This window comes from Rhizobium oryzihabitans, assembly GCF_010669145.1.
Taxonomy (GTDB): Bacteria; Pseudomonadota; Alphaproteobacteria; order Rhizobiales; family Rhizobiaceae; genus Agrobacterium; species Agrobacterium oryzihabitans.
This window is the reverse complement of sequence record NZ_CP048637.1, coordinates 113347-170386: the sequence shown is the minus strand read 5'-3', so window position 1 is coordinate 170386 and position 57040 is coordinate 113347. Positions and strand designations below refer to the sequence as shown.

Sequence of the window (57040 nt, the reverse complement as noted above, 5' to 3'; positions counted from 1 at the left end):
CATGACGACAAAGTTCACCAGTAGCAGGACGCCAAGGAAGCGGAACCGCGCACGGGTCATCCGAAGTTCCGCAAGCGGAACCTGAAGGAAGGTCACAAACAACATGAACGCCAGCGACGGATTTATGCCGATCTCAAGTGCGGCTGTTCCGGAGATCGAGAGAGCCGCCAGAGCGCCAAGGACAACCGCGCCAAAGTAGATCTGGACCTGATTATTTTCGAGGGTGTCACGGAGGGTCAACGGAGCGCTTTCAGTTTTCATTTCAGGCCGGACAAAGCTAGCCAGGTCTGAGGACTATGGCCACCCTCACTACCCGGTGGTTTAGTCTTCGAACACTTCTGAGGCCAGCTCATTGCAGACAGCAAAAGCGCTGCGGGCCTGGAAAACTGGACAGGGAGTCGGACAGAAAATTCCGATTTCCAGCAGCATCTGAAGTCTACCCCTATATGCCGCCAGTCGCTGGAATTGAGTAAGTCGACCTGCGCCATAGATCAGCGTGACAGTTTGAAAGAGCTGGGGATAGGCCGATCCAGGTGCGTGTCAGGCTTTGCTGTATTCATGCGCTGTCCTCTGCCTTTCCATAGTAAACAGGCATGAAACTGCTGATGACTTCAATTGGATTGTTCTCCAATTTTCGGGATCCGGACAGTTATCCGATTTATACGCCACCATGCGAAGACCGACAGGAGGAGCATTGCGGCAAGTAAGACAATACTTGCAAAGCCCCAGCCGGTTTCCACCGCCTCCTCTATCTGTGCGCCGAAAACAAAGCCCGTTGAAACCAGGCAGACGGTCCAAATTATTGCTGATCCTGCATTCAGAACTGTAAACTTTGCCCATGACATTGATCCGAGACCAACCGGAAGCGCGCCGATGGTCCGCATACCCTTGGGATATCTGTAAAGAAAGATGTAGGCCCAGCCGTACTTTGCAACTAGGATTTTCGCGGCCGCATAGGCCTTTTCGGCAAAAGGCCACCTCGTTAACCACGCATCCCCGTATCGTCTCGCGATAAAGAACCGTGCTTCGTCCCCGAGATAGCCGCCGGCAAAGGTCACCGCTAAAACAAGGGACAAGTCCAAAGCTTGTGTTTGAGCCGCATAGCCCGCGAACAACGGGAGACTACCGCTTTTCAGCATGCAGTATGCGAAAAGCAGGATGTACATCCATGTCCCGTATTCTCGTACTAGATCAGACAAACCGTCCATATCGCTTCACCAAATCAAATCGCAGGCACAAACAGAAACTCTTTTGTGTACGATCTACACGATCTATCGGATGTTTTCCGTCGCATGGCCTGCCTGGTGAGTGCACGACCATCGGACATCTGGTTCAGTTTCGCATAGCCCGGGCACGAGCTGAGGCTTCCGGTGTTTTCCGACAGCCTCTACATGACAGCGCCAGGGGAATGCGGATAATCGGAGTCAGCTCCTACAGGGCACAGGCCTCGCATGCCTGGCCTCACGACTTCAGGCCGCTGAACTGTCGGTGGGGACTTCACGGTTTTCTCCGCCTATGCCTCAGAGAAGCGAGGCAGGCTGGTAACGACGATGGGGGTTTTGCCTGGCACTCGACCATACAAGTCGACCACGTCCTGATTGATCATCCGGACACACCCTGAGGATACCGACTTGCCGATCGTCCACCATTCTGGCGATCCATGGATGCGGTAAAGCGTGTCTTCGCCATTCTGGAAAATGTAAAGCGCACGCGCGCCCAATGGATTCTTGAGGCCAGGTGGCATACCGCCATTGGCAATGCTGTAGGGCGCAAGTTCCGGCTGTCGAACGACCATCTCGTCAGGTGGCGTCCAGCGCGGCCACTGACGTTTGTACTGAATGACCCCCTTGCCCGACCATTCGAACCCCTGCCGGCCGAGACCGACCCCGTATCGCATCGCCTGTCCGCCCTCGTAAGTCAGGTAGAGAAAATAGTTGGCCGTATCCACGACCAATGTGCCTGGCCGCTCTCCAGTCGGATCACTCACCATCTGCCGGTAATAGCGCTTGGCGATCTTCTGGTAGGGTATAGCAGGCAGCGGGAACTGTTCGTTCAGTATCGGTCCATAGGTGGTTTCCAGAACTGGATGGGATATGGGTACGATTTCAGACTGTGTCGTCTCTGCGGTCGTTGCCGAGCAGCCAGTCAATACAGCCGCCGCTGCCCCAGCCCCCCGATAACGAAGCCTCGTCGTGTCAATTTGCCAGACTGCAATGTATTTCCTCTCGACGGTTGAAGTTCTGGCTTACGAGCCGGTCATCAGATTTCGGATTTTCTTCATGCGAACCTCGCGGGATTCATGCATGTCGAGCGTTCCTTTGAAGCTACCATTGGCGTCCATCATGTATACGCCAGCCGTATGGTCCATTGTGTAGCTTCCATCTTCGGTCGGAACCTTGCGTGCGTAGGCGGAGAAAGCTTTGACAGCCGTCGCTGTTTGCTCCGGCGTTCCCCGAAGGGCAAGGATTCGACGGTCGAAGGATGTCATGTACTCGTTGAGCAACTGCTGAGTATCTCTCTCTGGGTCAACGCTGATGAAAACAACGTTGAAACCGCTCGCAGCGGGCCCGAGTTCATTCATCAGGTCACTCAGCTCGAACAGCGTTGTGGGGCAGATGTCAGGGCAGTGGGTAAAGCCAAAGAACGCCAAATACGGCTTTCCCTTGAGGACAGCGTTATCGATCACTTGGCCCCGGTGCGAAACCAACTCAAATGGGCGACCGATCGAAGGGGTAGAGGACGCGTCCGGCTCACCAACACGTTTGCCGCCACCCGACTGCAGCAAATAACCTATAATCAGTAGCAATGTGAAGATCGCAACCACACACCACGCCACAACTCGAAACGCTCTGAGAGCTTTCATCTAATTCCCTGCCGACATTCACCCTGAAGAGCCCTTTGGAGTACTCCTAATCCCTCTAGTAGCTTGAGGTTCAAGGCTAATGGCGGAGAAAATCGAAATTCTCCTCAGTCGTTTCGCTGTCATCCACATCAGACAGAAGCGGAAATTTCGGTCGCACAGAAAGCGCCCTTGACCCTCAAGCTACTAGAGGTTTCATACTGACGAGCATCAATGAGCGACAGGAATGGCAGATAAGTGGTGAAAACTAACGACGGCGCATGGCTTGCGATCTTCAGCGCGTGGATAATTGCCATGGGTTCGACGTTGGGCGCACTGTTTATCGGTGAGGTCATGGGGCAAGCGCCATGCGATCTCTGTTGGCACCAACGAGCCTTCATGTTTCCACTGGCAGTGCTGCTCGCAGTCGCCGCTTTCCGCTCTGATGCCCGTGCCTGGATCTATGCCGTTCCGCTGGCAGCGGCGGGATGGTCGATCGCGGCATTTCACAACCTTCTTTATTTCAACATCATCCCCACGGCCATCAAGCCTTGCGGCCAGGGGCCATCCTGCTCGGGCGCGGGTATGCTCCTCTTTGGAACCCTGCCCATTCCGCTCCTGTCGCTTGGTGCATTTACTGTCATCATCGTCCTACTTCTAATCGTGCGCCGGAGAACACCAGCATGAACAGACGCACTTTCGTTATCGCTTCGGCTTCGGCCGCGATTGCCGTTTTCGCAGGAGGCGCGGCCCTCTATGATGGGCTTACGCCAGACGCGGAGCCAGCGCCCTCTACAATGCCGGGGAACAATACCCTCGTCAGAATGCACTCGCCGGTCATGGGGCCGGTTTCGGCGCCTGTGACAATTGTCGAATTTTTTGATCCGTCTTGTGAGGCATGCCGGGCCTTTTATCCGCTCGTGAAGCAGATGATGACGCAGACCGGAAATGACGTGCGACTTGTCCTGCGATACACCGTATTCCACGAAGGTTCCGATGATGCAGTGCGCATATTGGAGGCCGCGCGCAAACAAAACCTGTTTGAACCGGTCCTAGAAGCGATACTGGAACAGCAGCCTGTCTGGGCCGATCATGGCAAACCAGATCTAGAAAAGGCATGGCAGATCGCGGCGATGGCCGGACTTGATGTCGAGCAGGGAAAGAAGGATGCGGCCTCCCCAGCGATCGACAATATTCTCGCCCAGGATATGGCCGATGTTCAGGCCAACAATGTGAAACAGACCCCGACATTTTTCGTGAACGAAAAGCCTCTCACAGAGTTCAGCCCGCAAGGTCTTTTCACTATGCTGAAAGCTGAAATCGATGCCAGCAAGGCAGGATCCTGACTTCGGAGACCGGACCGGAATTCATGAGCGGACATCACCACGATCATGAAGCAGATGCAGGAGACAAGCGTATAGGGGGAGCAATTCTCGTCAACGTGCTCCTTACTTTTGCGCAGATTGTCGGCGGCATCTTCTCCGGCAGTCTTTCCCTGATCGCGGATGCGCTCCACAACTTCAGTGACGCTGCATCACTTGTGATTGCGTATGGTGCACGTCGGATCGCGCGCCGTCCTTCTGACGAAAAGATGACGTTCGGCTATGTTCGCGCCGAAATCGTCGCATCGCTGATCAACTACACGACTTTGATCGTCATTGGTCTCTATCTCGTGTATGAAGCGGTCATGCGGTTCATCACACCTGCGCCGATCGAAGGGTGGACGGTCGTGATCGTCGCAGGCATCGCGCTCGTCATCGATTTGACCACAGCCATGCTCACCTACACCCTTTCAAAAACCAGCATGAATATCCGGGCCGCTTTCTTGCACAATGTGTCGGACGCCCTTGGATCGGTGGGTGTTATCATCGCCGGCACGCTTGTGCTGATATACGGCTGGACATGGATTGACCCAGCGGTCACCCTCATGATCGCAGGCTACATACTCTGGCAGGCCTTCGCTGAGATCGGAGGATCGATCCGGATCCTGATGATGGCGGCGCCTGAGGACGTAAATGTGAACGAACTTGTTTCAGACATGCGTTCCGTCGAAGGCGTCCAGGAGGTGCACCATGTCCATGTGTGGCGGATCGATGAAGATCACAAGGCATTGCAAGCGCATCTCGTTGTGACGGATTTATCTCTGCGCAGTGCTGCTGAAGTGAAAGCCGCAGTGCGAAAAATCCTGCGGGACAGGCGCGGTATCGACCACAGCACTCTGGAGATCGAAACGCCAGAGGACGGTTGCGAAGACGGCCTGCAGGTCATCGGTCATAATGTTGTAGAAACCTGAGACTAGAGGCTTCGCAGGCACCGTTGACGGATATGCTCAACGATGAAGGCCGCATCGTCAGCCACACCCGCGATCAGGCCAGAGGCACGGTTCCGCTGCCATGGACGTCCTACATAGTAGAGACCGTCAACAGGCGAAATCCCGTTGGAGTGAATTGGGGCAGCCCGAGCATCCACCGCACCTTCGACTTCAATCCAAGGGAGCTCATCGGCATAGCCTGTCGCCCAAACTATGGATCTGATGTTCTCGCTCGATCCGTCGGCGAAACTTACCCTGCGATCATGGATCGCAGCCAGTCTCGGCTTCAGGATTACCCCCGACCGCCTGAGTGAAGCATCGTCATTGCCGCGAACAGGGAATGGATCCTCACGCCTCATCCTTCGTCCGATGATCCCCTGCGCGGATGCCTGGAGAAGGCCGAGCTGCCCCAGCCATACCCACAAACTGCGTCCGAGGACCTTCTCCGGTAAAAGTCTGCGCTTTCGCCCGCGTGCAAGCAGCACCTTTTGAAACCCAGCCATCGCGATTGCCACGTCCCTGCCACTCGCGCCATCTCCGACTACAAGAACAGGGCCTTCCGCCACCGAGCCCGGATTGCGGAACTCGGTTACGTGCATCTGCTGAATGTCAGCAGGTAGCAATTTCGACAATCCAGGAATTCGCGGTGTTGAAAATGCCCCCGTGGCAACGATGACAATATGACTTGTGAGACGATTGCCGTCTTGCGTTGACGCCACAAAGAGACTGCCTGCCTTCTCAAGTCGGACGACCTTCTTCGAACTGCTGACCGGAATTTTATGGAAGGAAGCATACCGCCGCAGATAGTCAGCAAACTCATCCTTTCCAGCATAGCCATTTGCATCACCAACCAGGGGCATACCCGAGAGCGCGCTGATGCAGCGAGGTGTAAAAAGTGTGAGGCTGTCATATCTGTTGCGCCAGCTGTCGCCGATTTTTGTGCCAGCATCAACAATCAAGAAGCTCAGGCCCTTCCTCTTCAAGGCGTATGCCGCAGCGAGCCCGGCTTGCCCCGCCCCTATAATCAGGATGTTGGTCCGCATTGTATTCTCCTCAAGCAAGATCGTCGTTACCCATCAACGGCTGGGGAGGTTACGGTTCCGTTGGGTTCAGGCCTTGCCTCTCGACCAATATGCGAGAAGCTCAAGAAAAACACCGCCACAACAAAAATCGTGAGCACTGCCAACACAATCCAGTTATTGCGTCGTATCTTCTTAATCCGCTCATCGGGCTGGGCCATAATTCAATCTCCCGCACTTGGGGTAGTCACCCCGTCGCCGGACCTGGCCTTCTTTTTCTCGAAGGGGTCAGCCAGCGCCGCATCTGGTCTGCTAACCGGATATTTTGTGCCCGAGATGCGAGCCGCAAGTCGGGCCGGACCCTCTTTCTTAAGGAGTGCGCGGAAACTTGGATGCATCCCGCCATCCACATAGGACGACACCGTGGAGCCGCCGGCCTGTTGAAGCGCAGCCTCAAGCCTTTGGGTTTCTTCGGCCATGCGGGCTATCAGAGCAGGATCAGGAGAAGCGGCGCTTGCGGGGCAAGCCTCCAGTGGGTCAAGGGGCTCTCCGCCCACGAACTCTTTGTTGAACATGTAGCGGCGACCACACACCGAGACTTTTGGTTGCTGACGGGTCAGTTCGAAATAGTCGTATCCCTCCTTCAGAGTCCGCCAGAACGACAGGTTTTGATTGTCTTTGTGCAGCGCCATGTTTTCCGTCGTCATCCGGAAAGGATAGGCCTGAACCTGGAACCGCTCCTGTCCCGATGAAAGTGCCTTGGCGACGATTGCATATATCTCACCAACGCCCTGGTCTGTCAGCGCAAAGCAACCGGAAGAGGAGCAAGCACCGTGGACCATCAGCGCCTCGCCGGTATAGCCGAGTGCCGTCTCAAGCCTGTTTGGATAGCCCAGGTTGAAAGATACATAGTACTGCGATTTAGGATTCAGCATGCCTTTTGAAACGTGGTAAAATCCCTCTGGCGCTTGGCGGTCACCTTCCTTGACCTTGGGACCTAGCTTCCCGGACCACCTGCACATCGGATATGTCTTGAGCAACGCGTAGCGCCCACTTCGGTCGATCTTCCAGACCTCGAGCTCGCTTTCCTGCTTGAAGATCCTGATCAGGACGGGGCTTTCTGCTGCCATCCCCTTCTTTGACATCTCTGCCAGCATCTTGCTCGACAGTTCGGGGGCCATGCTGGACAGGTCGTCTAGCCCCATGTCTGAAACACATCCGGATAGGGGGATAGCTATAAGGGCTCCAAGGCAGGCATTCCGCGCGATCAGAAGTGCTCGCTGATTCAAATTCTGAAACCAATTCATTTCGTCACTCTTCGCGCTTTCAATGAAACCGTGCCGACATCACCAATAAGGTGCCGAGCGCACCACGGCAGCCGGCAATACAGGAAGGGGGGCACGACCGCACGACGCCGCATCGAACAAACCCTTAGCCACCGGTACAAATATAGGACCTCAAGTAACTAGAGCTACAAGGGGCAGCCCCAGGAAAGGCTAAACGCTCCTCCCACCCAACCATCTACTCATCTTTGGGCACGGGACCAGGCACAACATCGAGCAGAGATTTATCAACCAGGGGGGTTACCTTCATTGGGTTTGCTCCGGAGGTGCGCATCCGCTCCAGATCTGCTGCAGTGAGGTAATCGAGCTTGGTGATCAGAGTTTTATAGTAGGCTTGCAGACCAATCCGCTTGTTCATCCGCGCCACCAGATCTAACCTTAAGGCATCGGCGGCGAATTCGGGGTCTGTGAGCACCGGTCCAGACAACAGTGTCGCGATCAATTCGTCCGTCAGTTCTGCCTCCGGGCTGGGACTAGCACGCAGTGCCTCGTCATTTGCGGTCAACGTCACTTCTGCAACGACGTAACCGTCGACCTTTCTCTCCCGAATAATCGGGACGGTCACCATCGCCGATTTGACCACCTCATGTTCGGTTAGCCCGGGAGACTGCGTCTCAACCTGTTTGGGCGCTGGGGCCCACTGGAAACCAGCGTAGACAGCAACCAAGCACACCAAGACACACCACGCTCCGGAGCATGCAATCTTCCACATTTACTAATCTCCATGAGGATCAACCGGAGCTACGCCGGGATCCTCCACCGATCGCTGTGCTGCCATCGCATTCAGGCGTGATTGGACAGTGCTCGATCCCTTAGTCGATGAGAGCCGCTCTCAAGCCGCGTGTTGGACATAGTCCAACGCAGCAGACACCTGGTTACGATCTCCGGGCGGTATTAACGGTAAGATCAGGCTCGGGGAGGAGGATCAAGGGGATCAATGCCTGCAAAGACACGGAACCGATTTGGTGAAACTCTGTAGGCAGAGAGCATTCGTTCCGAAATTGCAGCGCTTTCCTGCAGGCAAGCCAGAAGCTCGTGAGAATGCTCGACCAGATGCTGGCATTTCGCGTGGGTACCAGCAGACGCAGTCCCTTGATGGACGGTTCTGGATATCGTCGCCCCGGAGATGAGATCCCGTGCGACTGATCCATGCGGACTCACAATAGCGACTGCCAACAGCAGTGCCATACACAAAATCCGAATCGATTTTCCAAGCCGCGACATCATCACACGTCACAATTAACCTGTCTGAGATTGCCTGAAGCTGGTGCACAGGCACCGCCGCACAATGGAGGACGCAGACAATAAGAATTGATTTCCCCATATGTGACCATAGCCTCTAGAGTCGAGATATGATCGGTTCAGTCGCACATATCTCGAAAAAACTTGGCATGATCGCTGCGTTTTCGCTGGTGGGATTTGTGTTCGTCAAGGCTGTTTTTGCCGTCGTTTGCTGGGGCATAGGACATGACTCCTTCGAGGCCATCGCGGGCATCGTCTCATCCATCGGCCTTGGGGGCTGGATCGGCATAGAGGCCTATCTGTCGTTCACAAGCTGGCGATCTCATAAAAAAGTGCCTGAATTCGACACAGGCCGATAAAATTGCACTGAATTTCTTTGCGTGATGATCGTGTTCGATCCGCATAACTCGTCCCAACACATAGGGACGAGTTATGACCTTCAGATTCCTGCTCGCAATTTTCGCCATAACGTTCATTTCGACAGGCGCCGCTTGGAAACCGGAAGCGGCAACATGGGATTCCATGCCTGTCGCCGGGGCGACGTCGCAACCGATCGGCCACTTCGAATTTTGTAAAAGATATCCCGAAGAATGCCAGCCTAACGCTGCAGATCGCGCACGCCTGAAGCTCACAGAGGAAATCTGGAATAGCCTCGTTGAGGTCAACCAGGTCGTCAATACAATTCCGGCTATCGAGGATATCGAGATCTATGGCGTCGAGGAATTTTGGAATTATCCTACCACCGCAGCCGACTGCGAGGACTTTGCTCTGCTGAAGCGCAAGCTTTTGATGAGGCGCGGGATCGCGGTCTCCAATCTGCTGATCACAGTTGTACTTCAACCGGACGGATCCGGGCATGCTGTTTTGACGGTGCGGTCGGAAATAGGCGATTTCATTCTCGACAACTTGCGTGGTGAAATCAGAAATTGGTCGGAAACAGAATATACATATCTCAAGCGTCAGGATTCCCGCAATCCTGGCAAATGGGTGAAGATCAGGGACGGTCGAGACACAACAGCGGTCAGCGGCATTCGCTAATCGAGGTGACAAATTAGACCGGCCGATCCTGCAGCAGTCAGCCGGGTGCCTGACGAGGTGAAACCTCGCAATGATTGGCGCCCCAGCTCAGATGATGAGCCCCGGCCGCCACTACACTTTTCCTTGATGCAGCAACTGGCACAAAATTTTGCACTTGAAGCTCTAGTTCCTAGAGGCCGCATGGCAAACCAAGTGAGCGTGAAATCCCGCTCGCGGCCAATCTGCCAAATCGTAGCGAATGTAAGAGTGTGCTCAGTCTGGAACCGAAAATGCTGTTCTCGAAAAAAGCCATGTTCAGGCTTACCGTCATCGTCCTCGGGGTTACCGCAATCTGCGGTATCGATCTGTCCGTCAAATTCGTCATGGCGGAGCTTCTGGCAACCCCGACTGGAACAATCGAGTTGACCTCTTTTTTCAACCTGAAACTCACCTATAACACGGGCGTTAGCTTCGGGTTATTTTCGGACACCATCGTGTCAGCGCCCCGTTTGTTCGCCACACTTCAAGGGGCATCGTAGTCGGACTCGTCATTTGGGCAGTATTCGCCAACAGTGTCCTGGAGGGAATGGCCATAACGGCAATGGCTGGGGGTGCGAGCGGAAATGTGGTTGATCGTTTGATGAACTTGAGGGTTACCGACTATTTGGATTTCCACGCCTCCGGGTGGTCATGGCCTGCCTTCAATATTGCAGATGTGTTCATCGTTTGCGGTGCCATTGTCCTTGTGGCGGCGTCGGTAGTTCAGACGAAAAACGAGCATGCGTCCACGAACTCCTGACGGGGTGCGGCGCAAGGAAAAGGCGTCAACTCTCGGTTTTGTAGTAGCCTTTATTCGCGATTTGGTTCTCCATGGTGATGATTAGTTTCCGCGGCATCTGGAGCAAGAATATCAAGCGGGACAGCACGCAAGGTACCGTCATCGAATTTTAGCGTCATCGTTGCGGCTTTCGGAGGACCCGAATTTCGCATCAGTGAAATGAAAACCGTATCCTGTCCCATGTCCAGTTCCGCTTTTCGGGGGATCACGACGTAGGTGTCCGACAGCGGCACTTGTTCGAAGCCCTTGGATTTGGCCATCGGGCTCACGAGTGTTGCAGTCGAGTACCCTGTGACGTTGACAGAGACAATCGCCATGTCATCGGGCGTACCATTGTAGACAGTGACATATGCTTTATCCGTGACCCCGTCCGGCGCTAAGACCAGTTCGGCATGTTCGATAGTCAAGGCGTCGTAGTCGATTTGATGAGGTTCATTTGTCACGTTAGCCCAGGCGCCGCTCTGACCGGCGAAAAGAAATGCAGTGGCTGCCACACACCAACGTTTTGCTTGATTTGCCATTTATAAATCCTCACATGTTCCGAGCCATTGCTTACATACCTCTCGGTTGTTCGAGGGTTCAGGTTCGCGTGATGGGCTAATTTGTCGCGGCCTGCACCTGCCGCATTTGGAGAGGGAGGTAGCATGCTCACCATTGGAGATCTGTCCAGGACCACGGGTGTCAAGGTACCAACGATCAGATATTATGAACAGATGGGGCTGCTCTCACCGCCGGAACGTTCTGAGGGCAATCAGCGACGTTACTCGAAGACCGAGCAGGAACGCCTCTCATTCATTCGACATGCCCGCGACCTTGGATTGACGATCGAAGCTATTCGCGAGCTTATAGAGCTGAGCCAGCATCCGGAAAAGCCGTGTGCAGAGGCCGACAAGATAGCTGCCGAACAGCTTGTGACAATCCGACAGAAGATCGAGAGATTGAAGAAGCTGGAAGCCGAGCTGGAACGGATCTCAACACACTGCCATTCGAATCAAGTGCGCGATTGCTATGTGATCAGGGCCTTGGCAAACCACGATATGTGCACCACCGAGCACGACTGACTACAGCATTTCACTGCCCAAATACCTCTGAGTACACGGCGATCCCAGTTGGTACCGATCTGAATGATCGGGGCGGTTGGTGGCGAGCTCCAAGTCGCACAGATCGTCCAGACCAAGAGACTGCATCAGGGGTCGCAATCGCCTAGTTCGTGAGGGTCACATCAGGCTGCCCGCCAGCTCACTGAGTGCTTGAAAGTCCTCCGGAAGTAATGGGCAGCTCGGTGCGAGCGCATCAGGAAACGAAATCGACCAACAGCTTCAGGTTCAGCAAAGCGATTACGATGGCGATGATCCAGGCAAAAGCCGAGAGCCAAAGAGGTGCCTTCATCTCTCCCATCTTATCAGCATCGGCTGTGAACATCACCAGCGGGAAAACCGCAAAGGATAGTTGGAGGCTAAGCACGACCTGGGTCAAGATCAGAAGCTGGGCAGTGCCGCTGTCTCCGAAAGCTATAGTGACCCCTGCTGCGGGTATGATGGCGATCCCCCGGGTAATCAGACGGCGAAGCCAAGGTGCAAGCTGGATCTTCAGGAACCCTTCCATCACGATCTGACCCGCAAGCGTCGCGGTAACCGTTGAATTGATACCGCAGCACAAAAGGGCGATTCCGAACAATGTCGGTGCGAAGGCCAAACCGAGCAACGGGGCTAGCAGACTATGAGCCTCACCCAGTTCTGCGACCGAAGTCCGCCCGGTTTCGTGGAACGTAGCGGCCGCCAGAATGAGGATCGAAGCATTGACGAGCAGAGCGAACATCAATGCGACTGTGGAGTCGATCGTCGCGAATTTCAGAGCCTCGCGCTTTTCAGGTAACGTATCGCCAAAGTCCCTCGTCTGCACGATACCGGAGTGGAGGTAGAGATTGTGCGGCATAACGGTCGCACCGAGTATGCCAAGCGCCAGATACAGCATGTCGGGATTCGTGATAATCTCTGTCGTTGGAGCAAAGCCGAGGATCACCTGACCCCAATCCGGATCGGCAAGAGCGATCTGAACCGCAAAGCAGACGGCGATAACGCCGAGCAAAGTTATGACAAGCGCTTCGACCCAACGGAAGCCAAGCTTTTGCAGGTAAAGGATCAAGAATACATCCAGAGCAGTGATGACCACTCCCAGCTCGAGCGGAATACCGAAAAGGAGGTTCAAGCCGATTGCAGTGCCGATTACCTCGGCGATGTCAGTCGCAATGATCGCTATTTCGGCCAGCAGCCACAGCACCATGGCAACCGGTTTGGGGTAGGCATCACGACAGGCCTGCGCCAGGTCTCGCCCCGAGGCGATGGCGAGGCGCGCGCACAGCGACTGAAGGACGATCGCCATGATGTTTGAAATCAGGGCCACCGTGAGCAGCGCGTAGCCGAAGCGTGATCCCCCGGCCAGAGATGTCGCCCAATTGCCTGGGTCCATGTACCCGACCGCGACGAGATAGCCGGGCCCGAAGAAAGCCATTGCCCTTCGGAAAGTGCCCGCTCCTGCCGCGACCTTGATCGACCGGTGCACATCCGAAAGGGACGCCTCTCCCACCGTTTGTTGCCATCCCCTCACCGGTCTGTCCATCGTCCACCGCGCTTTCAAAGCCCACCACTATTGCAATTGCAAATCATTCTCACAAAGAGGCTGCGGACGCAAGCCGGATCGATCAGATCCCACCAATTGGGAACCATTAGGGTGAGAGCGGCGGTGCAAAAGTCGTCCACGGTAGCGGCGGCATAATGCTTCTGCGGGCGGAGTAAAATCCGGCCACCTATTTCCTTTCTGCAATGATCGCAGGAGGGACAGGGGATCTACACCGTGGAATTATACCTCAAGGTTCGCCTGGCTGTTTCCGAAGGGATGACGCAGCGTCAGGCAGCAAAGTATTTCAACATATCGCGCGACAGCGTGGCCAAGATGGTGGCCTATTCGACGCCGCCCGGCTATCAGCGGCGATCACCGATCCGGCGTCCGAAGCTTGATGCGTTCGTTTCGACGATCGACCATTGGCTCGATGAAGACCTGAAGGTGCCGCGCAAGCAGCGCCATACGGCCAAGCGGGTGTTCGACCGCCTGCGCGACGAATGCGGGTTCACCGGCGGCTACACGATCATCAAGGATTATATGCGCGATCGGGATCAGCGCCGACAAGAGGTGTTTGTGCCGCTGTCGCATCCGCCCGGCCATGCGCAGGCGGACTTCGGTGAGGCGACGGTCGTGATTGGCGGCGTGGAGCAGAAGGCGCGCTTCTTCGTGCTCGATCTGCCGCATAGCGACGGCTGCTATGTGCGGGCCTATCCGGCGGCGGTGGCCGAGGCCTGGGTCGACGGCCACATCCATGCATTTGCCTTCTTTGGGGCCGTGCCACAGTCGATCGTCTACGACAACGACCGTTGCCTGGTGGCGAAGATTTTGCCTGACGGCACCCGCAAGCGCGCGACGTTGTTCAGCGGCTTCCTGTCCCACTACCTTATCCGGGATCGCTATGGCCGTCCCGGCAAGGGCAACGACAAGGGGAACGTCGAGGGTCTCGTCGGCTATGCCCGGCGCAACTTCATGGTGCCGATCCCGCAGTTTGCGACATGGGAGGCGTTCAACACCTTTCTGGAGGAGCAGTGCCGGAAGCGCCAGCGCGACAGGCTGCGCGGCGAGAGCGAGACGATCGGCGAGCGCTTGCGGCGCGATCTGGCTGCCATGCGCGCCTTGCCAGCCTCGCCATTTGATGCCTGCGACCAGGCAAGTGCCAAGGTGACGGCGCAGTCGCTGGTGCGCTACAAGACCAACGACTATTCCGTCCCGGTCGCCTATGGCCATCAGGATGTGTGGGTGCGCGGCTATGTCAACGAAGTGGTCATCGGTTGCCGTGGCGAGATCATCGCCCGCCATCCTCGGTGCTGGGAACGGGAAGACGTCGTCTTCGATCCTGTCCATTACCTGCCGCTGATCGAGCAGAAGATCAATTCGCTGGATCAGGCAGCGCCCCTCCAGGGCTGGGACTTGCCGCAAGAGTTCGCTACGCTGCGCCGGTTGATGGAAGGCCGCATGGCCAAGCACGGCCGGCGTGAGTACGTGCAGGTCCTCCGCCTGCTGGAGAGCTTCGAACTCGCCGATCTGCATGCGGCGGTGAAGCAGGCGATCCAGCTTGGCGCCATTGGCTTTGACGCCGTCAAGCATCTGATCCTGTGCCGGGTGGAACGCCGGCCGCCCAGACTGGACCTGTCCATCTACCCCTATCTGCCGAGGGCGACGGTCGAGACGACCTCGGCGAAGGCGTATATGCGTCTCCTGTCGTCGGATGCGGGAGAAGCCGCATGAACACCGAAGCACCCGAGATCCTGCTCGCGCACTATCTCAAGGCCCTGAAGCTGCCGACCTTCCAGCGCGAGCACCAGAAGCTGGCCCGGCTATGCGCAACCGAGGGCGTCGATCACGTCGGCTACCTGTTCCGGCTTGCCGAACGGGAAACGATCGAGCGGGATCGCCGCAAGGTCGAACGTCGCATCAAGGCGGCCAAATTCCCGGTCGTCAAAAGCCTGGATAGCTTCGACTTCACAGCTATCCCCAAGCTCAACAAGATGCAGGTGCTGGAACTGTCCCGCTGCGAATGGATCGAGCGCCGCGAGAACGTCATTGCTCTCGGTCCCAGTGGAACCGGCAAGACGCATGTTGCTCTCGGCCTCGGCCTGGCCGCCTGCCAGAAGGGCTTGTCCGTCGGCTTCACCACGGCCGCCGCCCTGGTCAGTGAGATGATGGAGGCGCGTGATGAGCGGCGTCTTCTCCGCTTCCAGAAGCAAATGGCGGCCTACAAGCTACTGATCATCGACGAGCTGGGCTTCGTCCCGCTATCAAAGACCGGCGCGGAGTTGCTGTTCGAGCTGATCTCGCAACGCTATGAGCGCGGTGCCACCCTGATCACCAGCAATCTGCCTTTCGACGAATGGACCGAAACCCTGGGATCCGAGCGTCTGACCGGCGCGTTGCTCGATCGCATCACCCACCACGTCAACATCCTCGAGATGAACGGCGACAGCTATCGTCTCGCCCAGAGCCGCGCCCGAAAGGCCGGCTGACACCTCTCAAAAAATCGCCGCCCCCGCCTGAGACCCCCGCTCGGGCTACGCCCTCCCGGCGGTCTCAGGCGGCCGCCATAGTGGCCGACTTTTGCTCCGCCCCGTGGCCGGTTTTTACTCCGCCGTTGACAAGCTGCGCGAACAAAACATAACAATCGATAAAATTGCACCTAAATTGTTTGCCCGATAGTGGCAGCCGATCCTCATAAGTCATTGCAACAAACGGGGACGACTTATGACTGTCAGGTTTATGTTCGCAATAATCGCAATAATGACGACCTCGATGGGGGTGGCGTGGAATCCCGATGCGGCGGCTCTGGATGCCATGCCGATCGCCGGACCGACTACCCAGCCAATTGGTCATTTTGAATTCTGTGAACGCCTGCCCGGAGAATGCCGCCCCCGCGTTGCAGATCGCGGGCCGATGAAGCTGACGCCAGAGACCTGGAGTCGCCTTGTCGATGTGAACCGTAAGGTGAACCTGATCCCGGCGATGACAGATATGGAGAGGTATGGTGTCGAAGAATACTGGACCTATCCGGTCGACGCAGCCGACTGCGAAGACTTCGTTCTTCAGAAGCGGAAGCTCCTGATGGAACGTGGGTTCTCGCCCTCCAACCTGCTGATCACAGTAGTGCTTCAACCGGACGGATCGGGTCACGCTGTGTTGGCGGTCCGGTCAGGACTGGGTGACTTCGTGCTCGACAATCTGCGTGCGGAGATCAGGAAATGGTCGGAAACCGAGTACACCTATCTGAAGCGTCAGGACTCGCGTGATCCCGGCAAGTGGGTGAAAATCAATGACGGTCGTGATACGATTGCCGTGGGCGGCATTCGGTGATCAGCGGCATGTTGTACTCTGACCGTCGTTGTTGACGATCACAATACTGCAAGCATGAACGTCGCCAGCACCAGCCCCCCAAGAAAGGCCGCAACCATCGTGGTCGTCCGCGCGTTCGGGCGTTCCGGTATCGTTGTCCGCGATGAGTTCTCGTCGGGTGACTGACCAGCGTTGGTAGTCCCGGCTAACGGCTCCTGATGCAGTGCCTGGCCTTCTGGAGATGATGAATCCATCTCCTCCAGTGCTCTGTCCAGCATTACGCAGGTGATCGTCGTTTCATCGAATTTCACTTCGAACTCGAGTTTCCGACTGCTTTCAATTTTATCGAGAGCTTTGACAGCAGCGGCCTGCTCGCTATCAGCTTCAACGAGTGATCGATGGGTGACAAGAAAAAATGGCATTCGCTCGCCAACAACTCTCGAGGTGAAAGAGAGCCGGAGACAGTCAGATCGCGCCCGGAGGCTTCCCCATGACTGCATCCAGACTTGTGATTTGGTCCGTGTGTTCGGTATGGACCAACGGTTTACCGAACACACGAATGAGCAATTAGCTTGATAAACTGGATGAAGTCAGCGCTCTTACGGCATATTTTTCATCATCTCCGGTGACATGGGCATCATGTTGGTGTTGAGGTGATACATAACCCAGATTGATCCGACGAGCACGATGACAAGGATCACGATCGTAAAAATCAGTGCCATCATGGTCCACCCTCCTTCAGAGCGGCTGTTCATGTGCAGGAAGTAGGTCATGTGGACAAGCATCTGGATGCCGCCAAGGATCATGATCGCCGCGATCGTTATCATCTTGCTCTCGATGACGTCGCCCATCACAAGCCAGAACGGGATGGCCGTCAGAATAAGCGACAGGATGAATCCCGTCATGTAGCTCTTGAGAGAACTACGCCCCGAGCGGTGACCGGAATGCCCTCCGTGTGCTCCATTATGAGAAGAATTCGACGTCATGCGACAACTCCCATAAGATAGACCACTGAGAAGACACCGATCCAGATGAGGTCGAGGAAGTGCCAGAACATTGACAGGCACATCAGTCGTCGATGGTTCTCCGGAGTGAGGCCAAACTTCGACACCTGTATCATAAGCACCACAAGCCAGATGACCCCAAACATGACATGGAGGCCATGCGTGCCGACGAGGGCGAAGAATGACGACAGGAAGGCGGACCGCTGGGGACCAGCACCCTCCGCGATCAGATGATAGAATTCGTATGCCTCCAGCCCCAGGAATGCGAGGCCGAGCAGGCCTGTGACACCAAGCCAGAAGATCGTCGCACCCTTTGCATTGCTCTCGGCACGGATCATCGCAACACCATAGGTAATCGATGACACCAGCAGGATTACCGTCGCAACCCCGATCAACCTGAGATCGAAAAGATCGCCAGGTGCAGGACCGGCCGCGTAATTACGACCGAGCACCGCATAGGTGGCGAAGAGAGCCGCGAAAATAAGCAGGTCACTCATCAGATAGAGCCAGAAGCCCAGGTTCGTGCTTCCTTCAGGATGATGTTCCTCATCGAGATGGAATTTCTTGTCAGCCCGGGGGCGTGAATCGGGTTTGCCATGTCAGTTCCCCTGGGCGAGCAGCTTCGAACGTGCGTCTTCGACCTCGGCAACTGTTGCTGCCGGGATATAAAAGTCGCGGTTGTAGTTGAAGGTGTGGGCGATCGAGATGATAATGATCGCTGCGAATGATACGATGGCGAGCCACCAGATGTACCAGATGAGCGCAAAGGCGAGCGCGATGCTGATACCGGAAAGGATGACACCGGCACCAGTATTTCTGGGCATGTGAATCGCCTTGTATCCGGCCAGTGGTCTCGCGTATCCACATTCCTTCATGTCGTGCCATGCGTCCATCTCATGGACCACTGGAGTGAAAGCGAAGTTGTATTCTGGCGGCGGCGAGGAAGTAGCCCATTCCAGGGTTCGGCCACCCCATGGATCGCCCGTCGTGCAGCGGAGCTGGTCGCGTCTCATCACGCTGACGACCATCTGGATAATGAAGAACAGGATACCGAGTGCAATCAGGCCCGCCCCGAATGCGGCGATGATGAACCAGATCTGTAACGAGGGATCATCAAACTGCGAAACTCTGCGCGTCACGCCCATTAGTCCGAGCACATAGAGCGGCATGAAGGCGACGAAGAAACCGATCTGCCAGAACCAGAAGCTCATCTTGCCCCAGAACGGATCGAGCTTGAAACCGAAGGCCTTCGGCCACCAATAGGTTACTCCTGCCATCAGGCCGAACAGCACGCCGCCGATGATGACGTTGTGGAAGTGGGCAATCAGGAAGAGCGAATTGTGCAGCACAAAGTCAGCAGGAGGTATAGCCAGCATGACGCCTGTCATACCGCCGATGACGAATGTCACCATAAAGCCGATCAACCAGTACATCGGCAGTTCGTAACGGATCCTTCCCTTGTACATCGTGAACAGCCAGTTGAACATCTTCGCACCCGTCGGGATCGAAATGATCATCGTTGCTATTCCAAAGAAGGCGTTGACGGACGCACCTGCTCCCATCGTGAAGAAATGATGCAGCCAGACCACATAAGAAAGAAGCATGATCGTACATGTCGCGTAGACCATCGACGCGTAGCCGAACAGCCGCTTGCCCGAGAACGTAGATGCAACTTCCGAAAAGATGCCAAAAGCCGGGAGGATCAGGATGTAAACTTCCGGATGACCCCACATCCAGATCAGGTTCACGTACATCATCGGGTTACCGCCGAGATCGTTCGTGAAGAAGTTGGTGTCCAGATAGCGGTCTGCGGTCAGCAGCGCAAGCGTTGCAGTCAATATCGGGAATGTCGCCACGATCAGGATGTTGGTGCAAAGCGAGGTCCAAGTGAAAACAGGCATTTTCATCAGAGACATCCCCGGTGCGCGCATCTTGACGATGGTCGCAACGAGGTTGATGCCCGACAGCGTTGTTCCGATGCCGGCTACCTGCAAACCCCAGATGTAGTAGTCCACACCGACGCCAGGGCTGTAATCGGCACCCGACAACGGCGGATAGGCCAACCAGCCGGTCTTTGCGAATTCTCCTACGAATAGCGAGATCATGATGATGATCGCACCCGCCGTCGTCATCCAGAATGAGAAATTGTTCAGGAACGGAAATGACACATCGCGAGCACCGATCTGGAGCGGCACAATGTAGTTCATGAACCCTGTTATGAACGGCATGGCGACAAAAAAGATCATGATCACGCCGTGGGCGGTGAATATCTGATCATAGTGGTCGGCGTTCAGGTATCCCTCGTTGCCGTTGAAGGCGATGGCCTGCTGAATACGCATCATGATCGCGTCGGCGAAGCCGCGCAGAAGCATGACGAGCGCCAGAACGATGTACATGATGCCGATCTTTTTGTGATCGACAGATGTGAACCATTCCCTCCAGAGATAACCCCACAGTTTGTATTTCGTAATCAATCCCACGATGGCCAGGCCACCGATAACCACGGCAACAAACGTGCTGCGGATGATTGGATCGTAAGGGATCGCTTCCCAGGTGAGCCGCCCGAAGACGAGTTGAGCGAGTGTTAGATTTTCGAACATCTTATCTGTCGAATCCTTCAGGGTTTTGCGGGCACTTCAGCGTCGAGCCGGTCGGGTGCCTGCCCGCTCTCATCGCTTTCGGGTGTGGTGGGATGCTGCATGTTCTTCATGCTATGGTTCATCGGCATCGACGGCTGGCTCACCTTGCTATCGATGACGTTCGCGGGGCTCTCGCCGCGGGTTGGGGTGCCTGTGACAGGGGCGGGTGCGACATCGTTGTCTTCGGCTGCGCCGGTCGTCCGGCGGTTGTCGTATTCCAGGCGCGCCCGGTTTTCCCGGCTCTCCACACCTGCCCCGCCCATCTTGTCGATGTGCATCATCTCATCCATGCACATCTGGCCTTCACGGGCGCACATGTTGAGCACCGAGCGGTAGAGACCTTCCTGCACCGTGGAGTAATAACGTACAGGTTCGGCCGTGCTCGGTTTCTCAAGCTTCAAGTAACTGTCCCGGTTGAGTGCCGTGCCGGTCCGTTTGACACGCGCGACCCATTGATCGAAATCACCCTGGTTCAATCCAAGGAACTTGAACCGCATCTGAGAGAAGCCGTCTCCACTATAGTTGGCAGAAAGACCATCGTAGGTGCCGGTCTCGTTGATGACGGCATGGAGTTTCGTCTGCATTCCGGGCATGGCATAGATCATCCCGGCGAGCGCCGGCACATAGAATGCATTCATGACCGATGATGCAGTCAGCTTGAAGTTGATCGGTACATCTACGGGCGCAGCAAGCTCATTAACCGTAGCAATTCCGTACTCCGGATAGAAGAACAGCCATTTCCAATCGAGTGCGACCACTTCTACGGTGATCGGCCTGATGTCGGGTGTAACAGGACGATTTGCATCGATCCTGTCGAGTGGGCGATATGGGTCAAGTCTGTGAGTGCTGATCCACGTGATAGTTCCCAGCGCGATGATGATGGCAAGCGGCGCTGACCAGATCACCATCTCAAGTTTTACGGAGTGATGCCACTCCGGGTCATATTTCGCCTTCTTGTTGGAATGGCGGTAATGCCAGGCAAAATAGAAGGTGAGAAACAGGACCGGTACGATGATGAGGAGCATCAGCACGGTTGCGATGACGATGAGATCCGCCTGCTGACGTGCAATATCGCCGGATGGCGACATTACGACCATCTTGCATCCACCGAGCGGGAGCAAAAAGGTGCCAACAGCGAGGAGAAAGAGCTTTTTTGACAAAGACACCTTCGACTCCCGATGTAAGGGATTATGATTTCAGGATGGAATCCGGCTGCTCTTGAGAAGTCCCGATACGTAGCTCACACGCTCCGCCAGATATCGGCGAAGAATGGCTTGGGCGTAAGAGATCCATGGTCGAACTGATTCAGTAAGACGTACGTGCACAGTGCCGAACAGATTGCCTTAGCTCAGGTATTTTGGCGGGCGCGAGATCAGATAGATCTGGCTTTCACGAAGGAGGTCCGCGGATACGGAATATCGCAGTCCTTCCGAGAATCTAAAATCATACAGTTCTGCTTGTAGAGACCGCTGCTCGCAGCGGACGTGATGGTCGGCCTCAGACAAGAGGAGTTTCCTGTTATCCACCGGTGAACCTCGTTCCTGCACGAAGGTAGCGACACCGGGCGGAACGAATGTGCGATTTTCCAACGGAGTCGAGCAGAGGCTTCCGGAGATGATCTGAATGAAGATCATCGTCAGGACAGCCACGGTCTTCCAACTGGTTAAAACGCTGCGGATCATTCGTTCCAGACAAGCAAAATGACATAAATCAACAGATGACTAGCAAAGGTCGAACTGAAACAAAAGCTGCCAATCTGTGACTGCGCCAATTTGTCCCTGATGATAAGGCGCACTCCATCACGAGCCTTACACAATTAGTTGAGACCCGACCTTAGCTGTCAGCAAGCGCTTGAACCTCAAGCTACTAGAGATCGTAGAATTGTACGGAATCAGTAATGTGGAGGATTCAAACGTGTCCTTCAAATGGGGATATGCATGCTCAAACCGCGTCTGATGAAACGTCGGTCACTCGTCGCTCTATCTGGTGGTGCATTGGCATCAGCCGTCTTTGGAAGCCCGGTTTCTACAGCGGCGGCTGTCGTCAGGCCCGCCAGTCAAATGGAACCGAGCGAACGTGAGCTTGAGGCCCGCTACGCTGCAAGGAGCGACGGCGGCTACCGGTTACCTAGAGTTCCCTTTCGAAAGATCGACCCGAGATACTATCGGCAGCGCGTTGAAAACCTCACCGGCGAGCCTGCGGGCGTTGTTGTCGTCGATGTTCGCAACAGGTTCCTCTATCTCACTGAAGATGCTGGCACGGCAATGAGATACGGTATCGGTATCGGGCGCGCGGGCTTCACCTGGTCGGGTGAAGGAATAATCCAGTGGCGGCAGAAATGGCCCCAGTGGACACCGCCTCCGGAGATGATAGCGAGACAACCAGAGCTACAGAAATATTCATATGCGAACGGCGGCCAGGCACCCGGCCCCAATAATCCGCTTGGTGCTCGTGCTCTCTACATCTTCCAGCATGGCAAGGACACGCTTTACCGGCTTCACGGCACCACGGACTGGCGTTCAATCGGCCACGCCGTTTCGTCAGGCTGCGTTCGCCTCATCAATCAGGATGTGATGGAGCTTTATGAAACCGTCCCGTCAAAGGCCCGGATTGTCGTCATGCAACAGGGAATCCGATGAAGGCATCATTAAACAAGATCACAGCCAGAGCCGCTCTCGTCCTTCTCTGGGTTGCCGCGCTATGCTTGATCGATCTCACCACGAAGTATCTGGTTGTAACCGAATTGATGGATCCACCGAGAGTAATCCCGGTAACCCCATTCTTCAACCTGATGCTTGCCTATAACCCGGGTGTCAGCTTCGGCCTTTTCTCCGACACGATGGGATCGGCTCCACGACTGTTCGCGCTGCTTCAAGGCGTAATCGTGATAGCGCTGGTGATCTGGGCGGTAATGGCAAAGACTGTTGCAGAGCGGGTTTCGATCACGGCGGTTGCAGGAGGCGCGAGCGGCAATGTCATCGATCGCTTCTGGAACCTGAGCGTCACGGACTATCTGGATTTCCACGCCTTCGGTTGGTCATGGCCAGCCTTCAATCTGGCAGACGTATTCATCGTCTGTGGGGCCTTCCTTCTTGTCGCGATCTCATTGCGTCCGGACCGACATGCGACTTCGTTGGGGAAGACATGATTGTCAGGCGTAGCGACACGATCGCAGTGGAACTTGATCTCAACAACTCATCCTCATATCAAAATTCTGTGCTGGATACCCCATCACGTTTCGATAGCGTCAGTTTCTTTTCAAACTCGAACAAACCGCAGTGGTTCGACGCTGCATGTCATGACTGGAGTATTCATATGCTGACAATCGGTGATTTATCGAAGACGACTGGGGTAAAGGTTCCGACGATCAGATATTACGAGCAGATGGGGCTTCTCTCGCATACGGAACGCTCGGAAGGAAATCAGCGACGCTATTCGAAGACGGAACGTGAGCGGCTGTCCTTCATAAAGCACGCACGCGAGCTGGGACTGACGATCGAGGCCATCCGCGAACTCATCGATCTTAGTCAGCATCCGGAGAAACCTTGCGAGGAAGCTGACGGTATTGCCGCCAAGCAACTCGTAACCGTCCGTGAGAAGATCCAGCGCCTAAAAAAATTGGAAGCAGAACTGGAGCGGATCTCAACGCACTGCAATTCCAACCAGGTACGCGACTGCTACGTAATTCGGGCTCTTGCCAACCACTGTCTTTGCTCGACGGAACACGACTGACAGGTTGCTCGTTTCGAGCTACGTTTCGTTCATCTCGTCTGCAATCTGGGTAACTGATGACCCTTTCAACCACCGCCTACATTAGGGCTTTCCGTTGAGATGAGGGCGCTGCCGCCGGAAAGCGCTCCTATTTTCAGTATAGGAAATGAAGATAGCAGAAGGGTCTGAAGCCTTCTCGCCAGTCTCAGGAAGCTCAGGGTTTCTTCGCCCATGAGAATATACTTGGCGGCCCATCATAAATCATAATCATCTTCGCATCCTTCCGTGTCAGAGGGCGAATTTCGTTACGTTAGGACGCGACGAAATCCACAAGAAGCTTGATGTTCAGGAGGGCGATCACGATTGCAATCAGCCAAGCGAAAGCAGTCAGCCAGTAAGGAGCCGTCAGTTCCCCCATCTTCGCCCGGTCGGATGTGAACATCACAAGCGGGAACACTGCGAACGAGAGTTGAAGACTGAGCACCACCTGTGTCAGGATTAAGAGTTGCGCTGTTCCACCGTCTCCAAACAATATCGTAACCCCGGCAGCCGGAATAATGGCGATACCGCGTGTGATCAATCGTCGTAGCCAGGGCGCGAGCCTGATGTTCAAAAAGCCTTCCATGACAATCTGTCCAGCCAGTGTCGCCGTAACCGTCGAATTGATACCGCAGCATAGGAGCGCGATACCGAACAACGTTGGGGCGATTGCAAGACCGAGCAGCGGTGCAAGAAGGCTATGCGCTTCACCGAGTTCGGCCACCGTCGTCTGGCCTGTCTTGTGGAATGTGGCCGCTGCGAGGATCAGAATTGAGGCATTCACGAGCAACGCAAACATCAGGGCGATTGTCGAGTCGAGGGTGGCGAACTTGAGTGCCTCCCGCTTCTGGGGGACTGTTGTGCCGTAAGCGCGTGTCTGCACGATCCCTGAGTGGAGATACAGATTGTGCGGCATGACGGTTGCACCAAGAATCCCTAGCGCGAGGTACAGCATATCCGGGTTGGTGACGATCTCTGTGGTCGGGGCAAATCCGAGGATGACTTGTCCCCAGTCGGGATCCGCAAGCGCGATCTGGATGGTGAAGCAGACGGTAATCACACCCAGCAACGTGATTACGAGCGCTTCGACCCAACGGAAACCTAGCTTCTGGAGATACAGGATGAGGAAGACGTCCAGTGCCGTGATGACGACTCCCAGTTCCAGTGGGATGCCGAAGATCAGGTTGAGCCCGATCGCAGTGCCGATCACCTCCGCTATGTCGGTAGCGATGATCGCTATTTCTGCCAGGATCCAGAGGACGATGCCGACCGGTCGAGGGAAGGCATCGCGGCAAGCCTGCGCAAGGTCTCGCCCGGAGCCGATCGCGAGACGGGCGCAGAGCGACTGGAGCACGATCGCCATGATGTTCGACACAAGTGCTACCGTCAAAAGCGCATAGCCGAAGCGGGATCCGCCGGCGAGAGAGGTCGCCCAGTTTCCAGGATCCATATACCCGACTGCCACCAGGTAGCCTGGACCAAAGAAAGCCATGGCCCGGCGAAATGTGCCCTGCCCGGTCGCCACCGCGATGGATCGATGCACGTCAGACAGCGACGCTTCCCCTCCGGCCCGCCGCCAGCCCTTTACCGGACTGTCCATAGATTCACCTACGATTCTTGGTTTTTGCTTAGTTGCTATTGCAAATCATTCGCATGAAGTTTGAGAATTGACAAGTGCATTTTCCAAGGCGGGCGATGAACCGGGATCTGCTCGGGTCGCACCTGCTCTGATGCCGTTCAGCATCGAAATACAAGAGGAACCCAGCAAGTATCATCGCACTCAACCATATTAGCAGTCGCCTGAGGCTTCACCAGACAACTGCGGAGGGATTGTCGACCCTGAGGTTGATAGAGGTCCTGTGAAAACGCTCTAGGCCACTAATCATGGATCTTGATGGCCGGAATGATCCTCGCCCGACTCTCGTTTCGGCTTCTGCACAACGAACTCGACCTCCACTGCTCCTGCTTTCTCGAACAGGAGCGTCGCCTTGAACTTCTCACCTTCGACCGGCCGATTTATGGGCTTGACCAGCATTATGTGGGTTCCACCGGGTTGAAGCGCCAAGGTAGCACCGGGGGCAATTTCGAGGCCTTGCTTCGCCGGACGCATTTTCGCTACCCCATCCACCAGGGAGGACTCGTGGATTTCCAGTCTCTCGGCGATGTTAGTCGTGCCACCGACAAGACGGTCAGACTCCTGTCCGGTGTTGACGATCGTCACATAGCCACCCAGCACCGGAGCGACCGGAGGAGCCAGTGCCGACCAAGGGTGCCTAAGTTCCAGCTTTCCTGCCTTGAAGTCATGTGCAAACGCCGTTCCAGCAAGCAGACATGCAAAGATTGTCGCGGCGACGCGGATTGTCGAATTCGATCTCTTGTTCATTGCTTCCTCCTTCTCACTGCGACACCGTCTGACCGTCTTGGTACTGGAAAAGCTCCTTTGGATTCCAGACAGCGAGGACCCCGACCAGACTGAATACGACCGAGGTCGCTACCATCAGCAGGATCCCTCCAAATACAATTTTCCTGATCATTTTACTGCCTTCAACGTATGGGGCGCAGGAGGCGCAAGGCGTTTATCGTAACAAGCACAGTTGCACCCGTATCTGCCAGGATAGCGGGCCAGAGGCCAGTGATTCCCATAATGGTGGTGACGAGAAACACAGCCTTGAGGCCGAGCGCGATGGTGATATTCTGAAAAATGTTTCGCATCGTACGCTTCGAAAGATCGACCATGAGAGCGACATCCCCGACTCTGCCGTGGAGTACCGCGGCATCGGCGGTCTCCAGCGCGACGTCCGTGCCGCCACCCATGGCGATGCCTATATCTGCCGCAGCGAGAGCGGGAGCATCGTTGATGCCATCCCCGATCTTGCCGACCACGTAACCTTCCTGTTTGAGTTCGCCAACAATACGCTGCTTGTCCTCAGGCATCAGTTCTGCACGAACTTCAATGCCAAGCTGAGCGCCAATGGCTGATGCCGTGCGAGCGTTGTCGCCCGTAAGCATGATTGCTTTGATCCCGAGATCGGTCAGTGCCTTAAGGCCCTCGATCGCGTCCGCTCGGGGTTCGTCGCGCATGGCGATGGCACCTGCAAGTACATCGCCGATTACCAAAACGGATACAGTCTTGCCATCCTCGTTCAGAGAGGTAATCTGCAGCGAATGCGCTATCGGAATCGTCACACGCTCGGCAGCAGCCTTCGGAGATCCGAGGAAGACTTCCACGCCGTCGATGACCGCGCTAACGCCTTTGCCGCCGAGTGCCTTGGCATCGGTCGAAGCTGGAGCATCGAGCCCGTCTTCATCCGCTCTGGCGAGGATCGCGACCGCCAGCGGATGGCTTGATCCGGTTTCAAGTGCCGCAGCATAACGGAGTACCTCGGGACTACTGCGGCCGAAAGGAATAACATCCGTCACCTTGGGCTTTCCTTCGGTCAACGTCCCCGTCTTGTCGAACGCGACTGCAGTCACCCTGCCGACCCCTTCGAGAACTGCGCCGCCCTTCATGAGAAGGCCGCGCCGTGCGCCCGCCGACAGTGAAGCGGCAATGGCAGCAGGTGTCGAAATGACGAGGGCGCAAGGGCAGCCGATCAAAAGGATCGCAAGCCCCTTGTAAATCCATTCACTCCATTCGCCGCCAACAAGTAAAGGTGGGATGATGGAAACCAACGCGGCAACGACAACCACGCCCGGTGTATAGTATCTCGAAAAGCGATCGATGAACCGCTCTGTCGGAGCCTTCGATTCCTGGGCTTCCTCGACCAGGCGGACGACGCGAGCAATGGTGTTGTCTTCGGCTGCAGCGGTGACACGAACGCGCAGTGCCGCGTCGCCGTTGACGGTACCTGCGAATACGTTATCACCGATCACCTTGCGGACCGGTACGCTTTCACCCGTCACGGGTGCCTCATCGACAGAACTTTCACCTGACATTATCACGCCATCGGCCGAAATCCTGTCACCGGGGCGAACAAGTATAATTGAACCGACAGCAAGCACCTCTGCCGGAACCTCGCGGGTCTTCCCACCCTCTTCCAGCAAAGCCGTCTTGGGCACGAGGTTTGTCAGAGACTTGATACTGTCGCGAGCCTTGCCAGCCGCAACGCCCTCGAGGAGCTCACCAACAAGGAATAGAAAGACAACGGCCGCCGCCTCTTCGGTAGCGTTAATAATCAATGCGCCGACAGCGGCGATCGTCATCAGCATCTCAATGGAGAAGGGAGTGCCTGCCCTCGCAGCCATAAAAGCACGACGGGCGATGGGTATAAGGCCAACCAACATGGCGATGATGAAGGCGTAAGTATCTATGGCCGGAACCAGATTGCCGATAGCATATGCGGCAGTCAGAGATCCGCCTGCGATTATCGTCAGGCGCCCCTTGCGGCTACTCCACCACGGCCCTTCGCTTGGCCTATGATCATGACCGTGAAGACCCTCCAACTCAACGTCCGCTGACGCCTGTCCGTTGGTATGGCCAGCATCGTCTTGCGATCCTGAATAAGTAGCGGGGGACCGCTTCGCGGTAGGAATGATCGGTGCGACCGAGTATCCAAGGCCAGAAACCTGCTTCTCAATAGCTTTGAGATCAGCGAACGCGTGCTTGACCGTCATCGTCCCCGAGGTCACCGAGACACTAACATCTTCAACACCCGGAATGCGACGGACGGCAGTGTCGATCTTGCTTGCACATGAAGCACAATCCATTCCACCAACGTGGAAACGGGCCTGACCATCCGGGATCGGCCTCTGGCTTGATTGAGAGGTTGCAGAGTGATCGTGCCCACCGTTGTTCTCATGGGTATGGTCGTGGGAGTGCGTCTCGTTGCCATGCTTGTTCATGCAAGCAAAGCCATGCTCGTGGGGAGTCGTACCATGATCGTGCGCCTGCGCGTGCTCATCAGGTGAATGATCATGATCGTGGGAACAGCCTGGCCCATGGACGTGTTCTATAGCAGATGGCACCGCTTTAGACTTGGCGGGAATAAGCTTCGTCGGATATCCAAGGCCGGTGACCTTTTTTCCCATATCCTCGACATCGATTGTGTCGTCATGCTCGACTGTCATGGTCCCGGCGGAGACGGAAATCGAAACATCTTGAACGCCAGGCATGCGCCTGATCGCCGTATCGATTTTGGTTGCACACGAAGCGCAGTCCATGCCCTCGATCCGGAATCTCGTCTGAAGTGGCTCAACCATATCATGTATCCCCATATTGATACGGCAAGCTTTACGACCTCTAGCCACTAGAGACGCAATGGGAAATTTTTGCTCTTTTGCATTTCGGTGAAAACTGCTGGATTTCACGATATCCGTGACGAGTTCTCGGAAGCGAACAGATTATTGCATACTCGCTTTGATATATTATTAAAGCTAATATGTTAAACTTACCGTCTCGGCTCTTTATGCTCAATGTGGTGAAATGAATGACTTCTGTCCGCAACGGTAAGCTTGGAAAAAGTCTGCTTTTTATTTCGATTTGCAGTTTGAGCGGCGTTCTTTCTGCATTGATATTCGGAAGTAGCCTCTGGCTATTCGATATTGTTTTCCTGTTCTGGCCCTACGTCACTCTATCCGCTTTTTGCCTGCTGCTCGCGACGTTCCTTCTTGGGGAGCGACCGGCGCGGCTTTTGTGTTCCCTTGCATTTCTGGCAAGTCTGATGCCGTTCTTTATGCAGCCTCAGGCACCGCAGGGGGCTGCGGACAGGAATTTACGCGTTATCTCAGCCAACCTGCTGATGCACAATGATGCGGAACCTGGGGGTTTTCTGCGGTTTCTGACGGAGCAACAGCCAGATGTCCTCTTTCTTCAAGAGACTGAAGACCGCTGGCAGAAAGCAATCGCGGCTAGCGGCCTGTTTGGCTATCAAAGCAGTTCTAACCTGCCAGCGCGCGACGATATGAAAGTCTTTTCGCGTCTTCCTATTCTCTCGGAGGTCAGGCTTTCGTCCGCGCAGGCGTATGAGCGATATCCGATGCGCCTCGTTCTGGGGACGGAAAATGATCCGCTGATTCTTTATGCACTACATCCCGATACACCGCGTTCGCCAGCCCGCTGGAAAGGCCGAAACGCTTATCTCGACGGATTGGCGGATGCTGTCCTGTCTGAAAAAGAGGGCGCGAAGCTTATTGTTGCCGGTGACTGGAACACACCGCCGTGGTCACCCTACTTTGCGAGATTTTTTGAGAAAAGCGGATTATTCTTCGCACGTGCAAGCAATGTTCCTGTGATGACACGATTCAGCCGTCGGCTACCGTTCAGATTCGGTTCCATGAGAGCGGCGGTGCAAAAGTCGTCCACGGTAGCGGCGGCATAATGCTTCTGCGGGCGGAGTAAAATCCGGCCACCTATTTCCTTTCTGCAATGATCGCAGGAGGGACAGGGGATCTACACCGTGGAATTATACCTCAAGGTTCGCCTGGCTGTTTCCGAAGGGATGACGCAGCGTCAGGCAGCAAAGTATTTCAACATATCGCGCGACAGCGTGGCCAAGATGGTGGCCTATTCGACGCCGCCCGGCTATCAGCGGCGATCACCGATCCGGCGTCCGAAGCTTGATGCGTTCGTTTCGACGATCGACCATTGGCTCGATGAAGACCTGAAGGTGCCGCGCAAGCAGCGCCATACGGCCAAGCGGGTGTTCGACCGCCTGCGCGACGAATGCGGGTTCACCGGCGGCTACACGATCATCAAGGATTATATGCGCGATCGGGATCAGCGCCGACAAGAGGTGTTTGTGCCGCTGTCGCATCCGCCCGGCCATGCGCAGGCGGACTTCGGTGAGGCGACGGTCGTGATTGGCGGCGTGGAGCAGAAGGCGCGCTTCTTCGTGCTCGATCTGCCGCATAGCGACGGCTGCTATGTGCGGGCCTATCCGGCGGCGGTGGCCGAGGCCTGGGTCGACGGCCACATCCATGCATTTGCCTTCTTTGGGGCCGTGCCACAGTCGATCGTCTACGACAACGACCGTTGCCTGGTGGCGAAGATTTTGCCTGACGGCACCCGCAAGCGCGCGACGTTGTTCAGCGGCTTCCTGTCCCACTACCTTATCCGGGATCGCTATGGCCGTCCCGGCAAGGGCAACGACAAGGGGAACGTCGAGGGTCTCGTCGGCTATGCCCGGCGCAACTTCATGGTGCCGATCCCGCAGTTTGCGACATGGGAGGCGTTCAACACCTTTCTGGAGGAGCAGTGCCGGAAGCGCCAGCGCGACAGGCTGCGCGGCGAGAGCGAGACGATCGGCGAGCGCTTGCGGCGCGATCTGGCTGCCATGCGCGCCTTGCCAGCCTCGCCATTTGATGCCTGCGACCAGGCAAGTGCCAAGGTGACGGCGCAGTCGCTGGTGCGCTACAAGACCAACGACTATTCCGTCCCGGTCGCCTATGGCCATCAGGATGTGTGGGTGCGCGGCTATGTCAACGAAGTGGTCATCGGTTGCCGTGGCGAGATCATCGCCCGCCATCCTCGGTGCTGGGAACGGGAAGACGTCGTCTTCGATCCTGTCCATTACCTGCCGCTGATCGAGCAGAAGATCAATTCGCTGGATCAGGCAGCGCCCCTCCAGGGCTGGGACTTGCCGCAAGAGTTCGCTACGCTGCGCCGGTTGATGGAAGGCCGCATGGCCAAGCACGGCCGGCGTGAGTACGTGCAGGTCCTCCGCCTGCTGGAGAGCTTCGAACTCGCCGATCTGCATGCGGCGGTGAAGCAGGCGATCCAGCTTGGCGCCATTGGCTTTGACGCCGTCAAGCATCTGATCCTGTGCCGGGTGGAACGCCGGCCGCCCAGACTGGACCTGTCCATCTACCCCTATCTGCCGAGGGCGACGGTCGAGACGACCTCGGCGAAGGCGTATATGCGTCTCCTGTCGTCGGATGCGGGAGAAGCCGCATGAACACCGAAGCACCCGAGATCCTGCTCGCGCACTATCTCAAGGCCCTGAAGCTGCCGACCTTCCAGCGCGAGCACCAGAAGCTGGCCCGGCTATGCGCAACCGAGGGCGTCGATCACGTCGGCTACCTGTTCCGGCTTGCCGAACGGGAAACGATCGAGCGGGATCGCCGCAAGGTCGAACGTCGCATCAAGGCGGCCAAATTCCCGGTCGTCAAAAGCCTGGATAGCTTCGACTTCACAGCTATCCCCAAGCTCAACAAGATGCAGGTGCTGGAACTGTCCCGCTGCGAATGGATCGAGCGCCGCGAGAACGTCATTGCTCTCGGTCCCAGTGGAACCGGCAAGACGCATGTTGCTCTCGGCCTCGGCCTGGCCGCCTGCCAGAAGGGCTTGTCCGTCGGCTTCACCACGGCCGCCGCCCTGGTCAGTGAGATGATGGAGGCGCGTGATGAGCGGCGTCTTCTCCGCTTCCAGAAGCAAATGGCGGCCTACAAGCTACTGATCATCGACGAGCTGGGCTTCGTCCCGCTATCAAAGACCGGCGCGGAGTTGCTGTTCGAGCTGATCTCGCAACGCTATGAGCGCGGTGCCACCCTGATCACCAGCAATCTGCCTTTCGACGAATGGACCGAAACCCTGGGATCCGAGCGTCTGACCGGCGCGTTGCTCGATCGCATCACCCACCACGTCAACATCCTCGAGATGAACGGCGACAGCTATCGTCTCGCCCAGAGCCGCGCCCGAAAGGCCGGCTGACACCTCTCAAAAAATCGCCGCCCCCGCCTGAGACCCCCGCTCGGGCTACGCCCTCCCGGCGGTCTCAGGCGGCCGCCATAGTGGCCGACTTTTGCTCCGCCCCGTGGCCGGTTTTTACTCCGCCGTTGACAGGTTCCATGATTGACCATATCGCGGTTTCGGGTGCTTTAAGACTGGCAAGTTGGCGGGTCGGCCCCGATTTTGGATCCAATCACATTCCGGTTGTTGCGGATCTGTCATTTAATTAAACTCAGGCTGGCGGTTTGTGGTTTTTGCATCGGTTCAACACGCCGGGCATATATATGCCCGGTAGAAGCCATAAAATCTGCTGTTAGCTGTCTATTGTTTGACGACGATCCGAGCCTTGTAGGGAACCCTCTCATAGAGGTCGATGACATCCTGATTGATCAGACGGACGCAGCCGGAGGAAACCGATTTGCCGATGGATGACCATTCCTTCGTGCCATGTAGACGATAGAGCGTATCCTGACTGTTCTGGAAGATATAAAGCGCGCGTGCGCCGAGCGGATTGCTTGGTCCCGGTTCCTGTCCACCGTTCTCGACCGAGTATTTTTCCAGTTCGGGTTGCCGTGCAATCATTTCTGCCGGTGGTTTCCAGCGCGGCCATTTCTGCCGCCACTGGATGATGCCTTCGCCTTGCCAGGCGAAACCGGCGCGGCCGAGACCAACACCATAACGCATGGCCGTGCCACCTGGTTCGACGACATAAAGGAACTTCGATGGCGTATCTACGACGACCGTTCCCGCAGGTTCGCCTGTCGGATCTTCGACGCGCTGACGGTAAAACTTGGGATCGATCTGCTGAAACGGTACGGCTGGCAGCTTGTGGCCGCCATCTTCGAGGCCCGCGTAGCGTGTGATCATTTCGGCTTCGCCTGGCGGGCCGATCGGCCTGCGGGCAATGGCCGGTGTCGGAGCAGGCTGATTTACCGTCGCACATCCCGCCAGCATCGTGGTCAGGGAAGCGGCTCCCAGCAGGAAGCCCCGGCGTTTAAGCTGTTTATCATCGAATAGCATTCAAGTCCCCGTGATTTGCAATTTCAGTTATTGAGAGAGGGTTGGTGTTGGCCGCCACGGCAGGCCGCAAACATGTCCAGATCACGCTCGTAAACGCTGGTGGATACATTCATCATGCCGAGAAGACTGGAAAACAGGTTGTCGTGCGAAAATGTGTTTTCGCGTCTTTGTTGCTGGCAGCGGATATCAAGCCCCATCGAGGCTGCGAACTCCGGGCTGAACCAGGTTAGCAGTGGAATGCGTGTCTGTTCGTCGGGCGCTATAAAATAGGGCGTGCCGTGCAAATAGAGGCCATTTTCCCCCAGCGATTCCCCGTGGTCGGAGACGTAGAGCATACCTGTCGCCAGCGTATCGGTCCGGGCTTTCAGGCGGTCGATGATGCCGGACAGGACGAAATCGGTGTAAAGGATGGCATTGTCATAGGCATTAACGATTTCTTGGTCCTTGCATTTCGCCAGCTCGGTGGTCGTGCACTCGGGCACGAATTTACGGAACGCCTCAGGATACCGCTTGTAATAGGCCGGGCCATGATTGCCCATTTGATGGAAGACGAGGACGCTGTCCTGCTTCACGTTTGAGAGCCACTCATCAATCTTTTCGAGAACGATCTCGTCGTCGCAGGTGCCATCGGCACAGAAGCGTGGATCGTTGGAATTGTAAATATTGACGACGCGAACCCGGTCCGCAACGCCCTTGCTGCCGGTGTTGTTTTCGATCCACGTCATGTCGATGCCTGCCCGTCTGAGAACATCGACCGCCGTTTCATTCTCTAATCCTCCAGCATGGGTGTAGCCCGAACGTTTCAGATTGGAGAACATGCACGGCAGGGAGACGTCGGTTGCCGTGCCGCAGCTGGCGAAATTGGAGTAATAGGTGACGTCCTGTTTTTTCAGAAGCGGATTGGTTTCGCGTTCATAGAAACCGAGAGAGAAATTAGCACCGCGCGCCGTTTCCCCAACGACGATGACAGCAACGCGTAGCTTGCTTAAGCCGTCCACCGGAGTGGTCACGGTTGCATCCTCACCCAGCGGCTTGACGACAACGTTTCTTTCATTTCCTGTCGCCAGAGCCACTTTGGCGATAGAGACGAGAGGTGTAACCGGATTGAGGGTTTTCGCCAGTTCACGCTTGGTCCGTATAACGGCTGAATAAGGCTTGTAGTAAAGCGCTCCGCTACCGGCGATGATTGCAATGCAGGAAGCCGTGATGCCAACATTCCACAACACGACGCGTTCGGCGGATGGAAATCTGACCCGAACCCACAAGATGAGGAGAGAGGGAATAACGGCAACGAGAAGCATGTGCCGGAAGTAACCGGCAGTCAGCAGGTCCCCGGCCTCGGCAGAGGTCGTTTCAAAAACGTTGCGCACCATATCCGTATCGATCAACACGCCGAGATTGTCGATGAACCAGGACGCGCCTCCAGCCAGCAAGACAAGCAACACAAGCACTGGCTTGAAGAGATATTTGACAGCTGAAAGAATCGTCAGGACAAAAAACAACGCAACTATGACGAGATTGAGCGCCAAGAATGCGCCCATCTCGTCCGCCAGATAACGCCCGGCCTTTTCCCAGAATGTCGCGTTTGAAAACGCCCAGAAACATAAGGCTGCCAAAAGTGCGAGCAGACGGTAGTCTAGCGACGGGCGATAAGTTTTAAAGAACCTCAATCTGGCTCCCTTGCCGCAACGTCACGAGATGAGGTGCGTTGCCTTGAATTTAAGAGTTAAGATTTAATTTCCCGCGGACTGTACAGGTCTCCAAGACCTCGAGGTCTCATGGGGATCGGCAAGCGCCGCATCCGGCCGGCTGACGGGATACTTGATGCCCGATACCGCCTCCGCCATCTTTGTCGCTCCCTGTTTCTTCAACAGTGAGCGGAAGCTCGGATGCATACCGCCATCGACATAGGCGAGGGCCGCGACGGAGGAAGAGGCCGACAAGGCCGTTTCGGCTTTCTGGCGCTCGGTATCGAGTTGCGCAACGAGACTTGCTGCATTCTGCGACACGCCTGCCGGGCAGGCGGCGAGAGGATCTCTGGGTTCCCCGCCCGTGAACTCGGTGTTGAACACGTAACGCCGGTCGCAGACGGAAACTTTCGGCTGACGGCGCGTCACCGCGAATATGTCGTACCCTTCCTTCAAGGTCCGCCAGAAGGGCATATTCGGATCGTCGCGGTGACGCGCCATGTTCTCGGCCGTCATTCGAAATGGATAGGCCTGAACCTGAAAGCGGTCCTGTCCGCTTCGCAAAGCCTCCTGCACGATCGCATAGATCTCTCCAACGCCCTGATCCGTCATGGCGTAGCAGCCGGAAGACGAGCACGCGCCATGCACCATCAGCGCATCGCCGGTATAGCCAAGCGCCGATTCCAGACGGTTCGGATAGCCGAGATTGAAAGAGACATAATATTGCGACTTAGGATTCAGCATTCCAGCGGAGACATGGTAGAAACCTTCCGGCGCCTGCCGGTCTCCGTCGCTTTTCTTGGGGCCGAGTTTGCCGGACCAGCGGCACATCGGGTAGGTCTTCAGGAGCGCATAATTGCCTGTGCGGTCGATCTTCCAGACCTCCAGCTCACTTTCCTTCTTGAAAATGCGAACCAGCACAGGGCTTGCGGGCGTCATGCCCTTTTTCGACATGTCCGCGATGACCGCGCCTGACAATTTCGGCGGCTCTGAGGAAAGCTCGGAGAGGCCCATGTCCATCGCAACACAACCCGACATGAGCATGCCGGCGAGAGCGAGCGCCGCCAGCCGCGGAAGGCGGCAGACAGCGTCGTAGCGGCGAAGACAGACACGGCTGAATTTCGATGTAGGCATGAGTGTGGCTTATTCCGCGTTCTGGCCGTCGTGATTATGACCGTCGTCACTTGCCGCCGGCAATGCGACGTCTGGTACCAGCTTTTCCACCTTGGCGCTGGACCGCAAGCCCGTGACGATCCGGCGAATTTCTGCCGTCTCTAGAGATTGACGGATTTGCGGCGCAACGGTTTCGAACGAAGGGGGAGGTGTGTTTCTCATTTCGTCCAGCCGCACAACATGGAAGCCGAACGCTGTCTCGACCGGCGTTTTTGCGAAATCGCCCGGCTTAAGCCCATCAAGTGCTGTGTTGATTTCCGCTGGCAGTGCCTGGCGGGGACGAAAACCCAGATCGCCACCCTTGCTGCCGGTGACCGTATCGGTTGAGCGGCTGGCGGCCAATGTTTTGAAGCTTTCGCCTGCGGTCAGCGCCGCGATGACTGCGGTCGCGTCCTCGCGGCTTTTCAGCAGGATATGGCTGAGTTTGATTTCCTCTGAGGGCGGAATTGCCGCGACCTGCTGATCGTAGATCTTGCGTATCGCTGCATCGGAGACGGCCTTGTCGAGCTGCTGCGATAGATAGGTCGAACGCAGTGCCTGTTCGGACAGAAAGTTCAGCTGCCGTTGATATTCCGGGTCTTTATCTATCCCTGCTTTGCGCGCGGCCTCAGCAAGCAGCTTGATGTCGACCAGCGCATCGACCACGGCAGAGGTGCGGGCTTCGGGGGATATGTTGGGAGCCGGGTCACCGAAGAGGGGTGCGGCGAAGGCGACGTCCGATTGGGTGATTTCGGCGCCATTTACACGCGCCGCCACATCTTTTGCCGTATCCTGTGAAAAAGCGGTGGTGGCACAAAGAAGCGCAATGGTGGTGATGATGAATGCGTGACGCGGATGGTGGATCATTTCCCGGCTTCCTTGAGAAGAGGCTCAACGATCGAGCGGAATTCATCGACCGGAATGACGCCTTCATACTTATTCCCGTTGATGAAGAACGTGGGTGTGGAAGTGACGCCAAGCTCCCGGCCCGTCGCTGCGATCTTGTTAACGTTGTCCAGCAAGGCCTGATCGGCAAGACAGGCCTCAAGCTGCTTTTCGTCCAGGCCGGTCATGGAAAGTGCGGACAGGAAACCCTGCTTGCCGTCGGATGCACGCGCCCATGTCGACTGGCTGCGAAACATCAGGTCGACCGTCGCGTACCATTTGTCATCCCCCACGCATCGGGCCAGCATGAAGGCTGCCGTCGAGCGCGGGTCAAACGGAAACTCGCGGATGATGAAGCGCACCTTGCCTGTATCGACGAACTCTTTTTTGAGCGTGGGCCAGATGTTGATGTGAAAATTCGCACAGTGCCCACAGGTCATCGAGGCATATTCGATGACCGTCACCGGCGCATCCGCTGCTCCGAATATGCGTTCGGGAAGCGGGCCGGGATCCATCAGTCCAACCGGTGCGCTCTGCGCCTCAGCCTTGCGGTTGTAAAACAAAGGCGCTGTGATTGCCGTAACCGTTGCCCCGATCATTATCTGTCTGCGCTGCATGTGCTCTCCCGACTGCAAATCGCGCGCAAGATAAAACCTCTAGTAGCTTGAGCTGCAAGAGGCGCAATGCAGATTTTGAGCGACAGCGGCATCACATTCCGCTGATCGCCATAGTCATGGCCTGAATTTTAGGTATTTGATCCCTCTGCTTTCACGAGCGAGCCAGGTGGATCGACCTGAACCGTGACGTGATCGATCGCGTAGCGCTCTTTCAGCCAGCCTGCCACCAGCTGGGGAAGCGATAGCGGATCGGTATTTTCAGCCGGAGTGACGTGGATCGTCGCCACGATGGTATCGTCCGTCAGCGTCCAGGCGTGAAAATGTCCAGCTTCGGATATCTCGGTCAGCGCAGCCAGACCCGTTTCGACACTTCGGGCCTTGATGCCGCGGGGAACAGCTTGCATCAGAACAGTGATCGAATCCGTCACCAGACCCCATGCCGAGCGGACGACGAGAACGGCAACGAGAACTGAGAGCAAGGGATCGAGGATGGTCCAGCCGGTCAGCATGATGCCGACCGCTGCTGCAATTGCACCTACAGATCCAAGCAGGTCGCCGATGACGTGGAGGAATGCGCCGCGCAGATTTGCGTCGCCCTTGTTGCCGGACCATAGCACCCAAGCGCCTGCAAGATTGACGAGCAGCCCAATGACGGCAACGATCAGCATCGGTCCTGCCATGACGTCGACCGGCTGGTTGATGCGGTTTATGGCCTCCCAGGCTATCCAAAGGACCAGAAGCAGAAGGGTCGCACCGTTCGCTAGCGCGGCCAGCACGCGCACGCGGTGATAGCCATAAGTGCGCGTGGCATCGGCTGGCCGTCGCGCCATGCGGTATGCGATCAAGGCCAGCAGCAGGGCTGCAGCGTCAGACAGCATGTGCCCGGAATCGGCGATCAGCGCGAGTGAACCAGACAGCCAGCCTCCCGCTGCCTGAATGGCTGCGTAACAGATAGTGAAGATGAAGACAAAGCGGATACGCCGTTCGTTGTCATTTGTCACGACCTGTGCGTGGTCATGCTCATGATCGTCACCCGGCTCGTGCCGGTGTTCGTTGGCTACGCTCATGGTTGTTCCATCCGTTGTGTTCAGTAGCTCGGAACGTAGGGTGCTGCTCCCCTGTTCGCAATGGCGGCTCGGCAACAGTTACGACAACCAGGCCTGTCGCAAATTTTTATGGTTGACCGGCTGTTGAACAGGAATGGAGAAATTCCGCTCCCAGTTTAGCTGAGCATATAAATGCCGTTGCCGAGATGTCAATCGGCGTCGTAACGGGGCTCTGACTCACTTTTGATGAAATCAAGTGCTGGCTGATGTTGGTTTCACGCAAGGAATCAATACCATGGGCCATTCGCTCAGATCGTCGACGCTCGTCCCTCGCGGTTTTATAGTCGACAATACAGCCATTGATGACGACGTCATGTTGATCGCAGTCCGGCCGACTAGCAAAGCAAGCTTTTGCCCAATCTGTGGAACAAGGTCGGAACGAATCCACAGTCGATATCAACGACGCCTGGCTGACCTGCCCTTGGTGGGAAAGCCCGTTCGGCTTGTCATTGAAGCGCGCCGGTTCCACTGCGATGCACTGCTATGCGGTCGGCGAATCTTCGCCGAGCGCTTCGACGGAGACATTCTCGCGCCTTCGGCGCGGCGAACCGCCAGGCTTGACCACATCGTCCATCATCTCGGACTTGCATTGGGTGGCAGGCCAGCGGCCACCTTTGCCAAAAGGCTGATGTTGCCGGTCAGCAACGATACGCTGCTGCGCGTCGTGCGGCGACGCGGCAGTCCGCGCTTTGTCCCACCCACCGTGATCGGTATCGACGACTGGGCGTGGCGACGAAATCAACGCTATGGGACCATCATCTGCGATCTGGAACGGCGCAAAACCATTGCTCTCCTGCCGGATCGGGAGCCGTCGACGGCCCAGGCCTGGCTCTCGGACCAACCTCAGATCAGCATCGTCGCTCGCGACCGCGGCGGTGGTTACGCGACGGCTGCAGCCAAGGCGTTGCCACACGCCACCCAGGTCGCTGACCGCTGGCACTTAATGGAGAACGCCAGCCGGGCATTCCTCGATGCGGTGCGCAAATCGATGCGCCAGATCCGAACTGCGATCGGAGCGGCCACGATCAACCCCGAACTGCTGACGGCCGCCGAGAGGATCCAGTACGAGGGATATCTTCGACGGGAAGACACCAACGCCGCAATTCTCGACATGGGGCTCCGTGGGCATTTCTACATTAATACACGCTAAGGGAATTTGAAGTTGTTTGGATTGAAGCGGTTAGCCCGGATTGGCCTGAAGCGTTCGAGGGGTCGGTCAATTTCGTTCCAGAGGTAGTCGCCGGTGAGCGCGATATGCGCCCATGGTAGTGGTGCGACCTGGGAGAGCAGCTCGTCCGGAATGATAATACCCTGACTGCTGATATAATCGACAGCACGGCTGAGATAGACAGTGTTCCACAGGATGATGGCGTTGACGACGAGGTTAAGACCGGACGCGCGGTAAGCCATGGTTTCGGCGACGCGGTTGCGCAATTCGCCGAGCTGGTGGAGGAAGATGGCGCGTGCGAGAGCATGACGGCTTTCACCCTTGTTGAGGATCGCATGCGATCTGCGGCGCAGTTTCGTATCGAGCAGCCAGTCGCAGATGAAGATCGAGCGTTCTATCCGGCCCATTTCGCGCAGGGCCTGGTTCAGCCGGTTTTGTCGCGGCGACGCTGCCAGCTTCTTGAGGATGACGGAAGGCGGCACCAAACCTGCAGCGATCGAAGCCTTCAGCCGCAAGACCTCATCCCAGTGGTGCTCGACGACATCCATGTTGACGGTTCCAGCGATCAGCGCGTCGAGCGGTTCGTAAGCCGGATCGCGATCAATGACAAAGAGCCTGCGATTGCCGAGATTGCGGATACGGGGAATGAGCCTGTAGCCAAAGGCGTGGAACATGGAGAACGTCGTTTCGGTGGCGCCAGCGGTATCGGTTGCGTGCTCATAGATTTCGACGGAGCTTTCGTTGTGAAGGAGGCCGTCGAGAACGTAGGGGGCTTCGCCCTCGGATGCCTGGATCATGCGGGAGAAGAAGGAAGCAAAACGGTTGGACAGGAAGCCATAGATCGACGCCCCCGGTCGCTTGCCGTATTTTGCATTGTAGTCGAGGCTGGCTTCGCCACGCCCGCCAGCCGGAAAGAACTGTCCGTCCGAGGAGGAGATATGGCCGTCACCCCAGATCGCGGCAAAGGGATGGGCCTGCTGCGCATCGACCAGCACGGCGGTCGCCGTGGCGTAGGTTTCCGATCGCATATGCCTGTCCACCATCAGCATCATCTGGTGGATCGTGACGCCGCGTGAGCTTTCCGCCATACGTTCGGCTCCGGCATTGGTGGCGTCGGCAAGGATCGCTGCCATCAGCGCTGCCTCGTCGTTTGCCGTCTCACCGGTACGATAATGCGTGAAGCTGTCGAGGAATTTGGTCCAGCTTTGCACCTCGGCAAGCAGGCTGGTGATCCTGATCCGTGGCACCAGAACATATAGTCGGCGGCTGAGCGCGACGATGCTGTCGCGCTCCTCCTCGCGGATCGGCGAGATCGACAGGCCCTTGTCGGAAATCGCTGCATCCGGAATAGCATTGGCAGCCGCCGCCTTTGCCAGCTCTTTCAGCTTCGCATCGAGCGTGGCGGTCCGTTCTGCTCGCCATTCGGCAAAGCTGTCGGGGAGTGCGAGCCCGAGCCGCCCCTCGGCGCGCATCAGCTCGAAGATCGGCCGAGGCAGAAGATAATCCTCGAAACTGCGCCATGCCCGGCTGCCTTCGACCCAGATGTCACCGGCCCTCAGACGCTCTCGCAGGTGAACGAGGACCGCCACTTCCCAGGCGCGCAGGTCGATATCGGCACTGTTCGGGCGCACGCAGCGTCGCCATTTGCGGGTCAGAAAGGCGAGCGGCACCTGCGCCGGCAATTTCCGGCCGCCATAGAGCGCGCGCAGATGGTCCACTGCTACAAGGATCGGATCATCAGCACGAAACGACCGGAACGAGAACGTGCGGAACATCAGTCTGCCCAGCTTGCGCAACGATTTGTGCCGCTTGATGAGCTCGTCGAATTCGTTACTGCGATCAGGGTGGACGACAGATCTGGCTGCCGCCATGCTGGCGACCAATCCGTCCCAGCCGAGGGAGGCTGCGATCGCCGATGCAAGATCGGTTTTGCTCGCACGAGCGGCCAGAAGCGCCTCGCCGAGCTTGAGATGCTCAAGCGCCACCCCATCAAGAACCTCGGCCTCTTTTAGCCGGCGTTCCGTGCGGCTGATCTCGGCCTTGCGGCGGTTGCTCCCAATCATTTTGCAGAACATGTCGATCGTCAGGTCGGTGATCGACGCCTGTCTCTCGATGACGAAGGCGGCCAGCGTGGCGTAGCGACGTTCGGATGTCAGGCGTCGTATCTCCCGGGCATGCAGAATGCGTGCATCCCTGGCGATGATGCCGTAGCGATTGGCATGGATCGTCTTGCGACGGTCGTCGGGAATGGCGGCTGAGCGCAATACCTCGAGGCGGGCGATCAAGCCTTTGAGGTTCTTCAGCTTCGCCCCTTCAGGTGCTTCCGCAATCCAGCCAAGGTGGCTCCGATCGCCGGCCCGCTCAGCGAGGAGCTGATCAAGCGCCTCGATCGAAGGCTGCTCCAGATCCCGGATCAATTCGCGATAGGCTTGTCGACGCGCCGCCGCCCGGCCGGCCAGTGCCAGACGGATCAGCAGCTCCGGCATAGGAACGAGCAACTTTCGTTCCTTCAAGGCTTCGATCACGGCCTTGGCGATCGGCGCACCTTGTTCAGTGGCCGCCGCCTCGCGTGCCGCCGCCGTTATCAACTCGCGATAGTCACTCGTCCGGACAGGCTGAAGCTCCAGTGCAGAGACGATCTCGCGCGCGTGTTCCCGGCGCGTTTCGTCGCGCTGGGCGTAGAACTCGAACACTGCAGGGTCGATGCCCAGCTGGTCGGCGACAACAGAGACAACCGCCTGAGGTGGAACTTCGCCTATTCGCAGCAGACGGCCCAGATCACGCACCAGTGCGAGTTGGATCGCAAAGCCAAGCCGATTATGCGACCGGCGATGTTCCTTGACGAAGACAATATCCTCGGAAGTCAGTGCATAGCGCGCTTGCGCATCTTCATAAGCTTCGGGTGGTTCGAATAAAACGGCACGCGATTGCTCATCGAGAAACGCCATCAGCCACGGTCACTCGTCAAACTACGGTTTCGGGCGTGCCGGTCTTGCCGGGGCCTGTCCATCCAGTCCGCTTCAACGTGTCGATCAAGGTCGAGCGCGCCACCTTGAACGTCCGGCACACGGACGCCTTGCTGGCGCCAGCTTCCAAAGCAGCTAGAACCTGCTCGACCTTTTCCGCATCGATCGTTGGAGGTCTCCCGCCCTTACGGCCACGTCGGCGAGCCGCCGCCAGGCCGGCATTGACCCGCTCGGTGATCAGCACTCTCTCGTATTCTGCAAGCGAGCCGAACAGGTTGAACAGAAACGCGCCGTGCGAATTCGTGGTGTCGATCGCCTCCGTGAGAGATCGGAAGGCGACACCACGTTCCTTCAAATCCTCGACGATACGGATCAAGTGGGAGAGTGACCGGCCTAACCGATCTATCTTCCAGACGACCAGGACATCGCCTTCGCGCAATTCGCCGAGGCATGCCTTCAGACCCGGCCGGTCATCACGCGCTCCGGAAGCGCGATCCTGATGGAGATGGCGCTCATCGACCCCGGCCGCGAGCAGGGCATCGCGCTGCAAGGCAACCGACTGGCGCTCGTCACTACTCGATACCCGCATGTAACCGATCAACATGTGCGACAAACCTCAAATCAGGTGTTGCCGCACAGCCTAACATTCCGACAGGGTTTGTCGCGCAAAAAATGGCCCTATTGCGTGGCCAGTTTGCCCCGCGATCACGGTGAGCGGAAATCATGTGTTTCCCGTCACCTGCAAAATGCCCTTAGCGTGTATTAATGTAGAAATGACCACAGAGCCCCATATTGCGCCGGCAGATAGGCAATCAGATCATCGTCCTTGCGGGGACGAGATGCTGCCTTCGCAGCCGCGGTTGCCCGCATCAACTGCTCCCAGCCGCCGACTGCATTGACCGCCTCATCGAGCGAAAGGTCGGTTTCTCGCCTGGCAGCGATCGCCTCACCGAAGCCCACGAAGAAATCCAGCGCCGATGTCGCCGAGGTGGCGGTTTCCAGCAGTCGTTTGTCGCGCTCTGCCTCGGCCCGCCGAAACGCCTTGCCGATCAGGACTTCGAACATGGCGATTGCGGCATCCGTGAGCGCGATTTCCATCTCCAGAAGGAAAGCTGCGAGCGTAGCATATCGGCGGCCGGGCCGCATTTGCTCGAAGTTCTGGGCGGTCAGGCGCCGGCCCTCTTGTGCCATGCGGCTCACCCGATGGGCGGGGACGGCCTGAAGCACATCACTTGAAAGGCCAACGTGGCGCACGGCCTCAAGCCGATCGATCAGACCCCGCATCGCTGCGTCTCCAGCCTTTCCGGCAGGTTCACGTAACCAGGAGACCCCGCTCTGGCGGACGCGTGGACCAATACCGAGCAGCGCTTCCATTCTGACGATGATGTCGGGCGTCAGCCTTCCGGCAACATCGGCAAACAGCGCCTCCTCAGCCTCGGTGCATGCCTGTCCGGCCATCCGTTCGATCACGGTGATGCCGGGAATGACGATACGCCGCCGGCGCATCTCATCGGCGAGAGCGGCGACGACGAATTTGTCCTTGGTCGAGGCGATCGCCACGCCGCGCGCGAAGGCAAGCAGATCGGTGCGCAACGGGTGGCTCAGCTCGCTGAACCCGTAGTGTTGGCGGAGGACGGTCAGTTGTTCGTAGCGTGTGGGCGCTCTTCGTGCGAAGCTGGCAAGTGCATTCGGCTCGATGCGGAGTTGCTCGGCAAGGAAGGTGAGCGCGCTTTCCGGGATGACCTCTCCGCGCTGGATGAGACGGCCGGGATAACGGAGCGCACAAAGCTGAAGGGCCAAGCCAAGACGGGTATCGTCGCGACGGCGCGTTTCCAGAAGACGATGGTCCTCATCATCAAGGCTCCAATGGCGGATCAGGGTGTCGTCGTCGCTGGGCAGGGCAAGGAAATTCTGCCGTTCGGCATCCGTCAAAATCATGCGGCGAGGCATCGGCGCTCCATATGTCACAAAAAGACTGGAGATAACCGTTCGCGGAGCTTACTTTGCAAGACGGGTTATGTGACAATCTACAGGCTTTGGCGCGGCCAAATCGAAATTGTCACGCAGACGGACGAATAAATGACAGCTCTGATCGGATATGCGCGAGTGTCGAAAGCCGACGGCAGCCAGGTCCATGACCTTCAGCGTGACGCGCTGGCACAGGCTGGTGTCGACGCCAACAATGTCTATGAGGATGCCGCGTCAGGAAAGAAAGAGGACCGTCCAGGTCTCACCGCCTGCCTGAAGGCGCTGCGTCGCGGTGACACGCTTGTCGTCTGGAAGCTCGATCGACTCGGCCGCGATCTCCGCCACCTCGTCAATCTGGTCGATGATCTGACCCAACGGCATATCGGCCTCAAGGTTCTGGCAGGTGAAGGGGCGTCGATCGACACCTCGACGGCGAATGGCCGGCTGGTGTTCGGCATATTCGCGGCGCTGGCTGAGTTCGAGCGGGCATTGATCATTGAGCGCACCAAAGCTGGTCTCGCCGCCGCACGCGCACGTGGCCGGAACGGCGGAGCGCCCTTCAAAATGACGCCGGCGAAGCTGCGCCTTGCTCAGGCAGCAATGGGGAAGCCGGAAACCAAGGTGGCCGATCTTTGCGCCGAACTCGGTATCACACGACAGACGCTCTACCGGTTTGTCGATCCTAAGGGCGCGCTGCGCACCGATGGAGAGCGGCTGCTTATGCGGAAGGCAAAGAAATGAAACGAGTCCTCATCGTCGGTTGTCCGGGCGCCGGGAAATCCACACTCGCCAAAGAACTGGCCGAAGCGACCCGCTTGCCCGTCGTCCACCTCGATAGACATTACTGGCAGCCGGGCTGGCAAAGGCCGGATAGCGCATCATGGCAGAAAACCGTCGAAAAGCTTGCGGCGCAATCTGAATGGATTATGGACGGGAATTATAGCGGCACGCTTGAGCAGCGATTGGCATCTGCGGACACGCTTATCCATCTCGATTACACAACATCGTTATGCCTGTGGCGAGTTATTCGACGAACGGTATCCGGTTTGGGCCGAAATCGCGGTGATCAGCTCGCGCCGGGATGTCCTGAACGCTTTGATTGGGCCTTCTTCCGATTTGTGATCAATTACCGAAAGGAGCAACGACAGCGCGACCTTGCTCGAATGGAAGGATTTGCCGGTCGGGTGTTCCGGTTCACCTCGCCAGCCGAACTGTTGGGCTTCGTAGCTGCCATCAAGAAGGCTGCGCAAAAGGCGTGAAATCGGCCTACCGTATATCTGTGCCCCTTTAATGTTCAGGGGCCATTTCAGCCCGCAAATCATCGTGTCGGTCGTCCTGGTTGACCGGAAACGGCTGATTTTCCGGTCTTTTGAGCAGATTTCGGCGAGGTTCGGCGGAACCGGGGCTGCCCCGTGGACTACTAACAGCGCCCCTCCTCTGCCGACGCAGAATTCTCCATCGTCCTTCCGCCTACGCGGACTTTGAGACCCCTCCCCTCCTCCGATCTCCTTATTTTCTGGCATTTCCGTCGTAGATGACCGCCAGAGCGCGTTCCACGCACGTTACGGTCGGATGGCGTTCGACGTCATTTTTTGAGTCTGGCGGGGCTGCTTTTGCACCATAAAACACGCTTGCAACTGATTATTTTCTCACGCATTCATTATCTGTACAGAGCACCGGAAAAATGGGCGAGAAACCATGGCAAAACGGCAAGCCGCCAAACCGTCGCCGGCCACCAGACGTCTTATCGGTTATGCACGCGTCTCCACCGACGATCAGGTCCATGACGCACAGATGGACGAGTTGCGCGCGGCCGGCTGCGAGCGGATCTTTCAGGAGCACGGATCCGGCGCATCACGGGCCCGGCCGGTTCTGACCAGATTGCTCGGCGAGCTCGCCGCTGGCGACGTGCTCGTCGTCGTCCGTCTGGATCGCCTCGCTCGTTCGGTCAGTCATCTCTTGCAGGTGATCGAGGATCTTGAAGAGCGCGGCGTCCATTTCCGATCGATCCGCGATCCGATTGACACGTCCACGCCGCAAGGCATGTTTTCTCTCCAGGTTCTCGGAGCCGTCGCACAGCTTGAGCGGGCGCTGATCGCAGAACGGACCAAAGCTGGCATCAAGGCGGCAAAGGCGCGTGGCAGGCGACCCGGCAACCCGGGACTTCGAGAGCGGCGGCCGGAAGCGATCAAAGCCGTGTCAAAGGCACGAGAGAAACTCTATCTCGACGAGTTGATCTCGACGGCCCAAACCTGGCTGCCCATGGTGCGACAGCTTCGCCCTCAGCATAGCTGGGACAATGTCGTCCGGGTCCTCAATCGCCGCGGCCACGACTGGACAGTCGAGCGACTGCGACGTGCGATGCATCGCATGGTTCGCGAGAAGCTGGCCGAACCCGAGCTCTTAGCTCGCTCACCCCGCCGTGCGCCAGAAGATCATCTGATGAAGCTCGTTGCGGCGATTGCCATTGCCGATCCAGGCCTGTCGCTGCGCGACATTGCCGCCCAACTGGATCAGATGGGTGAGCGGCCGGTGCGAGGTGGACGCAAATGGCAACCGTCCTCTGTTCGTCATCTGCTGGATGAGGCACATCGGTTCGGTCTCATCCGTCATTGAGATGTTGGATTTCGTTCCCGCGTAGATGCGTGGGAGTATTGCGGCAAAAGGGCGAGAACCGACGCCATCTTGACGAAATAGCCGTGTCCGCTGCTTCTTATGTCGAGAGGTCAATCACGGCGGCCGGCAAGTGCTCTAAACGCGGCGGGACCAGCAAGAACTACTGCGGCAAGAAGGACGGCGCTCCGCCAACCTGCGATGCGCAGAACAAAACCAATTAACGAAGTCCCCGCCAATTCGCCCATTCCCCCACCAAGAAGCATCAGCGAGAGCGGGTTGAGTTGCACCCGAGTGAGGCCCTCAAGAAATGGGCGGAAGTAAATCGAAAGCGCATTCATCCTGATGAAGACATGGCCGGCCGCCTTCGATTCGTTGCAAGCGGGTCGCAGCATTCACCGCGTTCACCCTTCCTGATATGTGCTCTTCAATCTTATCGACTCCATTTTTTTCTAACTTTGCGAACGGAATCATTTGGGGGGAATGAGTTATATCATTGCGAAATAAGAGTTTTTCAGGGTTGACGCTGCTGCCTTCATTTTTGCGTTAAGCTTCTGTTAACCTTAAAGAGCTTGCCCAGCCTTCAGAATCGAGGCTTATTGTAACAGCGGTTGAAAAAGGGTTTTGCCGCATTGAACCGCTGTTACTGATTCTTGGGCCAGATATGAACAAAAATGCTGAAGCGCAGGCACCGTCCAGAGAGACGCTCGTTGGCCTTATAGACCGACATTCGTCGGCTCTTGCTGTTCAGTTGCAAGCTCACCATGTGAGCACGTTCCCGCCGACGGCGCAGAAGGGAATACGTCATTTTCAGCCATCGGAAGCAGCGAAGTTCGTTGGCGTCAAGGAAGTTTATCTTCGTCAGGTCTCCAACGATATCGATGATCTGGAGGTAAGTACGACCCCCGGCGGACGACGCTCCTACTCCGTGGATGATATCGACAAGATCCGCCGACATCTCGACAAGGTCGGTAGAGCGGACCGCAGATACTTGCCCCACCGCCGCGACGGTGAAGACCTCCAAGTTATTTCCGTCATGAACTTCAAGGGCGGCTCCGGCAAAACGACGACGTCCGTCCATCTCGCCCAATATCTTGCGTTAAGGGGTTATCGTATCCTTGCCATCGATCTCGATCCGCAGGCTAGTATGTCCGCCATGTTTGGGCATCAGCCGGAACTCGATGTCCATCCGAATGACACGATGTACGGCGCAATCCGGTACGACGAGGCCCGGCGGTCGGTGAAAGACATCATCCGGAAAACCTACATCCCCGCATTAGATCTTGTTCCTGGAAACCTCGAACTCATGGAGTTCGAGCATGACACGCCTCGCGCGTTGATGAAGCGGCAGGCAGGCGATGTAATGTTCTTCCAACGTCTGAGCGATGCCATCGATGATGTCAGCAATGACTACGATATCGTTATCATCGACTGCCCCCCCAGCTTGGCTACCTAACGCTCTCCGCCCTCACCGCGGCGACTTCGGTGCTCGTGACGGTCCACCCGCAGATGCTGGATGTCATGTCGATGAACCAATTCCTCGCGATGGTTGCTGATCTGCTGCGCGAGGTGGCCGCCGCCGGCGGCAATGTCGATTTTGCTTGGCTGCGTTACCTCATAACCCGCTTTGAACCGTCCGACGGCCCTCAAAATCAGATGGTAGGATATCTTCGGTCTATTTTTGGCGCCCACGTCCTAAACTTCCCGATGCTGAAATCTACGGCCGTCTCCGATGCCGGGCTTACAAACCAAACTTTGTACGAAGTCGAGCGCGGCCAATTCACACGCAGCACCTATGACCGAGCTATCGAGGCGATGAACAGCGTCAATGACGAGATTGAAACCCTGATCAAGAAGGCTTGGGGACGAGCGACATGAGCAGAAAAAACCTCCTGAATCTGATCCAGGTCGATGCAGACATGCCCGTAAAAGCCGCCGCATCCGACAACAAGCTTGTCGGTCAGGTGGCCAACACGATGCGCGAAGAGAAAGCTCGTCAGGCGCGCGCCGACGAAATCGAGCGGCGCCTCGCCGAAGGTCAGGTCGTAATCGACCTTGACACGGCTCTCGTGGAGCCGTCTTTCGTTCGAGACCGCATGCCTGGCGATATCGACGGTCTGCTGTCCTCGATCCGTGCGCAGGGGCAGCAGGTACCGATCCTCGTGCGCCCTCATCCTGATAAGCCGGGACATTATCAGGTCGCCTTCGGCCATCGCCGCCTGCGCGCCGTCCAGGAGCTCGGCCTTCAGGTCAAGGCAGTGATACGCGCCTTGACGGACGAGGAACTGGTGATCGCCCAAGGGCAGGAAAACAATGAACGCGAAGATCTCTCCTACATCGAGAAGTCACGGTTCGCACAGCGGCTCAACGAACGTTTCCCGCGCGAAGTCATCACATCCGCTATGTCGATCGACAAGGCCGAATTGTCGCGCATGCTTTCCGTTGTCGAGGCCATTCCCGCCGATCTGATCGACGCCATCGGGCCTGCTCCAGGCGTTGGCCGGCGAAGCTGGCAAGAGCTCGCAGAGCTGATCCATAAAGCCGAAAGCAAGAACCTTGTGGACTTGGCAAGGTCCGACGAGCTGCAAAGCATGACCTCGCAGGATCGGTTCAAGGCGCTTCTCAACGCCCTCAAACCTCGCCGCCTCGTTCGTGGGCTGCCCGAAGTTCTCTCGACGTCGTCCGGTGAGCGATTGGGCCACGTCAAGCACAGCAAATCTAAAATCGAAATTACCCTCGACAGGAAGGAGGCGGGAGAATTCGCGTCTTTCCTGCTCAATGACGCGGTGGCTCTTTTCGAAGAGCGCCGTGCGAAGTCCGTTGGAAAAAAGGAAGCATAACCGCAAAAGAAAAGAGCCCCCAAAACGTCGCCGTCTCGGAAGCCCTGTTCTCTGTATAAGCACCAGTAGAATCGCATTTTCGGGATTCATCGTCAAGAGTCTAGGCGCCGTTTCGGCGAGCGAATTTCTTTTGCCTGTTTGAAGGTGAAGAACGATGCATACGGAAAGTGTTACGACGCACTTTGGGCGGCGGCCGATGACGCTTGCTCTTGTCAGGCGACAACAGGCGGTCGGCGAAGTATCCAGGAGCAAAGCCGCGGATAAGTGGAAGATCTTTCGCGATGCTTCTGCAGCGATGGAGCCGCTGGGGCTGCAATCGAGCAGCCTGGCTGTCCTGGACGCCCTACTCAGCTTTTACCCCGAAAAGGAACTGCGGGCTGATGCACAGATGGTGGTGTTCCCATCCAACATCCAGCTGTCGCTTCGTGCTCACAGCATGCCAGGATCGACCCTGCGCCGGCATCTGGCTGCACTGGTTGATGCAGGATTGATCATCCGAAAGGACAGTGCCAACGGCAAACGATTCGCACGGAAAGATGCGGGTGGTGATATCGAGAGCGCTTTCGGATTCGATCTGTCACCTTTGTTGGCCCGTGCCGATGAGCTAGCACTGCTGGCCCAACAGGTGACCGCGAGGCGCACAGCATATCGTAATGCCAAGGAGAAACTCACGATCTGCCGGCGCGACACGCGTAAGCTTCTGACGGTAGCGATCGAGGAGGGGGTCGAGGGCGATTGGCAGGCGGCCGAGGACGCTTACGTCCGTCTGGTGGGGAGCCTTCCGAGGTCGCCCACCTTTGCCGAGGTGGAAGACGCGATCGAGAGCATGGAGACGCTGAAGGCGGAAATCCTTAATCGGTTGGAAACAAAAGAAAATGCAAAAAATACTAGCAGCAATGATGCTCAAAATGGGCGCCATATACAGAATTCAAATCCCGAATCCACTATTGTATTTGAACCTCGCTCTGAAAAAGAGCAGGGCGCGAAATCGAGCAAGCCGGCCAAGCCGAGTGAGCCGCTGAAGACCTTCCCCCTCTCCGTTGTTCTGCGGGCCTGCCCGCAAATTTCCGACTACGGACCGAGCGGAACAATCGCGAATTGGCGCGATCTCATGTCCGCCGCTGTCGTGATCCGTTCGATGCTTGGCGTGAGCCCTTCGGCCTATCAAGAGGCATGCGAAGTCATGGGACCCGAAAATGCAGCGGTGGCGATGGCCTGCATCTTCGAGCGGGCAAACCTGATTAACTCCGCCGGTGGCTATTTGCGTGACCTCACAAGACGCGCCGAGCTGTCGGAGTTCTCGCTCGGACCGATGATCATGGCGCTTTTAAAGGCCAATGGAGGGACGGAGCTTAAAACCGGATAACGCCGGCGGTCCTTTCGTGACGATATATTTCGCAACGGATAATTCATGGCGTCCAACCAGGTGATGACGATGGCGTTCGTCTTAATGACCGCGTGCTTCCAGTTCTCCTCTTTCTGGCCGTCGTCTCATCATCGTGGCAGCTTGGAGCGTGGGCTCACGCTCCATTCGACGCGGACGCTAAAATTCTATGGGAACATTTCAGGAGTGGTTTTGAATTGACGTTTATGGCGGGACGTGCCTGAGGAACGAGGATCACGATCATGGCACGCCCAACGCTCGCATTCGGTAAGCATTCAAGCGGTAAGATCCTGCATATCTCCGAGGCTGCTCCTGGCGGCGATTGCCACTGTATCTGTCCAGAGTGTGATTTGCCTCTCGTTGCAAAGAAGGGTCATGTGACGCCGCACTTCGCGCACCACCCGGACGGCGGGGGCGGTACAGCAGGATGCGGAACAACCGGCCAGATGACTGCCCTTCACACGTTTGCGAGAGATCTGTTTCTCAGTGGGGGATACGTTCGGCTTCCGTCAGCGTCGCGCGACGGCCATCGTGCGGTTGATCGCGCGGAGTGTTGATTTCCACTGAGAGCTGACCCGGCATTGGAGTGAACCCCTCGGGCTGGACCACGGGACCCAGAAAAACTGATACACTCTGCGGGCCTCAATCGGAGAAGGCTCATGAAGTCCCGAGGTCCATATCGCCGGCATTCGACGCCGTTCAAGTTGCAGCTTTGCCAGGATATCCGAAACGGCGTCATCGGACGGCGCGACGCACAACGGACATACGGCGTTTCGGCAAACCTCATACAGCTATGGCTGACGCAGTTCGATCGCGGCGATCTGAACGATGAGGAGGCTGAGGCCAGCGTCATTGCCGAGTACGAGGCCCACATTGCGGCGCTTGAACGCAAGGTCGGCCAGCTCACCATGGAGCTGGACCTGGTTAAAAAAACACCGCGCCAGTTGATCGCCGGCGACAGCGGGAGCTCCTCCATCATCACCGGTCCCCGGCCTGCTCTGTCAGACGGGGGTGCAAAATGATCGATCTCCCGAGGAGCACCTACTATTACCGATCAAAGGCAAAAGCTTTAAATCTCGGCGACAGCGAGCTCGTTGCAATCATAGAGGACATCCAGGACGAGCTGCCTTGCTATGGATACCGGCGCGTGACACACGAGCTTCAGCGAAGAGGCCACCTCGTTAATCACAAGCGTGTCGCCCGCGTCATGCGGGCCAATGGCCTCGGTATCAAGCCTCGCAAGCGGTATGTTCGCACGACGGATAGCAACCACGATTCGCCGATTTACCCGAACCTTTATCGCAATGTGATCCCGTCGCGGCCTGATATGGTCTGGGTGGCCGACTTCACGTACATCCGCATCGCCGCTGGCTTCTGCTATCTTGCTGTCATTCTCGACGCCTGCAGCCGGAAAGTCGTCGGCTATGGCCTGTCGAAACGCCTGGATACGCCGCTGGCTTTGGCAGCATTGCGTTCGGCGATCGAGAACAGAAGGCCCCCACGCGGCTGCATTCACCACACGGACCGCGGATGCCAGTACGCAAGTGAGACCTATCGACGAGCGCTCGATGCGGCAGGCTTACAGGGGTCTATGAGCGCCGTCGGCAACCCTTATCACAATGCGCAGGCAGAGAGCTTCATGAAGACCCTGAAAGTCGAGGACGTCTACATCGCCGGCTACGAAACATTCGCGGATGTGGCCGAACGCTTGCCCAGGTTCATTGAGGAGATCTACAATGCCAAGCGGCTGCACTCGGCCCTTGGCTATTTATCGCCAGCAGAATTCGAAACTCAACTCGCCCAGCAGGCGGCTTAGTTTGAAGCGTTTCGATGGTCCAGCCCGAGGGGTTCACTCCAAACATGGGTCAATTCTCAATGGAAATATCGGGCTGCGCCGGGTCAGCTCTCAGTGGAAATCAACAGCGCGGAGGTCGAACTGACCGACGTTAGAACCGAACAACGCTTCGAAGGGCACCAACCCGACGTCATTGGCAGAGCCTCCGACAGACCCCTCCTGATCGAGATTGTCGTGACGCACAGGGTATCCGATCAGAAGGCGGCGCTCATCAGACGACAGCGGTTGGAATCGTTCGAGATCGTGATCAGTCCGGATTCTGTCTCCGGCAAACTGTCCCTTGCGGCGGTTGAAGACCACGTCCGACGCGGGGCAAACCGACATTGGATCTTCAATGAGAAACTGGAGAATTTCCTCCACGCTCGCTACCACCTTGATGGCGTGCGACCACGCGGACGACTGACCACGGATAAATCCAGGGCCCTGGCGCGGCTTTACGATCGACTCGCAGGGTTGCCTAAAGTATCTGCCCCTTCCCCGAACAAGACATCGCTATCGCAGTGGCTGGAAGGTACACGTCCATCATTCGAGGGCTATTTTCGAACGCCAGCAGATGAATGGCGTGCCTTCGTCCTGCTACAGTGTCAGCACGGTCCCGGTGTTCCGCTAAGCCGCATTGTCACGAAGCTTCAGAGGGCTGAACATTTACATGCTGAGCTCTCTCGGTTCTCTTGTTCCGCCACGGAATCCAACGAGGTAGGACTGCCTGAGTTCGGCGTAGAAGCATGCGTTTTTACCTTTTTGTCTGACCTCGAAAAGCAGGGTGCTGTCGTTTGTCTTCCGAGCGGCAATTGGCGTCTGCTGGTTGATTTGCCAGAGCAGCAACCGTTCTCGTCAGAGCGGCGGCCGGGGCTGCTGCCAAAGCCCGACTATATGGCAATGCGCCATCAGGAAATGGAGGCAAGTCTTCAGCGGATTGTATCGAAGCTCGACCTGACTGAAAGGGCGGAATTCGCAGAGGGCATCGGGGCGTGGTGGAAGAGACCGCTGATAGATGGCCGCTTAACACCTCTCGATATCATCAAAGCCGGAGATTACCGGTGGACACGGTTAAAGCAGCAACTCGCAGCCGTCGAGCAGGCGCTGGACTCAGATGAACCCGACCCCTTTAACCCAATTGGCCTTCCCATGAGCGCGGCGGCGGCAGTCTGGGCCGCTAAGGTCGCAGATGATGAAAACGAGAGGGCACGGCTCCGTTGCGAGAAACTGCAGGCAAGAGCCGTGCAGAAATTCGGTCCGGGAATCGCGCCGATGTGGCTTTCGACCAGACCATCTCGGAGAGGGCTGTCGCCCCTGGAGTTTGCAAGGGCGTCCGAAATCGGCCTTCAGGATGCCCTCCGGGAGTTGGAGCGTCGATTTGTAAGCACAGGTCGGATCCCGATGATCCAGGAGGAATTCAAAGTTTGGGTGGGTCGGAAATTCCAGGGCAAAGGACTTAGGTTCATCCAAACAAAGAACGACTGGCTACCCGATCGTCGAACGCCCTTGGAATGCTGCTACGATGATGTCAGCCGCGTCCAAATGCAAAAATTGGTCGAAGAACGCTTTTAGCATAGTGGTTTAGCCGGCGGTTGATTGCGAGCTGGTCGACCCCCAAGCGCGATCGTTGACCGCGGTCATCGACTTTAAGTGACTGAATTTATGATATTTTTTGCAGTCCATCGTTCGATTTTTCCTGCCGGGGCGCTGGAACAGGGCACCGGCCTAAGGCCACCGTTGACCGCGGTCATCACAGATAACCGGCTGTTCCTGCTAGGTTTTTTGACGCGCTAGTAGCGCTGGAAGAACCGAGGCGAACTCGTCCCTGCTTCTTGGGTCGATTGTCAGCCCAGGGCGCCGAGCCTTTCTCGCATCAATCTCGTGAGCCTACTCTTTTTGTCCACCTGCGATCGGCTCTGACCTACTCATACTGGCCTGGGTACTTTTGGACCCGAGGGCGGGCGCGCCGGCTTTACCCGAGGGCAGCGGATTAGCTCGACATGCGAGCTAATCCGGTCTGCCGACGTTGGAGCCGGTTGCAAGAATGCAATCCTTCGGATTGCAGCGGAAGCTTTTTCGGGGGAAGGAGGTTTGCAATGTCATCGCGCAGTTCTATCGCGCGAAGGCCGGGAACAGCCTTGTTGCCGAGTTTGTGGCCAAGGAAGTCGGGCAGGGCGATCGGTCCAACGAAGGATTCCCCGGGAAGCGAAATCATGTAGATCTGGCCGTCCAGATATAGCGCCGTGTCGGTCGCAGCGTACTGGGTAATGTCCTCCGCAATCACGATGGAGAGCCGGGAGCCTGACGGACTATGGATGTGCGCGGCGAGGAGATCTGCATGGCTCCAGATGCAAATCGTCCAAGCACCCGGCCAGGTCAGGAATTCGCGTAGTTGCTGAGGGATTGTGCCGCCGCCTCCCCCAAGCATACCCGTCCCGCGAATTTTAAGATCCCGCCGTTCGCGAACATCTCTGACCCAAAGGCCTTTGCGCAGTTCCGCGCCATAGGCGCTCTCGCCATGTTGTGCGCCGAAAATCTTGTGGCCGAGGCCCAGCGCCACCTTACATAAAAAACGGCCGTCAAAATCCGCCTGAACGGGTATGCGCGAGTGGACCCGGTTGCGTGACAGAGCCTCTGCCAGGACAGTCCGGTCCCGGGCCTCTTGGGGATTCGCGGGATCTCCTTGCGGAAAGAGGCCGGGCATGACGGGCTTGAACCGCGGATTGTCGATCTCCACCTTGGTCAACACGCATCTTTTAACTTTTGCGAATTGCTGCCGGAAACTCAAGGCAGCGGTCAACGACCAAAATTCCTCAGGGGAGCTGAGAGCAAGATAAGCGCGGCCTGGATCCTTTGTTTTTCGACGGATGGTGTCGCCTCCAGCAAAGGTATCCCAGCGGTCCTCGTCAGCGAGATGGAAATGGTAGATGCGTTCCCCGGCAGGACCCTGCCAGCGTTCGCAAATTTCGCCGGCATCGGTTGAAAGATCAGGCTCGACTCCGAGATATTGCAATGGTACCGCGGTCGGTTTCGATGGATCGAGGAATTCGGAGCCTTGGTTTGCGATCTCCGTCTGGACAAACCAGGTTTTGATGAACGCGCCGTCGACGAAGAGGCCGCATATGTTGTTGCATTTGGCGCAGACCTCTTTTGTCTTGAAGAGGTCATCACACAGCGAACCACCCAGTGCGTCAGGCCAGATATGTT

51 protein-coding genes and 5 pseudogenes (2 of these 56 running past the window's edge) are annotated in these 57040 nt (G+C 56.9%); 27 read left to right on the top strand and 29 right to left on the bottom strand.

Annotation, left to right across the window (positions count from 1 at the left end):
- The 4 genes from G3A56_RS26495 to G3A56_RS26480 form a co-directional block, all read right to left on the bottom strand.
- On the bottom strand, positions 1-240 hold the 5' portion of the coding sequence (locus G3A56_RS26495; protein WP_318283705.1) for an arsenic resistance protein. Its footprint begins 723 nt before the window's first position; the window shows 240 of its 963 coding nt (coding positions 1-240); the start codon lies at positions 238-240; its stop codon lies beyond the left edge, outside the window.
- Positions 241-611: 371 nt separating this feature from the next.
- The gene (locus G3A56_RS26490) at positions 612-1166 is read right to left on the bottom strand and encodes a DedA family protein (protein WP_246231459.1); all 555 of its coding nucleotides are present in this window, start codon (positions 1164-1166) and stop codon (positions 612-614) included.
- 347 nt (positions 1167-1513) lie between these two features.
- Positions 1514-2095 carry a L,D-transpeptidase gene (locus tag G3A56_RS26485; RefSeq protein ID WP_425503398.1) on the bottom strand — a complete coding sequence of 194 codons (582 nt, stop codon included), beginning with the start codon at positions 2093-2095 and terminating at the stop codon, positions 1514-1516.
- Between the two features lie 150 nt (positions 2096-2245).
- Positions 2246-2863, bottom strand: a complete 618-nt coding sequence (locus G3A56_RS26480) for an SCO family protein (RefSeq protein WP_072495074.1) — start codon at positions 2861-2863, stop codon at positions 2246-2248.
- Positions 2864-3097: 234 nt separating this feature from the next.
- Between G3A56_RS26480 and G3A56_RS26475 the strand changes: the two genes are divergently transcribed.
- The 3 genes from G3A56_RS26475 to G3A56_RS26465 are packed head-to-tail and all read left to right on the top strand — an operon-like array spanning position 3098 to position 5132.
- Positions 3098-3526 carry a disulfide bond formation protein B gene (locus G3A56_RS26475; RefSeq protein ID WP_072495073.1) on the top strand — a complete coding sequence of 143 codons (429 nt, stop codon included), beginning with the start codon at positions 3098-3100 and terminating at the stop codon, positions 3524-3526.
- Positions 3523-4185 (top strand): DsbA family protein, encoded by a 663-nt coding sequence (locus G3A56_RS26470; RefSeq protein ID WP_080823606.1) that lies wholly within the window; start codon positions 3523-3525, stop codon positions 4183-4185. Before G3A56_RS26475 ends, G3A56_RS26470 begins: the two co-directional genes overlap by 4 nt.
- Positions 4186-4208: 23 nt before the next feature.
- Positions 4209-5132, top strand: coding sequence for a cation diffusion facilitator family transporter (locus tag G3A56_RS26465; RefSeq protein WP_137039962.1), 924 nt, complete (start codon positions 4209-4211; stop codon positions 5130-5132).
- 2 nt (positions 5133-5134) lie between these two features.
- On the opposite strand, the gene G3A56_RS26460 is transcribed toward G3A56_RS26465, so the two are convergent.
- The 4 genes from G3A56_RS26460 to G3A56_RS26445 form a co-directional block, all read right to left on the bottom strand.
- On the bottom strand, positions 5135-6193 hold the full coding sequence (locus tag G3A56_RS26460; RefSeq protein ID WP_164056921.1) for a flavin-containing monooxygenase: 1059 nt from the start codon (positions 6191-6193) through the stop codon (positions 5135-5137).
- Positions 6194-6219: 26 nt separating this feature from the next.
- The gene (locus G3A56_RS26455; protein ID WP_157951666.1) at positions 6220-6390 is read right to left on the bottom strand and encodes a hypothetical protein; all 171 of its coding nucleotides are present in this window, start codon (positions 6388-6390) and stop codon (positions 6220-6222) included.
- Positions 6391-6393: 3 nt separating this feature from the next.
- Entirely contained in the window at positions 6394-7476 is a 1083-nt protein-coding gene (locus G3A56_RS26450) for a L,D-transpeptidase family protein (protein WP_107341865.1), read from the bottom strand.
- 214 nt (positions 7477-7690) lie between these two features.
- Positions 7691-8224 carry a hypothetical protein gene (locus tag G3A56_RS26445; RefSeq protein WP_037094253.1) on the bottom strand — a complete coding sequence of 178 codons (534 nt, stop codon included), beginning with the start codon at positions 8222-8224 and terminating at the stop codon, positions 7691-7693.
- A 679-nt stretch (positions 8225-8903) separates the two neighbouring features.
- Here G3A56_RS26445 and G3A56_RS26440 point away from each other — a divergent pair.
- The 4 genes from G3A56_RS26440 to G3A56_RS29135 all read left to right on the top strand — a co-directional run bounded on the left by G3A56_RS26440 (position 8904) and on the right by G3A56_RS29135 (position 10570).
- Positions 8904-9113: a hypothetical protein gene (locus G3A56_RS26440; protein ID WP_137039963.1), complete on the top strand. Its 210-nt coding sequence runs from the start codon at positions 8904-8906 to the stop codon at positions 9111-9113.
- A gap of 73 nt (positions 9114-9186) precedes the next feature.
- Positions 9187-9792 (top strand): transglutaminase-like cysteine peptidase, encoded by a 606-nt coding sequence (locus tag G3A56_RS26435; protein ID WP_037094250.1) that lies wholly within the window; start codon positions 9187-9189, stop codon positions 9790-9792.
- A gap of 269 nt (positions 9793-10061) precedes the next feature.
- Complete coding sequence (locus tag G3A56_RS29140; RefSeq protein WP_246231458.1) at positions 10062-10310, top strand: signal peptidase II; 249 nt, start codon at positions 10062-10064, stop codon at positions 10308-10310.
- Positions 10250-10570 carry a signal peptidase II gene (locus G3A56_RS29135; protein ID WP_343044313.1) on the top strand — a complete coding sequence of 107 codons (321 nt, stop codon included), beginning with the start codon at positions 10250-10252 and terminating at the stop codon, positions 10568-10570. The genes G3A56_RS29140 and G3A56_RS29135 overlap by 61 nt, the downstream gene beginning before the upstream one ends.
- 50 nt (positions 10571-10620) lie before the next feature.
- Here G3A56_RS29135 and G3A56_RS26425 read toward each other — a convergent pair whose 3' ends face one another.
- On the bottom strand, positions 10621-11130 hold the full coding sequence (locus G3A56_RS26425) for a copper chaperone PCu(A)C (RefSeq protein WP_035228721.1): 510 nt from the start codon (positions 11128-11130) through the stop codon (positions 10621-10623).
- A 123-nt stretch (positions 11131-11253) separates the two neighbouring features.
- Between G3A56_RS26425 and G3A56_RS26420 the strand changes: the two genes are divergently transcribed.
- The gene (locus tag G3A56_RS26420; protein WP_035228718.1) at positions 11254-11670 is read left to right on the top strand and encodes a MerR family transcriptional regulator; all 417 of its coding nucleotides are present in this window, start codon (positions 11254-11256) and stop codon (positions 11668-11670) included.
- Between the two features lie 232 nt (positions 11671-11902).
- On the opposite strand, the gene G3A56_RS26415 is transcribed toward G3A56_RS26420, so the two are convergent.
- Entirely contained in the window at positions 11903-13228 is a 1326-nt protein-coding gene (locus G3A56_RS26415; protein WP_035228715.1) for an Nramp family divalent metal transporter, read from the bottom strand.
- A 234-nt stretch (positions 13229-13462) separates the two neighbouring features.
- Here G3A56_RS26415 and istA (G3A56_RS26410) point away from each other — a divergent pair, with 234 nt between their 5' ends.
- From istA (G3A56_RS26410) to G3A56_RS26400, 3 genes are all read left to right on the top strand, one after another.
- On the top strand, positions 13463-14959 hold the full coding sequence (gene istA, locus G3A56_RS26410) for an IS21 family transposase (protein WP_137039966.1): 1497 nt from the start codon (positions 13463-13465) through the stop codon (positions 14957-14959).
- On the top strand, positions 14956-15714 hold the full coding sequence (gene istB, locus G3A56_RS26405) for an IS21-like element helper ATPase IstB (RefSeq protein ID WP_082182890.1): 759 nt from the start codon (positions 14956-14958) through the stop codon (positions 15712-15714). Before istA (G3A56_RS26410) ends, istB (G3A56_RS26405) begins: the two co-directional genes overlap by 4 nt.
- Before the next feature lie 235 nt (positions 15715-15949).
- Complete coding sequence (locus G3A56_RS26400; RefSeq protein ID WP_037093094.1) at positions 15950-16555, top strand: transglutaminase-like cysteine peptidase; 606 nt, start codon at positions 15950-15952, stop codon at positions 16553-16555.
- A 38-nt stretch (positions 16556-16593) separates the two neighbouring features.
- On the opposite strand, the gene G3A56_RS26395 is transcribed toward G3A56_RS26400, so the two are convergent.
- From G3A56_RS26395 to cyoA, 5 genes and pseudogenes are all read right to left on the bottom strand, one after another.
- The gene (locus G3A56_RS26395) at positions 16594-16956 is read right to left on the bottom strand and encodes a hypothetical protein (protein ID WP_003501174.1); all 363 of its coding nucleotides are present in this window, start codon (positions 16954-16956) and stop codon (positions 16594-16596) included.
- Between the two features lie 177 nt (positions 16957-17133).
- A complete protein-coding gene (gene cyoD, locus G3A56_RS26390) occupies positions 17134-17520 on the bottom strand; it encodes a cytochrome o ubiquinol oxidase subunit IV (protein ID WP_035243662.1) in 387 nt (128 codons plus the stop codon).
- Positions 17517-18101 (bottom strand): annotated as a pseudogene (gene cyoC / locus G3A56_RS26385) (cytochrome o ubiquinol oxidase subunit III); the annotation flags it as partial. The gene cyoD and the pseudogene cyoC, both read right to left, overlap by 4 nt.
- Before the next feature lie 36 nt (positions 18102-18137).
- Positions 18138-20138 (bottom strand): cytochrome o ubiquinol oxidase subunit I, encoded by a 2001-nt coding sequence (gene cyoB, locus G3A56_RS26380; protein ID WP_062428156.1) that lies wholly within the window; start codon positions 20136-20138, stop codon positions 18138-18140.
- Positions 20139-20155: 17 nt separating this feature from the next.
- Entirely contained in the window at positions 20156-21274 is a 1119-nt protein-coding gene (cyoA, locus tag G3A56_RS26375; protein WP_107341912.1) for a ubiquinol oxidase subunit II, read from the bottom strand.
- 840 nt (positions 21275-22114) lie between these two features.
- Here cyoA and G3A56_RS26370 point away from each other — a divergent pair.
- The 3 genes from G3A56_RS26370 to G3A56_RS26360 all read left to right on the top strand — a co-directional run bounded on the left by G3A56_RS26370 (position 22115) and on the right by G3A56_RS26360 (position 23909).
- Complete coding sequence (locus G3A56_RS26370) at positions 22115-22816, top strand: L,D-transpeptidase (protein WP_164056919.1); 702 nt, start codon at positions 22115-22117, stop codon at positions 22814-22816.
- Positions 22813-23325: a signal peptidase II gene (lspA, locus tag G3A56_RS26365; RefSeq protein WP_052820775.1), complete on the top strand. Its 513-nt coding sequence runs from the start codon at positions 22813-22815 to the stop codon at positions 23323-23325. Before G3A56_RS26370 ends, lspA begins: the two co-directional genes overlap by 4 nt.
- Before the next feature lie 167 nt (positions 23326-23492).
- The gene (locus G3A56_RS26360; protein ID WP_052820789.1) at positions 23493-23909 is read left to right on the top strand and encodes a MerR family transcriptional regulator; all 417 of its coding nucleotides are present in this window, start codon (positions 23493-23495) and stop codon (positions 23907-23909) included.
- A gap of 289 nt (positions 23910-24198) precedes the next feature.
- Here G3A56_RS26360 and G3A56_RS26355 read toward each other — a convergent pair whose 3' ends face one another.
- From G3A56_RS26355 to G3A56_RS26345, 3 genes are all read right to left on the bottom strand, one after another.
- On the bottom strand, positions 24199-25527 hold the full coding sequence (locus tag G3A56_RS26355) for an Nramp family divalent metal transporter (protein WP_003501192.1): 1329 nt from the start codon (positions 25525-25527) through the stop codon (positions 24199-24201).
- A gap of 282 nt (positions 25528-25809) precedes the next feature.
- Positions 25810-26310, bottom strand: a complete 501-nt coding sequence (locus G3A56_RS26350; RefSeq protein ID WP_062428154.1) for a copper chaperone PCu(A)C — start codon at positions 26308-26310, stop codon at positions 25810-25812.
- A gap of 161 nt (positions 26311-26471) precedes the next feature.
- Positions 26472-29126 (bottom strand): heavy metal translocating P-type ATPase, encoded by a 2655-nt coding sequence (locus tag G3A56_RS26345; RefSeq protein WP_137088042.1) that lies wholly within the window; start codon positions 29124-29126, stop codon positions 26472-26474.
- A 227-nt stretch (positions 29127-29353) separates the two neighbouring features.
- Here G3A56_RS26345 and G3A56_RS26340 point away from each other — a divergent pair, with 227 nt between their 5' ends.
- The 3 genes from G3A56_RS26340 to istB (G3A56_RS26330) all read left to right on the top strand — a co-directional run bounded on the left by G3A56_RS26340 (position 29354) and on the right by istB (G3A56_RS26330) (position 32574).
- A complete protein-coding gene (locus tag G3A56_RS26340; protein ID WP_137067690.1) occupies positions 29354-30244 on the top strand; it encodes an endonuclease/exonuclease/phosphatase family protein in 891 nt (296 codons plus the stop codon).
- 78 nt (positions 30245-30322) lie between these two features.
- Positions 30323-31819 (top strand): IS21 family transposase, encoded by a 1497-nt coding sequence (gene istA, locus G3A56_RS26335; RefSeq protein ID WP_137039966.1) that lies wholly within the window; start codon positions 30323-30325, stop codon positions 31817-31819.
- Positions 31816-32574 carry an IS21-like element helper ATPase IstB gene (gene istB, locus G3A56_RS26330; protein ID WP_082182890.1) on the top strand — a complete coding sequence of 253 codons (759 nt, stop codon included), beginning with the start codon at positions 31816-31818 and terminating at the stop codon, positions 32572-32574. The genes istA (G3A56_RS26335) and istB (G3A56_RS26330) overlap by 4 nt, the downstream gene beginning before the upstream one ends.
- Positions 32575-32913: 339 nt before the next feature.
- Here istB (G3A56_RS26330) and G3A56_RS26325 read toward each other — a convergent pair whose 3' ends face one another.
- The 6 genes from G3A56_RS26325 to G3A56_RS26300 all read right to left on the bottom strand — a co-directional run bounded on the left by G3A56_RS26325 (position 32914) and on the right by G3A56_RS26300 (position 39021).
- A complete protein-coding gene (locus G3A56_RS26325; protein WP_003501207.1) occupies positions 32914-33612 on the bottom strand; it encodes a L,D-transpeptidase in 699 nt (232 codons plus the stop codon).
- A gap of 23 nt (positions 33613-33635) precedes the next feature.
- Positions 33636-35282: a phosphoethanolamine transferase gene (locus tag G3A56_RS26320; RefSeq protein WP_035226354.1), complete on the bottom strand. Its 1647-nt coding sequence runs from the start codon at positions 35280-35282 to the stop codon at positions 33636-33638.
- Positions 35283-35345: 63 nt separating this feature from the next.
- Positions 35346-36344 (bottom strand): L,D-transpeptidase family protein, encoded by a 999-nt coding sequence (locus G3A56_RS26315; RefSeq protein WP_107341923.1) that lies wholly within the window; start codon positions 36342-36344, stop codon positions 35346-35348.
- Between the two features lie 99 nt (positions 36345-36443).
- A complete protein-coding gene (locus G3A56_RS26310) occupies positions 36444-37319 on the bottom strand; it encodes a peptidylprolyl isomerase (RefSeq protein WP_003501213.1) in 876 nt (291 codons plus the stop codon).
- Positions 37316-37954, bottom strand: a complete 639-nt coding sequence (locus G3A56_RS26305; protein WP_035226356.1) for a DsbA family protein — start codon at positions 37952-37954, stop codon at positions 37316-37318. Before G3A56_RS26305 ends, G3A56_RS26310 begins: the two co-directional genes overlap by 4 nt.
- A gap of 128 nt (positions 37955-38082) precedes the next feature.
- Positions 38083-39021 (bottom strand): cation diffusion facilitator family transporter, encoded by a 939-nt coding sequence (locus tag G3A56_RS26300; RefSeq protein ID WP_003501216.1) that lies wholly within the window; start codon positions 39019-39021, stop codon positions 38083-38085.
- Positions 39022-39295: 274 nt separating this feature from the next.
- Between G3A56_RS26300 and G3A56_RS26295 the strand changes: the two are divergent.
- Positions 39296-40165 (top strand): annotated as a pseudogene (locus G3A56_RS26295) (ISL3 family transposase); the annotation flags it as partial.
- A 41-nt stretch (positions 40166-40206) separates the two neighbouring features.
- On the opposite strand, the gene G3A56_RS26290 reads toward G3A56_RS26295, so the two are convergent.
- The 3 genes and pseudogenes from G3A56_RS26290 to G3A56_RS26280 form a co-directional block, all read right to left on the bottom strand.
- Complete coding sequence (locus G3A56_RS26290; protein WP_003501156.1) at positions 40207-43176, bottom strand: Tn3 family transposase; 2970 nt, start codon at positions 43174-43176, stop codon at positions 40207-40209.
- Positions 43177-43192: 16 nt separating this feature from the next.
- Entirely contained in the window at positions 43193-43798 is a 606-nt protein-coding gene (locus tag G3A56_RS26285) for a recombinase family protein (RefSeq protein WP_003501158.1), read from the bottom strand.
- 167 nt (positions 43799-43965) lie between these two features.
- Positions 43966-45144 (bottom strand): annotated as a pseudogene (locus tag G3A56_RS26280) (DUF4158 domain-containing protein); the annotation flags it as partial.
- Between the two features lie 129 nt (positions 45145-45273).
- Here G3A56_RS26280 and G3A56_RS26275 point away from each other — a divergent pair.
- The 3 genes from G3A56_RS26275 to G3A56_RS26265 all read left to right on the top strand — a co-directional run bounded on the left by G3A56_RS26275 (position 45274) and on the right by G3A56_RS26265 (position 47778).
- The gene (locus G3A56_RS26275) at positions 45274-45903 is read left to right on the top strand and encodes a recombinase family protein (protein WP_082186264.1); all 630 of its coding nucleotides are present in this window, start codon (positions 45274-45276) and stop codon (positions 45901-45903) included.
- Complete coding sequence (locus tag G3A56_RS26270; RefSeq protein WP_082186265.1) at positions 45900-46421, top strand: AAA family ATPase; 522 nt, start codon at positions 45900-45902, stop codon at positions 46419-46421. The genes G3A56_RS26275 and G3A56_RS26270 overlap by 4 nt, the downstream gene beginning before the upstream one ends.
- Before the next feature lie 439 nt (positions 46422-46860).
- Positions 46861-47778: a recombinase family protein gene (locus tag G3A56_RS26265; protein ID WP_082186266.1), complete on the top strand. Its 918-nt coding sequence runs from the start codon at positions 46861-46863 to the stop codon at positions 47776-47778.
- Positions 47779-47978: 200 nt separating this feature from the next.
- On the opposite strand, the pseudogene G3A56_RS26260 reads toward G3A56_RS26265, so the two are convergent.
- Positions 47979-48125 (bottom strand): annotated as a pseudogene (locus G3A56_RS26260) (MFS transporter); the annotation flags it as partial.
- Between the two features lie 314 nt (positions 48126-48439).
- Here G3A56_RS26260 and repA point away from each other — a divergent pair.
- The 6 genes and pseudogenes from repA to G3A56_RS26230 all read left to right on the top strand — a co-directional run bounded on the left by repA (position 48440) and on the right by G3A56_RS26230 (position 55405).
- A pseudogene (gene repA, locus G3A56_RS26255) lies at positions 48440-49653 on the top strand (plasmid partitioning protein RepA).
- On the top strand, positions 49650-50615 hold the full coding sequence (gene repB / locus G3A56_RS26250) for a plasmid partitioning protein RepB (RefSeq protein ID WP_082186269.1): 966 nt from the start codon (positions 49650-49652) through the stop codon (positions 50613-50615). The pseudogene repA and the gene repB overlap by 4 nt, the downstream one beginning before the upstream one ends.
- 154 nt (positions 50616-50769) lie before the next feature.
- A complete protein-coding gene (gene repC, locus G3A56_RS26245) occupies positions 50770-51981 on the top strand; it encodes a plasmid replication protein RepC (protein WP_082186270.1) in 1212 nt (403 codons plus the stop codon).
- 677 nt (positions 51982-52658) lie between these two features.
- Positions 52659-53021: a transposase gene (locus tag G3A56_RS26240; RefSeq protein WP_082186271.1), complete on the top strand. Its 363-nt coding sequence runs from the start codon at positions 52659-52661 to the stop codon at positions 53019-53021.
- On the top strand, positions 53018-53815 hold the full coding sequence (locus G3A56_RS26235; RefSeq protein WP_082186272.1) for an IS3 family transposase: 798 nt from the start codon (positions 53018-53020) through the stop codon (positions 53813-53815). The genes G3A56_RS26240 and G3A56_RS26235 overlap by 4 nt, the downstream gene beginning before the upstream one ends.
- Positions 53816-53908: 93 nt before the next feature.
- A complete protein-coding gene (locus G3A56_RS26230; protein ID WP_082186273.1) occupies positions 53909-55405 on the top strand; it encodes a hypothetical protein in 1497 nt (498 codons plus the stop codon).
- A 418-nt stretch (positions 55406-55823) separates the two neighbouring features.
- Here the strand turns inward: G3A56_RS26230 and G3A56_RS26225 are convergent, their stop codons facing one another.
- A protein-coding gene (locus tag G3A56_RS26225) for an HNH endonuclease (RefSeq protein ID WP_082186274.1) crosses the window boundary here: on the bottom strand, positions 55824-57040 show its 3' portion. The gene runs 73 nt beyond the window's last position; only the last 1217 of its 1290 coding nucleotides appear in the window; its start codon lies off the right edge, out of view — the gene reads right to left on this strand; the stop codon is at positions 55824-55826.

What these genes read in the sequence shown, in the direction of transcription:
- G3A56_RS26305 (WP_035226356.1), bottom strand. Translation starts at nt 37,954, where the DNA reads ATGCAGCGCAGACAGATAATGATCGGGGCAACGGTTACGGCAATCACA.
- G3A56_RS26465 (WP_137039962.1), top strand. Translation starts at nt 4,209, where the DNA reads ATGAGCGGACATCACCACGATCATGAAGCAGATGCAGGAGACAAGCGT.
- G3A56_RS26355 (WP_003501192.1), bottom strand. Translation starts at nt 25,527, where the DNA reads ATGGACAGTCCGGTAAAGGGCTGGCGGCGGGCCGGAGGGGAAGCGTCG.
- lspA (WP_052820775.1), top strand. Translation starts at nt 22,813, where the DNA reads ATGAAGGCATCATTAAACAAGATCACAGCCAGAGCCGCTCTCGTCCTT.
- G3A56_RS29140 (WP_246231458.1), top strand. Translation starts at nt 10,062, where the DNA reads ATGCTGTTCTCGAAAAAAGCCATGTTCAGGCTTACCGTCATCGTCCTC.
- G3A56_RS26425 (WP_035228721.1), bottom strand. Translation starts at nt 11,130, where the DNA reads ATGGCAAATCAAGCAAAACGTTGGTGTGTGGCAGCCACTGCATTTCTT.
- G3A56_RS26265 (WP_082186266.1), top strand. Translation starts at nt 46,861, where the DNA reads ATGGCAAAACGGCAAGCCGCCAAACCGTCGCCGGCCACCAGACGTCTT.
- G3A56_RS26315 (WP_107341923.1), bottom strand. Translation starts at nt 36,344, where the DNA reads ATGCTCATGTCGGGTTGTGTTGCGATGGACATGGGCCTCTCCGAGCTT.
- G3A56_RS26415 (WP_035228715.1), bottom strand. Translation starts at nt 13,228, where the DNA reads ATGGACAGACCGGTGAGGGGATGGCAACAAACGGTGGGAGAGGCGTCC.
- istB (WP_082182890.1), top strand. Translation starts at nt 14,956, where the DNA reads ATGAACACCGAAGCACCCGAGATCCTGCTCGCGCACTATCTCAAGGCC.
- G3A56_RS26340 (WP_137067690.1), top strand. Translation starts at nt 29,354, where the DNA reads ATGACTTCTGTCCGCAACGGTAAGCTTGGAAAAAGTCTGCTTTTTATT.
- G3A56_RS26435 (WP_037094250.1), top strand. Translation starts at nt 9,187, where the DNA reads ATGACCTTCAGATTCCTGCTCGCAATTTTCGCCATAACGTTCATTTCG.
- repC (WP_082186270.1), top strand. Translation starts at nt 50,770, where the DNA reads ATGCATACGGAAAGTGTTACGACGCACTTTGGGCGGCGGCCGATGACG.
- G3A56_RS26325 (WP_003501207.1), bottom strand. Translation starts at nt 33,612, where the DNA reads ATGCTATTCGATGATAAACAGCTTAAACGCCGGGGCTTCCTGCTGGGA.
- G3A56_RS26395 (WP_003501174.1), bottom strand. Translation starts at nt 16,956, where the DNA reads ATGCCATTTTTTCTTGTCACCCATCGATCACTCGTTGAAGCTGATAGC.
- G3A56_RS26300 (WP_003501216.1), bottom strand. Translation starts at nt 39,021, where the DNA reads ATGAGCGTAGCCAACGAACACCGGCACGAGCCGGGTGACGATCATGAG.
- G3A56_RS26440 (WP_137039963.1), top strand. Translation starts at nt 8,904, where the DNA reads ATGATCGCTGCGTTTTCGCTGGTGGGATTTGTGTTCGTCAAGGCTGTT.
- G3A56_RS26455 (WP_157951666.1), bottom strand. Translation starts at nt 6,390, where the DNA reads ATGGCCCAGCCCGATGAGCGGATTAAGAAGATACGACGCAATAACTGG.
- G3A56_RS26310 (WP_003501213.1), bottom strand. Translation starts at nt 37,319, where the DNA reads ATGATCCACCATCCGCGTCACGCATTCATCATCACCACCATTGCGCTT.
- cyoB (WP_062428156.1), bottom strand. Translation starts at nt 20,138, where the DNA reads ATGTTCGAAAATCTAACACTCGCTCAACTCGTCTTCGGGCGGCTCACC.
- cyoD (WP_035243662.1), bottom strand. Translation starts at nt 17,520, where the DNA reads ATGACGTCGAATTCTTCTCATAATGGAGCACACGGAGGGCATTCCGGT.
- G3A56_RS26460 (WP_164056921.1), bottom strand. Translation starts at nt 6,193, where the DNA reads ATGCGGACCAACATCCTGATTATAGGGGCGGGGCAAGCCGGGCTCGCT.
- G3A56_RS26445 (WP_037094253.1), bottom strand. Translation starts at nt 8,224, where the DNA reads ATGTGGAAGATTGCATGCTCCGGAGCGTGGTGTGTCTTGGTGTGCTTG.
- G3A56_RS26240 (WP_082186271.1), top strand. Translation starts at nt 52,659, where the DNA reads ATGAAGTCCCGAGGTCCATATCGCCGGCATTCGACGCCGTTCAAGTTG.
- G3A56_RS26270 (WP_082186265.1), top strand. Translation starts at nt 45,900, where the DNA reads ATGAAACGAGTCCTCATCGTCGGTTGTCCGGGCGCCGGGAAATCCACA.
- G3A56_RS26235 (WP_082186272.1), top strand. Translation starts at nt 53,018, where the DNA reads ATGATCGATCTCCCGAGGAGCACCTACTATTACCGATCAAAGGCAAAA.
- cyoA (WP_107341912.1), bottom strand. Translation starts at nt 21,274, where the DNA reads ATGGTCGTAATGTCGCCATCCGGCGATATTGCACGTCAGCAGGCGGAT.
- G3A56_RS26290 (WP_003501156.1), bottom strand. Translation starts at nt 43,176, where the DNA reads ATGGCGTTTCTCGATGAGCAATCGCGTGCCGTTTTATTCGAACCACCC.
- G3A56_RS26400 (WP_037093094.1), top strand. Translation starts at nt 15,950, where the DNA reads ATGACTGTCAGGTTTATGTTCGCAATAATCGCAATAATGACGACCTCG.
- G3A56_RS26370 (WP_164056919.1), top strand. Translation starts at nt 22,115, where the DNA reads ATGCTCAAACCGCGTCTGATGAAACGTCGGTCACTCGTCGCTCTATCT.
- G3A56_RS26470 (WP_080823606.1), top strand. Translation starts at nt 3,523, where the DNA reads ATGAACAGACGCACTTTCGTTATCGCTTCGGCTTCGGCCGCGATTGCC.
- istB (WP_082182890.1), top strand. Translation starts at nt 31,816, where the DNA reads ATGAACACCGAAGCACCCGAGATCCTGCTCGCGCACTATCTCAAGGCC.
- G3A56_RS26275 (WP_082186264.1), top strand. Translation starts at nt 45,274, where the DNA reads ATGACAGCTCTGATCGGATATGCGCGAGTGTCGAAAGCCGACGGCAGC.
- G3A56_RS26480 (WP_072495074.1), bottom strand. Translation starts at nt 2,863, where the DNA reads ATGAAAGCTCTCAGAGCGTTTCGAGTTGTGGCGTGGTGTGTGGTTGCG.
- G3A56_RS26285 (WP_003501158.1), bottom strand. Translation starts at nt 43,798, where the DNA reads ATGTTGATCGGTTACATGCGGGTATCGAGTAGTGACGAGCGCCAGTCG.
- G3A56_RS26450 (WP_107341865.1), bottom strand. Translation starts at nt 7,476, where the DNA reads ATGAATTGGTTTCAGAATTTGAATCAGCGAGCACTTCTGATCGCGCGG.
- G3A56_RS26420 (WP_035228718.1), top strand. Translation starts at nt 11,254, where the DNA reads ATGCTCACCATTGGAGATCTGTCCAGGACCACGGGTGTCAAGGTACCA.
- G3A56_RS26490 (WP_246231459.1), bottom strand. Translation starts at nt 1,166, where the DNA reads ATGTACATCCTGCTTTTCGCATACTGCATGCTGAAAAGCGGTAGTCTC.
- G3A56_RS26345 (WP_137088042.1), bottom strand. Translation starts at nt 29,126, where the DNA reads ATGGTTGAGCCACTTCAGACGAGATTCCGGATCGAGGGCATGGACTGC.
- repB (WP_082186269.1), top strand. Translation starts at nt 49,650, where the DNA reads ATGAGCAGAAAAAACCTCCTGAATCTGATCCAGGTCGATGCAGACATG.
- G3A56_RS26360 (WP_052820789.1), top strand. Translation starts at nt 23,493, where the DNA reads ATGCTGACAATCGGTGATTTATCGAAGACGACTGGGGTAAAGGTTCCG.
- G3A56_RS26350 (WP_062428154.1), bottom strand. Translation starts at nt 26,310, where the DNA reads ATGAACAAGAGATCGAATTCGACAATCCGCGTCGCCGCGACAATCTTT.